Origin of the sequence: Dysgonomonas sp. Marseille-Q5470 (genome assembly GCF_951230145.1) — a bacterium.
Classification (GTDB): domain Bacteria; phylum Bacteroidota; class Bacteroidia; order Bacteroidales; family Dysgonomonadaceae; genus Dysgonomonas.
The window spans coordinates 1-57671 of record NZ_CATNVE010000003.1; the positions used below are offsets into that span (position 1 = coordinate 1).

43 protein-coding genes and 2 tRNA genes (1 of these 45 running past the window's edge) are annotated in these 57671 nt (G+C 38.4%); 22 read left to right on the forward strand and 23 right to left on the reverse strand.

The window, feature by feature from the left end:
* The first annotated feature begins 259 nt into the window (after positions 1-259).
* Positions 260-604, forward strand: coding sequence for a glycosyltransferase (locus QOX35_RS06055; protein WP_283686574.1), 345 nt, complete (start codon positions 260-262; stop codon positions 602-604).
* Between the two features lie 126 nt (positions 605-730).
* Here QOX35_RS06055 and QOX35_RS06060 read toward each other — a convergent pair whose 3' ends face one another.
* The 6 genes from QOX35_RS06060 to gap form a co-directional block, all read right to left on the reverse strand.
* Positions 731-1237, reverse strand: coding sequence for a flavodoxin (locus QOX35_RS06060; protein WP_135103702.1), 507 nt, complete (start codon positions 1235-1237; stop codon positions 731-733).
* A gap of 26 nt (positions 1238-1263) precedes the next feature.
* Positions 1264-3294 carry an alpha-ketoacid dehydrogenase subunit alpha/beta gene (locus QOX35_RS06065; RefSeq protein ID WP_283686188.1) on the reverse strand — a complete coding sequence of 677 codons (2031 nt, stop codon included), beginning with the start codon at positions 3292-3294 and terminating at the stop codon, positions 1264-1266.
* Positions 3295-3319: 25 nt separating this feature from the next.
* Positions 3320-4657, reverse strand: coding sequence for a dihydrolipoamide acetyltransferase family protein (locus QOX35_RS06070; RefSeq protein ID WP_283686189.1), 1338 nt, complete (start codon positions 4655-4657; stop codon positions 3320-3322).
* A gap of 35 nt (positions 4658-4692) precedes the next feature.
* On the reverse strand, positions 4693-5463 hold the full coding sequence (locus QOX35_RS06075; protein WP_283686190.1) for a lipoate--protein ligase family protein: 771 nt from the start codon (positions 5461-5463) through the stop codon (positions 4693-4695).
* 4 nt (positions 5464-5467) lie between these two features.
* Positions 5468-6817: a dihydrolipoyl dehydrogenase gene (gene lpdA, locus QOX35_RS06080; RefSeq protein WP_283686191.1), complete on the reverse strand. Its 1350-nt coding sequence runs from the start codon at positions 6815-6817 to the stop codon at positions 5468-5470.
* A 379-nt stretch (positions 6818-7196) separates the two neighbouring features.
* Positions 7197-8207: a type I glyceraldehyde-3-phosphate dehydrogenase gene (gene gap, locus QOX35_RS06085; protein WP_283686192.1), complete on the reverse strand. Its 1011-nt coding sequence runs from the start codon at positions 8205-8207 to the stop codon at positions 7197-7199.
* 161 nt (positions 8208-8368) lie between these two features.
* On the opposite strand from gap, the gene QOX35_RS06090 reads away from it, so the two are divergent.
* From QOX35_RS06090 to QOX35_RS06110, 5 genes are all read left to right on the forward strand, one after another.
* A complete protein-coding gene (locus tag QOX35_RS06090) occupies positions 8369-9382 on the forward strand; it encodes a GlxA family transcriptional regulator (RefSeq protein ID WP_283686193.1) in 1014 nt (337 codons plus the stop codon).
* A 351-nt stretch (positions 9383-9733) separates the two neighbouring features.
* Positions 9734-10990 (forward strand): Gfo/Idh/MocA family oxidoreductase, encoded by a 1257-nt coding sequence (locus QOX35_RS06095; RefSeq protein ID WP_283686194.1) that lies wholly within the window; start codon positions 9734-9736, stop codon positions 10988-10990.
* 38 nt (positions 10991-11028) lie between these two features.
* The gene (locus QOX35_RS06100; protein WP_283686195.1) at positions 11029-14454 is read left to right on the forward strand and encodes a DUF1080 domain-containing protein; all 3426 of its coding nucleotides are present in this window, start codon (positions 11029-11031) and stop codon (positions 14452-14454) included.
* Positions 14455-14747: 293 nt separating this feature from the next.
* Complete coding sequence (locus QOX35_RS06105) at positions 14748-15869, forward strand: lipid II:glycine glycyltransferase FemX (protein ID WP_283686196.1); 1122 nt, start codon at positions 14748-14750, stop codon at positions 15867-15869.
* A 129-nt stretch (positions 15870-15998) separates the two neighbouring features.
* Complete coding sequence (locus QOX35_RS06110; protein WP_135103712.1) at positions 15999-16544, forward strand: DUF2179 domain-containing protein; 546 nt, start codon at positions 15999-16001, stop codon at positions 16542-16544.
* 73 nt (positions 16545-16617) lie between these two features.
* Here the strand turns inward: QOX35_RS06110 and QOX35_RS06115 are convergent, their stop codons facing one another.
* The 11 genes from QOX35_RS06115 to eco form a co-directional block, all read right to left on the reverse strand.
* The gene (locus QOX35_RS06115) at positions 16618-18966 is read right to left on the reverse strand and encodes a GH92 family glycosyl hydrolase (protein ID WP_283686197.1); all 2349 of its coding nucleotides are present in this window, start codon (positions 18964-18966) and stop codon (positions 16618-16620) included.
* 114 nt (positions 18967-19080) lie between these two features.
* The gene (locus QOX35_RS06120) at positions 19081-21408 is read right to left on the reverse strand and encodes a GH92 family glycosyl hydrolase (protein ID WP_283686198.1); all 2328 of its coding nucleotides are present in this window, start codon (positions 21406-21408) and stop codon (positions 19081-19083) included.
* A gap of 1 nt (position 21409) precedes the next feature.
* Positions 21410-22531 (reverse strand): basic secretory protein-like protein, encoded by a 1122-nt coding sequence (locus tag QOX35_RS06125; RefSeq protein WP_283686199.1) that lies wholly within the window; start codon positions 22529-22531, stop codon positions 21410-21412.
* 139 nt (positions 22532-22670) lie between these two features.
* Positions 22671-24344, reverse strand: a complete 1674-nt coding sequence (locus tag QOX35_RS06130; RefSeq protein WP_283686200.1) for a RagB/SusD family nutrient uptake outer membrane protein — start codon at positions 24342-24344, stop codon at positions 22671-22673.
* Between the two features lie 18 nt (positions 24345-24362).
* A complete protein-coding gene (locus QOX35_RS06135) occupies positions 24363-27530 on the reverse strand; it encodes a SusC/RagA family TonB-linked outer membrane protein (RefSeq protein ID WP_283686201.1) in 3168 nt (1055 codons plus the stop codon).
* A 448-nt stretch (positions 27531-27978) separates the two neighbouring features.
* The gene (locus QOX35_RS06140) at positions 27979-31992 is read right to left on the reverse strand and encodes a hybrid sensor histidine kinase/response regulator transcription factor (RefSeq protein WP_283686202.1); all 4014 of its coding nucleotides are present in this window, start codon (positions 31990-31992) and stop codon (positions 27979-27981) included.
* Positions 31993-32532: 540 nt separating this feature from the next.
* A complete protein-coding gene (locus QOX35_RS06145; protein WP_283686203.1) occupies positions 32533-33291 on the reverse strand; it encodes an MBL fold metallo-hydrolase in 759 nt (252 codons plus the stop codon).
* Positions 33292-33315: 24 nt separating this feature from the next.
* Positions 33316-34116, reverse strand: a complete 801-nt coding sequence (locus tag QOX35_RS06150; RefSeq protein ID WP_283686204.1) for a hypothetical protein — start codon at positions 34114-34116, stop codon at positions 33316-33318.
* 167 nt (positions 34117-34283) lie between these two features.
* The gene (locus QOX35_RS06155) at positions 34284-34802 is read right to left on the reverse strand and encodes an SPOR domain-containing protein (protein ID WP_135103720.1); all 519 of its coding nucleotides are present in this window, start codon (positions 34800-34802) and stop codon (positions 34284-34286) included.
* A gap of 99 nt (positions 34803-34901) precedes the next feature.
* On the reverse strand, positions 34902-36173 hold the full coding sequence (serS, locus tag QOX35_RS06160) for a serine--tRNA ligase (protein WP_283686205.1): 1272 nt from the start codon (positions 36171-36173) through the stop codon (positions 34902-34904).
* A gap of 173 nt (positions 36174-36346) precedes the next feature.
* Positions 36347-36841 (reverse strand): serine protease inhibitor ecotin, encoded by a 495-nt coding sequence (eco, locus tag QOX35_RS06165; protein WP_283686206.1) that lies wholly within the window; start codon positions 36839-36841, stop codon positions 36347-36349.
* A 279-nt stretch (positions 36842-37120) separates the two neighbouring features.
* Between eco and QOX35_RS06170 the strand changes: the two genes are divergently transcribed.
* From QOX35_RS06170 to QOX35_RS06195, 6 genes are all read left to right on the forward strand, one after another.
* Positions 37121-37942: a LiaF transmembrane domain-containing protein gene (locus tag QOX35_RS06170; protein ID WP_252637577.1), complete on the forward strand. Its 822-nt coding sequence runs from the start codon at positions 37121-37123 to the stop codon at positions 37940-37942.
* Between the two features lie 40 nt (positions 37943-37982).
* Positions 37983-38786 (forward strand): LytR/AlgR family response regulator transcription factor, encoded by an 804-nt coding sequence (locus QOX35_RS06175; RefSeq protein WP_283686207.1) that lies wholly within the window; start codon positions 37983-37985, stop codon positions 38784-38786.
* A gap of 200 nt (positions 38787-38986) precedes the next feature.
* Positions 38987-41029 (forward strand): methionine--tRNA ligase, encoded by a 2043-nt coding sequence (gene metG / locus QOX35_RS06180; protein WP_283686208.1) that lies wholly within the window; start codon positions 38987-38989, stop codon positions 41027-41029.
* Between the two features lie 129 nt (positions 41030-41158).
* Entirely contained in the window at positions 41159-41662 is a 504-nt protein-coding gene (locus QOX35_RS06185; protein ID WP_283686209.1) for an RNA polymerase sigma factor, read from the forward strand.
* Positions 41649-42260, forward strand: a complete 612-nt coding sequence (locus tag QOX35_RS06190) for a hypothetical protein (RefSeq protein WP_283686210.1) — start codon at positions 41649-41651, stop codon at positions 42258-42260. Before QOX35_RS06185 ends, QOX35_RS06190 begins: the two co-directional genes overlap by 14 nt.
* 159 nt (positions 42261-42419) lie before the next feature.
* Complete coding sequence (locus QOX35_RS06195) at positions 42420-43802, forward strand: tyrosine phenol-lyase (RefSeq protein ID WP_283686211.1); 1383 nt, start codon at positions 42420-42422, stop codon at positions 43800-43802.
* A gap of 85 nt (positions 43803-43887) precedes the next feature.
* Here the strand turns inward: QOX35_RS06195 and QOX35_RS06200 are convergent, their stop codons facing one another.
* Positions 43888-44490, reverse strand: coding sequence for a nitroreductase family protein (locus tag QOX35_RS06200; RefSeq protein ID WP_283686212.1), 603 nt, complete (start codon positions 44488-44490; stop codon positions 43888-43890).
* A gap of 147 nt (positions 44491-44637) precedes the next feature.
* On the opposite strand from QOX35_RS06200, the gene QOX35_RS06205 reads away from it, so the two are divergent.
* The 9 genes from QOX35_RS06205 (at position 44638) to QOX35_RS06245 (ending at position 52194) form a co-directional block, all read left to right on the forward strand.
* Positions 44638-45324 carry an HAD family hydrolase gene (locus tag QOX35_RS06205; protein ID WP_283686213.1) on the forward strand — a complete coding sequence of 229 codons (687 nt, stop codon included), beginning with the start codon at positions 44638-44640 and terminating at the stop codon, positions 45322-45324.
* A 5-nt stretch (positions 45325-45329) separates the two neighbouring features.
* On the forward strand, positions 45330-46253 hold the full coding sequence (locus QOX35_RS06210; protein ID WP_283686214.1) for a class I SAM-dependent methyltransferase: 924 nt from the start codon (positions 45330-45332) through the stop codon (positions 46251-46253).
* Between the two features lies 1 nt (position 46254).
* The gene (locus QOX35_RS06215) at positions 46255-48780 is read left to right on the forward strand and encodes a YfhO family protein (protein ID WP_135103731.1); all 2526 of its coding nucleotides are present in this window, start codon (positions 46255-46257) and stop codon (positions 48778-48780) included.
* A gap of 1 nt (position 48781) precedes the next feature.
* The gene (locus QOX35_RS06220) at positions 48782-49687 is read left to right on the forward strand and encodes a glycosyltransferase (RefSeq protein ID WP_283686215.1); all 906 of its coding nucleotides are present in this window, start codon (positions 48782-48784) and stop codon (positions 49685-49687) included.
* A 192-nt stretch (positions 49688-49879) separates the two neighbouring features.
* The gene (locus tag QOX35_RS06225) at positions 49880-50470 is read left to right on the forward strand and encodes a hypothetical protein (protein WP_283686216.1); all 591 of its coding nucleotides are present in this window, start codon (positions 49880-49882) and stop codon (positions 50468-50470) included.
* Between the two features lies 1 nt (position 50471).
* Positions 50472-51407: a tRNA epoxyqueuosine(34) reductase QueG gene (gene queG / locus QOX35_RS06230; protein WP_283686217.1), complete on the forward strand. Its 936-nt coding sequence runs from the start codon at positions 50472-50474 to the stop codon at positions 51405-51407.
* Between the two features lie 31 nt (positions 51408-51438).
* On the forward strand, positions 51439-51924 hold the full coding sequence (locus QOX35_RS06235; RefSeq protein ID WP_135103735.1) for a Rieske (2Fe-2S) protein: 486 nt from the start codon (positions 51439-51441) through the stop codon (positions 51922-51924).
* A 105-nt stretch (positions 51925-52029) separates the two neighbouring features.
* A tRNA-Gly gene (locus tag QOX35_RS06240) sits at positions 52030-52102 on the forward strand.
* Between the two features lie 8 nt (positions 52103-52110).
* Positions 52111-52194: transfer RNA gene (locus tag QOX35_RS06245), tRNA-Leu, on the forward strand.
* A 90-nt stretch (positions 52195-52284) separates the two neighbouring features.
* Here QOX35_RS06245 and QOX35_RS06250 read toward each other — a convergent pair.
* Positions 52285-52569: a hypothetical protein gene (locus QOX35_RS06250; protein WP_283686218.1), complete on the reverse strand. Its 285-nt coding sequence runs from the start codon at positions 52567-52569 to the stop codon at positions 52285-52287.
* Between the two features lie 65 nt (positions 52570-52634).
* The gene (locus tag QOX35_RS06255; protein ID WP_283686219.1) at positions 52635-53609 is read right to left on the reverse strand and encodes a type I restriction enzyme HsdR N-terminal domain-containing protein; all 975 of its coding nucleotides are present in this window, start codon (positions 53607-53609) and stop codon (positions 52635-52637) included.
* Between the two features lie 616 nt (positions 53610-54225).
* On the opposite strand from QOX35_RS06255, the gene QOX35_RS06260 reads away from it, so the two are divergent.
* The gene (locus QOX35_RS06260; RefSeq protein ID WP_283686220.1) at positions 54226-54747 is read left to right on the forward strand and encodes a lipocalin family protein; all 522 of its coding nucleotides are present in this window, start codon (positions 54226-54228) and stop codon (positions 54745-54747) included.
* Between the two features lie 105 nt (positions 54748-54852).
* Here QOX35_RS06260 and groL read toward each other — a convergent pair whose 3' ends face one another.
* The 3 genes from groL to QOX35_RS06275 form a co-directional block, all read right to left on the reverse strand.
* A complete protein-coding gene (gene groL, locus QOX35_RS06265; RefSeq protein ID WP_135103738.1) occupies positions 54853-56484 on the reverse strand; it encodes a chaperonin GroEL in 1632 nt (543 codons plus the stop codon).
* Between the two features lie 28 nt (positions 56485-56512).
* Positions 56513-56782: a co-chaperone GroES gene (locus QOX35_RS06270; RefSeq protein WP_006842334.1), complete on the reverse strand. Its 270-nt coding sequence runs from the start codon at positions 56780-56782 to the stop codon at positions 56513-56515.
* 163 nt (positions 56783-56945) lie between these two features.
* Positions 56946-57671, reverse strand: partial view of a L,D-transpeptidase gene (locus QOX35_RS06275; RefSeq protein ID WP_283686221.1) — the 3' portion only. It continues 288 nt past the right edge of the window; the window shows 726 of its 1014 coding nt (coding positions 289-1014); the start codon falls outside the window, past its right edge; the stop codon is at positions 56946-56948.

Here is a 57671-nt window from a genome sequence, read left to right on the forward strand (position 1 = left end):
GTTAAAGAAACTGAAAAAATGTTAGCAAGAGAAGCTAACTTATAAGCATTTTACGTTCTTTGAAAATCCTTCCTAAGTGGTATACTTTTCAAATCCATTCCGGTATACTTTTCATTTATTATATACAAAAAGAAATAGAATTAAAAGATTGGAAATTTTGTTTTATAGGAACAGTTGATAGAAGTCTTGAATATGCTATAAATGAGCTTTACAAAAAAAAAATCCGGAAAAAAGAGAACAAATATATTTTGTTGGAGAGATTAAAGATAAAGAAGAATTATGGGGATGGTATAATAAATCGAAGGTTTTTGTACTAACTTCACGATGGGAAAGTTATGGATTGGCATTAAATGAAGCGAAGCGATTCAAAAATTACATCATATCTACACGTGTAGGAGCCGCTGAGGATATAATAGATAAAGAGAAATATGGCCTTTTCATAGGGCAAGAAGATAGTGTAAATTTAGCCAATATTCTATCCCAAATAATAAATAAAGAAATCAATATTGATGTTTACCAAGATTACAAAGGTGAACAATTATCCTATGAAGATACAGTTCAAGTACTGCTAAGATTATTGCCGAAAAATAACAAATTAAATTAAACTCATTTTATTTTTCTTGTGACAGTTTATCAAAGAAGTAGTCTTGTGATTATAATTAAAAAGGAACTTAATCGTTTAGGGAAATCCTCGATTAAGTTCCTTTCTTATAATAAACGAATTCGCTGTTTAATCAAATTCTTTTTTCAGTTGTTCTACCCAGCTTTTTATCCGATCGTTTGTTAGTTTCGACTGGTTTTCTTTATCTATGGCCAATCCAACGAATTTGTGATCTCGAATGGCACGTGACATTTCAAAATTATAACCATCGATAGATGTAAAGCCAACTATTTTAGCTCCAACAGACTCGAATGTCTCAGCCAAAATACCTATTCCGTCAACAAAGTTTTCCGGATACCTCACCTGATCTCCAAGTCCAAAAATGGCAACTTTCTTACCTTTCAGATTCAAAGCCTCCAGTTCGGGTCTTACTTCATCCCAATGATTTGGAAGCTCTCCATCAAACCATGTTGCTACTCCTACAATAATATTGTCATAACTTTCAAAATCCTTTTTCCATGCATCTTCAACTGAAACAAGGTCAACATTTTCACTACCAAAAGCCTCTTTGATCTTTTTAGCAATAGAGGCTGTCTTGGTTGTAGTTGTTCCGTAAAACAATCCTATTTTCTTCATTGCATATATAGTGTTTTTTGTTATTGTTAAAATTCAAGTAATTTCTTAGCAGCTTCATAGATTTTATCCACATTCGGAAGTACAGCTTTTTCTAGTATCGGATTGAAGCCTACAGGGGTGAAGGTAGAACCTACGCGTTGTACCGGTGCATCCAGATATTGGAACATTTCTGAACCAATTATCGCGGCAATTTCTCCACCAAGACCTGCAAATACTTTGTCTTCATGTACAATAAGTGCTTTACTTGTTTTCTTTACCGATTCGAAGATAGTCTCTTTATCCAATGGAACTAAAGATCGCAAATCGATTACTTCGACATCCCAATCCTCTTTAGCCAAACGTTCTGCCACAGAGAGGCTGAGTAGTGTTGTGTTTCCATACGTGAAAAGGCTTAGATCCTTTCCGGGACGGCGAACACGAGCTTTGCCAAAAGGTACTTCAAAATCTTCAGGTACAACTGTTGCTGCATCTACAGAGTTATATAAAGCTTTTGGCTCTAGAAATACGGTTAATCCTTCCGAACGTAAACTTGTACGCAACAGACCTGCTGCATCGTCTGCAAAAGAAGGATAAACGATTCTGCATCCCGGCAATGTTGCCAATGCCGCTTCAATATTCTGAGAGTGGTATATTCCGCCTCCGATATATCCACCCGATGCTAGTCGTAAAGTGATATTCGGTGAAAACTGACCGTTGCTGCGCCAGTAATCGTGCGTACATTCTACAAATTGTTCCATTGCCGGCCAAAAATAATCGGCAAACTCAGCACCTTCTATAACAACTCGTATCTTCGGGTCGAAACGGCTCATACCGTTTGCTGTTCCCACGATAAAGTCTTCTGCAATAGGAGCGTTGAAAATACGTTTTTCTCCAAACTCTTGTTGCATGCCTTTCGAAACGTTGAACACTCCACCTTTGTCTTTGTTTGCCACATCTTGCCCCCACAAGAAAGTGTCGGGATTGTGTCTAAACTCAGCTTTGAGTGTTTCGTTAATAGCCGTTACCAGATTTTTCTTTTCGCCCTCTTCATTATGCGTTCCATCCACATACTTTTCAGGTTTATATGGTTCCGGTATAACGAAATCGAAAATAGATTTAGGGTCAGGATCGGGTGCAGCTAAAGCTTTTTTGTTAGCAGCACTCACTTCTTTTTTTACTTCGGCTTCTATGGCTTGCAATTCTTCTTCTGTAAAGCGTTTGTAACGCAATAGCATCCGACGGAATTTATGTAAAGGATCGGCTTCTTTTACATATTTCAATTCGTTTTCATCACGATACAGAGTATGCTTATCCGAGTTGGAGTGTGAGCCGATGCGTACGCAATTGGCGTGCATCAATACCGGCTTCTGATTTGCAATAGCATATTCGCGAGCTTCGGCCATTGCATTCATAGAGTCGAAAACATCCTTACCGTTGCAATACATTATTCTCAGGTTTTTTATACCTGAATAGTTATCTACAGCCTTTCTGTTTGCTGTCTGATCTTTTTTAGGAACCGATATCCCGTAACCGTTATCCTGTATGACAAATATTACAGGCAGTTCTTCTTTCGATGCTCCGTTTATTGCTTCAAATACATAGCCTTCCGACATGGCGGATTCTCCGTGTGACGTGATAGCGACACCTTTTTTCTCATAATATTTTATGGCACGGGCTACTCCTACAGCATGTAAATCGTGATTACCTGTGGCAGAAGATACGTTTTCTATGTGCCATTCAGGTTTGGCAAAGTGGTTCGACATGTGACGTCCGCCACTAGCCGGATCAGTTGCTTTCGATATACCGTTCAGTATCAGTTCTTCTGCAGTAAGACCTGCAGAAAGAACGGTTAGCATATCACGATAATAAGGGAACATGAAATCTTCGCCTTTAGTAAATGCCTGCCCCACTGCAAGCTGGATCCCATCGTGTCCTGCATAAGGAGCATGGTACGACCATCCGAGAGATTGTAGCAAATAGGCCGGGGCTTTTTCGTCGATAGCCCGTCCTAATGTCATCAGGTGATACCAGTTTTTTAAAGTTTCTTTATCTGTTGTTTTTATATCATATTTTTTCATATCTGTTTTTCTGTTTTGAGTTAGGTTAGGCATTCCAGTTTTCCAAATATTCAGCTATACGGTACAAGAAGTTTCCTCCCAGCATACCGTCTACCACACGGTGGTCATACGATAATGAAAGGTACATCTTGTGTCTGATAGCGATAACATCTCCTTCGGGAGTCTCTACTACTACAGGTTTCTTCTCAATGATGCCTACACCAAGTATTGCTACTTCCGGTTGGTTGATAATCGGAGTACCAAACAAGCTCTTGAATGAACCAAAGTTCGTAATAGTGAATGTTCCTCCTTGAATTTCATCCGGCGACAATTTATTGGCACGAGCCTTGTTTGCCATATTATTCACTGATACAGCCAAACCGCTTAAACTTAACTTATCCGCATCTTTTATTACAGGAACAATCAGGTTTCCATCATTCAGAGAAACAGCAACACCAATGTTGATACGTTTTTTCTCTATAATGTTATACCCGTCCACAGAAGAGTTGATGCGAGGGAAATCCTTCAATGCTTTTGCTGTTGCTTCAACTATCGGCGACATATATGTGAGGCTTACACCTTCGCGTTTCTTGAAAGTATCCTTGTTTTGTTCACGCCAATGAACAAGCTTGGTTACATCTACTTCTATTACATTGGTAACATGCGGAGATATCTTTTTAGAAGCAACCATTCGGTCGGCTATAATACGACGTATGGCATCCATCGGAATCACCTGATCTCCTTCTGTAACTTGTACAGGGGCTACCTTTGGTGCGCTTTCTTGTGATGGTGCCGGAGCTGCCGGTGTAGAAGTTTTTGCAGCCGGTGCCGGTTTTGTTGATACACCTTTTTTCTTATTGTCTATGTATAGCTCAATATCACGTTTGCTGAGGCGTCCTTCGTAACCTGTTCCGGGTACAGAATCAAGCTCACTTTGACTGATTCCTGCGTCTTTTGCTTTCTGTAGAACAACAGGAGAATACCATCTGTCTGCTGTGCCTTTACTTACTTTTTCTTCCGATACTTTAGCAGGTGCGGCCGGAGTTGCTTTTTCTTCAGCCTTAGCAGGTGCAGGTGCAGAAGCCGGTGTCGGTTCTTCTTGTTTTGCACTTTCAGTACTTACTTCTTCTTCGCCTTCTTCACCTTCCAGTTCAACGATAGCTACAACAGTACCTACTGAAACAGTATCTCCTTCTTTGAATAATATCTCAAGAATTTTTCCTGATACAGGAGATGGAATTTCCGCACTGACTTTTGCTGTATTTACTTCAAACAAAATGTCATCTTCATTGATTGTATCCCCAACTTTGATCGACCACGAAATGATAGTCCCTTCGGTTATACTTTCGCCCAACTTGGGCATTTTAATTTCAAATTTTGCCATGGTTTATATTGTATTATATTTTATAGTAATTTCTTTTAAATTATAGATTGAAATGCTTGTTCCGAGACCTTGGGTTTCTTCCCGTCATAATTCCATTCATCTGTTCCATATTTCTCATTCACCAGTTTCTTTATATTTAAAACATCTTCACTCGTGAATTGATAAATAGAATTTCCCTTTTTCTCATTCATGAAATAAGCCATGATATAATCTTTGAAACGATTTATATTTAATGGCTTATCTATATGGTTCAGAATGTTCGTAACAGGACTTTTTACCGACTTGACATAAATCCGCTTATCGACTTTATTTTCCAGTTGTTTCGGATCACTTTCAAGCGTAGTAGTGAGCCTGTTGAGGTCGGATGAAAAAAGCAGTGTAGCATGAAACATAACCCTGTCTTTGTGTACACATTGCGCACTGCCCGATATTTTGAGTCCATCAATGTTTATTGCCAAGCGTGTGTCTACCTCAGCATGGATGCCCAGAGTGGATAAAAGCAAAACTATTCTTTCTGTGAACCGGTGAAAGCCTATGCCTTTATTGTTTTCTATAAAGGTTAGGTTCAGATTTCCCAGATCATGAAATACAGTTCCACCACCCGATGAGCGTCGTGCTACTTTGATATTATTCCTTTGTATAAAGTCGAGATTAACCTCGGCCAATACATTTTGGTACTTGCCTATAACCACTGACGGTTCATTCTGGTATAACATGAAAAATTCTTCTGAGAAATTTTTCAGAAGATATTCTTCGCTGGCCATGTTGAACCATGCGTCGGTATGTGTATTGTTAATACAAAGCATTTTGTTAAGAGAATAAAGTCTCGTGTATAATTTCGCCAACAGTTGGATGCGGATATACATGTTTACGGAATTCTTCCACAGTGTTACCGTTTTCTATCGCAATTCCGGCCAACAGTATTAATTCAGATGCCGGATTGCCCAACATATGGCATCCTATAATGCGATCGCTATCGTCTACTATTATTTTACAGAGTCCGCTTCCGGTCTCATTTTCTGCAATGAATCGCCCGGAATAGGCCATCGGCAGTTTGAGTACACGGAAAGGTTCACCCTTTGCTGTCAGCTCTTCCTCTGTTTTTCCTACTCCCGCTATCTCGGGATTTGTATATACTACACTTGGGATAGCCTTATAACTCATTTTGTCATCCTCGCCAAGAATATGACTGATAGCTACTTCTCCTTCTCTGATGGCTGTATGGGCAAGCAACGAAAAGCCGGTAATATCTCCTGCGGCATATACACGAGGATGGCTGGTTTGCATATACTCATTAACCTTCACACCGTTTTTGAGAAGCTCCACGTTTAAAGTCTCCAGTCCGAATCCTGTGGTAATAGCTCTACGTCCCACACTTACCAGTATCTTTTCAGATTCAATTGATTGAGTCTTTCCATTTTTCTCTACAACTACACCTTTCTTGGTAACTTCTGTAACTTTGGTATTCAGATGAAATTTAATTCCTCTCTTTGCATAATCGCTGCGAAGCATGGCTGATGTTTCTTTATCCATTACTCCGAGTATTTCAGGCATCATTTCTATAACATTAACTTCTACACCCATGCTATTAAAGAAAGATGCAAATTCGATACCAATGACACCGCCTCCAATGATTGCAAGTGATTTTGGTAAGTCTCCAAACTCTAAGGCTTCTTTCGATGTCCAGTAATTTACTTCAGACAACCCCTTTATCGGAGGTATAACAGTTTCGGAGCCTGTGCATAATAGCAAATATTTTACTGAATAGGATTCCTTACCACTCGAAATGTTGATCTTATTATCCTTCTCCCCGGTGATGGTTGCTGTATCTTTAACTACAGTAACACCGTATGATGATAATTTAAAGCTGACTCCCGCCGTTAATTTTTTTACGACTTTATCCTTTCTGTCAATTATTTTTGATACATCGAAAGAAGGGGCGTTGTCTAATGTAATTCCGTATTTGCTTGCATTTTTTATGCTATCCAGTGTTTTGGCTGAATATAAAAGTGTTTTTGTGGGGATACATCCTTCGTTGAGACATACACCTCCGATGTATTTCTTTTCAAAAAGGACAGTTTTTAATCCGTTCGATGCAGCTATTTCGGCTGCATTATACCCTGCCGGACCTCCACCGATAATTGCGATATCAAATTCCATAGTCTATCTATTGATTGTTAGTTGTCAAAAAAGTTCGTTTTGTAATGTGTATATTACACATCACCCTATAAACAAATGAGAACAAGATAAGTTTTATCGATTTTAACTATTACTCTTATAGATAATCAATATGAGATGTTTTTATAAGAAAAAAATGGTATCTGTACTTAGTTTTAGGATTGTAGGGGTATGGATTAAATGTGTTTAATTCTTTCTTTTTAATATTTTTTTACTCTTTTCAAATAAAAGAATAAATATCCAAAATTGTATTTTTTGAGAATATTCTTACGAGCTTTATAAAATCAACCTAAAATGATAAACGAAAAAGAGGCTATTCTATATAGAATAGCCTCATATTATCTGTCAGCTGTATTAACTCTTATCCGTTTACTTTTTTCATTGCAGCGATAGAATCCAATACTTTACAAGAGAATCCCCATTCGTTATCGTACCATGCTACTACTTTTACAAATGTAGGGTTAAGCATAATCCCCGCTTTTTCGTCAAAAATAGCAGTGTTCGGATTACCTATCATGTCAGACGATACAACTTCGTCGGCGGTATATGCCAAATAACCCTTTAATGATCCTTCCGAGGCCTCTTTCATTGCTTTGCAAATTTCTTCGTAAGATGTCGGTTTAGACAAACGTGCAGTCAGGTCGATAACAGAAACATCAAGAGTTGGCACGCGGAAAGACATACCGGTTAGTTTTCCGTTGAGTTCGGGAATCACTTTACCTACTGCTTTTGCGGCTCCTGTAGTTGAAGGGATGATATTACCCGAAGCAGCACGCCCTCCTCTCCAGTCTTTCAACGATGGTCCGTCTACTGTTTTTTGAGTGGCAGTGGTTGAGTGTATAGTACTCATCAACGCTTCTTCTATGCCGAACTTGTCGTTCAGTACTTTGGCTACCAATGCCAGACAGTTAGTGGTACATGATGCATTGGATATGAACTGAGTGCCTTTCACATACTTGTCGTCATTTACTCCCGGAACAAACATTGGAGTATCATCCTTAGATGGGCCCGACATAATTACATATTTTGCACCTGCTGCAATATGTGCTTGAGCTTTCTCCTTCGTAAGAAATAACCCTGTAGATTCTACTATATATTCAGCTTCAATCTCATTCCATTTCAGATTAGCAGGATCTTTTTCTGCTGAGATGCGGATTGTATTTCCATTGACAACAAGTTTGCCGTCTTTAGTCTCAATAGATCCATCAAATTGTCCGTGGATGCTATCATATTTAAGCATATAGGCTATATATTCAACATCCATCAAATCGTTGATACCAACTATTTGTATATCACTTCTGCTTTGAGCAGCTCTAAACACCAAACGTCCGATACGTCCAAAACCATTAATACCTACTTTAATTGCTTTCATAATGAATTGGTTTTTAAATGATAAAATATCTTGTTCTTTTTAGTACTACAAAGATACATTATAATATCTTTGTCTGAAATGACAAAAAATATACAAATCCTGCCAAGTCGGATTGATTTTACTAAATAATACTTATTTTTAGATTCTAAAATAAAAAACAGATGAGTAAACAGTTAAAAATAAGGCATATTGTGTTTCTGGTTCCTCCTAACTCCACACTGCTGACTATGGTGGGCCCATTGGAGGTATTTACCAAAGCAATCGAACAGTTTGATATGGTAGATAAGGATATTGATTTCACGTATCAGGCGCATGTCGTATCTATGGGTAAGGGAAGGCAGATAGATACATCTTCGGGTTTATCAATATTAAGTGAAGGATGCTATACCGAAATAGATTATCCGATTGACACGCTTATTGTAACAGGATTGGCTCGCCATCTTGAGGCTAACCTGAAGGATGAGATGATAGAATGGATCAAAGATCAGGCAAAAACGACCCGTCGGATATGTTCGGTCTGTTCGGGTGCTTTTATTCTTGCCGAAGCAGGATTGTTGGATGGGAAAAAAGCAACTGCCCATTGGTCGAGAAATGAAGCGTTGGAACAGATGTATCCTTTAGTAAATGTGCAGATAGCCCGTATTTTTATTAAGGATGGAAATATTTATACAGCGGCAGGGATTACCTCCGGTATGGATTTGGCTTTGGCTCTCATCGAAGAAGATCTGGGACAGTCGTTTGCCTTGCATATTGCCCGCTGGTTGGTCTTGTATCTCAAACGCCCTGGCAATCAGACACAATTCAGCTCATATTTAGATTCTAAATTGATTGGTAACCCGACTATCCGAAGAGTTTGTGAATGGATACTCGAACATCTGAGAGAAGACATCACAGTAGAAAAAATGGCAGAATATGCGGCAATGAGCCCTCGTAATTTTGCTCGTGTCTTTGTGCGCGAACTGCGTGTAACCCCAGCGAAGTTTATCAACAAGCTGCGTGTGGAAAATGCCAGCCAACATCTTATCGAAACACAATTATCTCTTGACGAAATAGCCGATAACTGCGGGCTAAAGACAGGTGAAAATCTTCGCCGTCAGTTTATAAGCTTTATGGAGATTACTCCGGCTCAATATCGGAAAAGCTTCCGATCTTCTTGGGCAGACGTTTCCGTGTAATAGATATTGGAGATTTATTGAATCCCTATGGACAGAAAGTTTATAGGGATTTTTTATTTTAGAAAGGATGCTTCATAGCGTTAATTATAGTATCCTGTTTTAGTCTTTATCATGTCGTTTTATTGAATTGGCAAATGAAGAAAATGTACTATTCTTTTGCACAAACTTTCGGTTGTAAATTTTGCCTATATAATTCTGATTTTAATTATTATTTTTGCTATACTTCGTTATCTTTGTAATACATGTGGAGAATTCCATCTGTTTTTTATGCCTATCATCGGGTGAATATGACATAATGATATTTAGCCCGGTTATTCTTAAAATCGAAATATTATCAATTTATTTTATATCATGAAAACAAATAGGAGAGACTTTTTTAAAATTTTAGGAAGCGCAGCAGCTCTTACTGTTATTCCTCGTCATGTGATGGGTAGAGGCTACATTGCTCCCAGCGATCAGCTGACTAAGGGAATTATAGGAACAGGCAGTATGGGGCGTGGTCATGTGAATTATGCAGGCACAAGGTTAGTAGCTGTATGTGATGTGGATAAGAAACATCTGGAGTTGGGAAAACACCTTGTAACTGATAATATTGCAGCATATCACGATTTCCGCGATTTGATACTAGACAAAAATGTTGACATTGTTCATATAGCAACACCTCCCCATTGGCATGGTATAATGTCTGTGGAGGCGGCCAAGGCCGGAAAAGATATTTGGTGCGAGAAACCCATGACCCGTACCATAGGAGAAGGAAAGCGTGTGATGGAGGCCGTTAAGCAATATGGTTCGAAGTTTCGTTTGAATACATGGTTTCGTTTCACTGATAATTTTTATGGATTGGGAACTCCGGTTCGCCCGCTAAAGAAGTTGGTGCAGAGCGGTATGCTGGGTTGGCCATTAAAGGTTACGATCAGCAGGCATACAGGCTTCGACTGGAAATTCTACTGGGTAGGAAAAGAAAACCTTCAGCCGGAGGCTATTCCTGCCGAGCTTGATTATGATATGTGGCTTGGCCCGGCACCGTACAAGCCTTATAATAGCCATCGTGTACACCAAACGTTCCGTGGGTATTGGGATTACGACGGAGGCGGTTTGGGAGATATGGGACAGCATTATATCGATCCTGTACAATACTTCCTTGGCAAAGATCATACCAGCCCGGTAAAAGTGGAAGTGGATGCGCCACAACAACATCCCGATGCAATAGGTACGTGGCGCTCTATCACATATACTTACGATGATGGTTGCCAGATCGTACTGTGGGGTGATGATTATGGAGATCCTAACACGCCGTATATATCAGGGCCAAACGGTAATGTTTATAAAAATTTTGTTTGTGATATACCTTATTGGGAAAAGAAACTAGCTGCCTATCCGGAGCCTGAAGAACAGGTTACAGATTTCATCGAAAGTGTGAAAACCCGCAAACAGTTTGCCCTTAACGAGCAGAATGGCTTCCGCTCGTCTACAATAGTAAATATGGGAATTGTTGCGTTGAGGCTAAATCGCACGCTGCATTTTGATCCCGTAAAACTTGAGTTTGTGAATGATGATGCGGCTAACCGTTTGCTTGACCAACCAATGCGTGCCCCTTGGAATATTTAACCTGTACTATCAAAAACAAACAAGATAACAATATAATCATGAAAAAAATATACTCATTATTAGGCGTATTTCTGTTTTGTTCAGTGATGATATTTGCTCAATATCCGACAAACAGAACCGCTAAAACCATTGTTGCTGATGTTTTGGCGCAAATGCCGGCTCAGCAAACTGAACAATATTATGCCCAGATAAAAGATTTGGCCTCTACAGGAGAAGAAGGTGTTTTGCTGTTGGTAAAGATGATGAATCCTTTAGGTAAAGGTGCTAACTCGCAAGTAGAATTTGCATTAAGCGGACTTTCTCACTATGTTTCTGCCGAAGGGATGGGAGATAAAAGACAAGTGGTCTCCGGAGCTTATCTCAAAGCCCTTGATATGGTAAGTGATCGTGAGATCAAAGCTTTTATTATCCGACAACTTGAGCTGATAGGCAAGGATGAGGCTGTTGCTAAGCTTGCTACATACCTTGTTGATGAGTCTCTCTGTGGTCCTGCTGCCGCAGCTTTATCGGCGATCAACACGCCGTCGTCAAAAAAAGCGTTGTTGAATGCTTTAAGTGCTTCTGCCGACGATAAATCTTCGGAAAATATTATTTTGGCATTAGCTAAACTGAAAGTAACTGATGCAGAAAATTCACTCCGACGATTGTTAGATACTAACGATACTGACAAGAGGAAAACTGTATTGTATGCATTAAGCCAGCTTGGATCAAAGGCTTCTTTGCAGGACTTAGCTCTTGCAGCCGAAAAAGACAATTATACAATGGGTAAAAGTGGTGCTAACGAAGCTTATATTGTCCTCATTAAACGTGTACTCACTCAGGGAGATAAAAAAGAGGCAGAAAAAGCAGCCTCAGATCTGATGAAAAAAGCAGAAAAAGCAGGGCAAACACAGACCCGTTCGGCAGCATTACAAATACTGATGGAGGCGAAGCCTGCAAATGCCTTGCAGCAACTGCAGAGTGCACTCAAAGACGGCAATCGTAATTACAGATATGCTGCGTTGACATACGCTTCTAACTATACAGATAGCAAAATGTATGCGGAGCTGATTAAATCATTGAAAAAGACAAAACCTGATGCACAGTTGGATATTCTCAACTGGCTCGGGGAGGAATCTGAATCGCAGAATAAACGAAACGAAATAAAGCCTTTGATCATTGAACCTGCAATTGGTTTTTTGACGGCAGGTAGCGCTGATATGAAAAAATCGGCAGCAAATATACTGGCTAAGACCGCAGATCCGAAGGCGATAGCAGCTCTTGCTTATTTATTGAACGATGCCGATCCTAAAACGGTAGCAATAGCCAAAGACGCATTATCGGCTACAAATGGAGATATTGCTTCTGCCGTTGTTCCTGTAATAGCAGGAGCAAACGCAGCCGGAAAAGTAGCCGGATTACAGTTGTTGGCTGAGCGCAAATCTTCGGCTAATATAGCTACAGTGCTTGAACAAATCAATTCTACATCGCCGGATGTGCAGACTGCTGCATATACAGCTCTCAAAGATGTGGTTTCGGCAGAAAACTTAAACCAGTTGTATGCTCTTCTTGAGTCTGCTTCTTCAGAAAATGTTCCTTATGTTCAGCAGGCGATTGCAAGTGCTCTCCAATCATATTCAAATGAAAAGCAATATGATGTTATCATGGCTCGTATGGGGCAGGTGGGTAACGATAAACAGTATTTATATTATCCTGTGCTATCAAAGACGGGCGATGAAAAAGCATTGAGCTTTATTGTAGATCGTTTCAACAAAGAAAGTGGAGTGGCAAAGGATGCCGCTTTTCAGGCATTATCAGATTGGAAAGATATCGATGCTGCGGCTGAGTTACTTGCTATTTGCAAAAATAGAGCGGATATCCTGTATTTCGACAGGGCAATTAACCGATATATCCAATTAGTCGCTAATCCTAAGCTTACAGGAGAAAACAGGCGTTTGCTTCTTACCGATGCTTTGGAAATAGCACGCACTGATGACCAAAAGAATAGTATTTTGTCTCAGTTGGGTAATACAGGTTCTTATCTGGCTTTGCTATGTGCCGGACAATATTTGGATAGTAAGCCTTTGCAACAGGCTGCAGCAGATGCAGTGGCTAAAATAGCTTTAGGCAATAAAAATTATACAGGTAAGGTGGTAGAGGAACTGTTGAACAAGGTAATAGATGTATTGAGCAATGCTGACGCTGATTACCAGAAACAGGCTATCCGTAAACATCTGAATGAAATGCCGAAAGAAGAAGGCTTTGTTTCTATTTTCAACGGAAAAGACTTAGATGGATGGAAAGGCATTGTTGAAAATCCGATAGTCCGTGCGAAAATGAAACCGGCTGTGCTGGCTAAAAAGCAACAAGCAGCCGATAAGGTGGCAGCTGAACATTGGAAAGCTGAAAATGGAATCCTTGTCTTCGACGGAAAAGGAGGAGATAACCTTTGCACTGTGAAACAGTATGGCGACTTTGAAATGTATGTTGATTGGAATCTCGACCCTGCGGGGCCTGAGGCAGATGCCGGAATTTATTTGCGGGGAGTTCCTCAAGTGCAGATATGGGATGTATCACGTGTAAATGTAGGAGCACAAGTAGGATCGGGCGGATTATATAATAATGAGAAAAATCCAAAAGACCCATTGACTCTCGCCGATAATAAATTGGGAGAATGGAACACGTTTTATATTAAAATGGTAGGAGACCGTGTTACTGTAAAATTGAATGGAGTATTGGTCGTAGATAATGTGATTCTTGAAAACTACTGGGATCGTAGCCAGCCGATTTCGCCTATCGAGCAGATAGAATTGCAAGCTCATGGCAGCAAAGTATATTATCGTAATATATATGTCAAAGAATTGGAGAGGTCTAAACCTTTTGAGCTATCGGCAGACGAGAAAAAGGACGGATTCAAAATTTTGTTTGATGGTACAAATATGCACCAATGGACAGGTAATACAACCGATTACCAATTGCAGGACGGCTGTATAGCCCTCGACCCGAAAGGTGGTCATGGCGGAAATCTTTATACAAAAGATGAGTTTGCAAACTTTATATATCGTTTCGAGTTTCAGCTTACTCCTGCGGCTAACAACGGGGTAGGTATCCGTACACCGATGGGTGTGGATGCTGCGTATGATGGCATGGAAATCCAGATCTTAGATCATGATAATCCTGTTTATAAAGATATCACACCATTGCAAGTACATGGCTCGGTGTATGGCATAATAGGAGCAAAACGCGCTAAGTTCAAACCGATGGGCGAATGGAACGAAGAGGAGATAATCGCAAATGGTAATCATATAAAGGTAACGCTTAACGGAGAGGTTATTCTCGATGGAGATATCAAAGAAGCAACCAAGAACGGAACAGCAGACGGGCATCAGCATCCGGGATTGTTCAATCCGAAGGGGCATATAGGCTTCTTGGGGCATGGTTCGCCGGTTAAGTTTAGAAATATAAGGATTAAAGAACTGAAATAGGCTTTTTAGCAGGATAAAATAAGAGACTGCCTGAGTAGAGTTATCATCTCTCAGGCAGTCTCTTTTGTATTTAAGTTTTTCCAAATTATCTTATATAAAGGCTTTTAGGTCTGAAAGAGGATCAGGGAAAGTGACAGGTCAAAAGAGCTGCTAAAAGTGTCACTTTTGTCACCTTTTAGGGGTTAAGTGGTTGTAATGTAGTGTGATGTGTTTTCGTGGAATTGTCACCTTTTGTATCTTGGTTGGTTTTACATTTTTATTATGCCTATCTTTGCAGCTATTTTGAGAAAATCATGGTAATTGAAGTATTTGAAAAAGAAATAAGAGACATAAACGATACACCGATTGTACAACAAACAGCCTTTTGGTCTGAGGTGAAGAGTCATCAGGGATTGGGAACCAAAGCTTTCGACTTTAAGGTAAAGAACAGAGATATATACACAAATGTAGGGGGACACTCATATACCAATGCTGATGTACTGGTGCTACAAAAACCTTTAAACTCGGAATATAGCATGGCTTATGTGCCTTATGGTCCCGAGATAGAGCCGTCTGAAGAATTTCAAGGGCGGTTTTTGGAGGAGTTGTCTGAAATAATACGTTCTCATCTGCCTAAGAGTTGTATCGCTATCCGCTACGATCTCAACTGGCAATCCCACTGGTGTGACGAGAGCAACTATGATGACCAAGGAGTATGGATTGGGCCCCCCGAAAAAAAATATCAGGAGTTTCAGCTAAACTATGGTACTGTAGAGTGGAATCTGAGAAAGAGCAATTCAGATATCTTACCCTCTACTACTATATATCTTGATCTGAGTCTGTCGGAAGATGAGATTCTGATGCAAATGAAACCCAAGACACGTTACAATATACGTCTTGCTGAGAAAAAAGGTATCCGTGTCAAGCGTGTAGGTTTGGATAAGATATCTATCTGGTATGATCTGTATAAAGAGACAGCTTTACGAAACGGTCTATATATAAATGATATAGAGTATTTCTCCTCTGTGTTGACTGCAAAAGCAGATGACACTGCATCTCCGGCTCGGGTTGAACTCCTATTGGCAGAACACGAAGGTGAACCTTTGGCTGCTATATTCCTTGTTATGTCGGGGCATAGAGGGACATACCTATATGGAGCTTCATCTTCTCGCAAGAGAAACTATATGCCGACTTACGCACTCCAGTGGGAAGCTATAAAAATAGCGAAGGAATATGGTTGTACCGAGTACGATATGTTTGGCGTTTCACCGGGACCAGATCATTCGCATCCCATGTATGGACTCTATCAGTTCAAGACCGGATTTGGTGGAGAGCTTTTTCATCATCTGGGTTGTTGGGACTATCTGCTGGATGAAGAAAACTACCGCTATCTTTTGATCAGTGAGATGAATGCACAAGGCTACTACTTGTCTTGACGCTCTCTAATTATTCTTATTTAAGGGTAAAGATATCTAATATAGATTAGTTTCTTCTCGTATTGTTTCTGATGCGAGGGGGCTTATTTTGTATCTTTATATTTATTCAAAAAATAAAAAAGGATTATTATGTTTACCATTTTTGAGACTTATCCTTGGTTGTTGCCTGTGATGATTTTCTTTGGCCGTATATGTGATGTAACGCTGGGTACATTACGTATCATCTTTGTATCGAAAGGTGAAAAATATAAAGCACCGATTGTGGGCTTTTTTGAAGTCTTTATCTGGGTTGTTATTATTTCTCAGATATTCTCCCAAGCCAATAGTCTGGTCGCTTATGTTGCTTATGCCGCTGGTTATGCCGCTGGTAACTATGTCGGTATCTTGGTTGAGAACAGGATTGCCTTTGGATATCAGCTGCTACGTGTATACACCAAGAAAGAAGCTTTGGAACTTATAAAAGTGCTGAACAGCAAGGATATCGGAGCCACCTTTGTAAAAGGAGAAGGAGCTATATCTCAGGTTCATATTGTGGAGATCGTCATAGGACGTAAATCATTGAATGAAGTTATAGGTATAATATCTGATTTTGATTCGAAAGTTTTCTATTTGGTTGAAGATATCAGGTATAAGAAAGAGGGGATATTTACATTGAAAAACTTTGCAAGGAAGTAATATAAAAAAACCTGCCGATAAGATAATCGACAGGCTTTAGTAATGTAGTGAAAACTAAGACTCCATTACAAGTCTAATTCTTTATATAGCGAAGTGTCTCCTTCGGCTTAGATAACGATGGTGCTACAGATTCATCCGAAGTTCCCCATGATTTGTTCGGGTTGCTACCCAATACAAACTTGATATCGGCTCCGTTCTTTATATCATCGTAAGTAATATATGTCTTGTTATATTCTTTTCCATTGAGGAACATAGCCTGTATATAGACGTTTTGCTTACTGTAATTTTCGGTGGTCATAGATATCTTCTTTCCATTAGCCAATGTAAGTTCTACAGCCTCCAGTCCCGGAGAACCTATCGCATAGATATTGCTTGACGGACATGTAGGATAGAATCCCATGCAGTTGAAGATATACCAGGCTGACATTTGTCCGCAATCATCATTCCCGCTTAGGGCATCAGGCTTATTGCCATAGAATGTATCGAGTACATAGCGTATCTTTTCCTGTGCTTTCCACGGTTGTTTGATATAGTTGTAGAGATATATTATCTGGTGACAAGGTTCATTGCCATGCCAGTATGCACCAATTCGCCCTTGAATGTCATGCGCTCCCGGGATATCATCAGGCAGTTCCATTGTGAACATAGAGTCGAGACGTTGTTCAAAAACATCACTACCCATCTCGTTTATATATCCTTGTACATCCTGTGGTACATACCATGTATATTGATAGGTAAACCCTTCGGTAATATCTCCCCATCCATGAACAGATCCCGGGCCTGTATAGGCTATCGCATCGAATGGTGTTCGCCAGTTGCCATGAGAGTCGCGTCCTCTCATAAACTTGCTTTCCGGGTCTATCAGGTTTTGGTAAGATAGAGAACGATTGAGGAAATATTTATAGTCTTCTTCCTTTCCTAATTTTTTGGCAGCCATAGCTACGCAATAATCGTCGTAGGCATATTCCAATGTCTTCGAAACAGACTCGCGCTCTTTGTCGAAAGGTACCCAACCCATAGCAGTGTATTCCGGTAAACAATCATAATGTGGGTTCATCGCTGTCGTTTTCATTGCTTCATAGGCACGCTCGTAGTCAAAGCCCTTGATGTCTTTTACTATAGCATCGGCAATAACCGAAACCCCATGATAGCCTATCATACACCACGTCTCATTTCCGTAGAAAGACCAGATAGGCAACATGTGCTCTACACTCTGGTCGTAATGAGCCAGCATGGAGTTGATCATGTTTGCATTTCTGTCAGGGTTCGTCAGGTTCAAAAGAGGGTGTTGAGCTCGGTATGTATCCCATAATGAGAACACGGTATAGTTGGTAAACTTGCTATCGGTATTACGAATATTCGAATCGTGCGCCCTGTATTTACCATCTATATCTTCATATATGAAAGGATGTAGCGAGGCATGATATACAGAGGTATAGAATGTTTCCAGTTGCTCTTTAGTTCCTTTTACTTTGTACTTATTTAGTTCTTTAGCCCAAAGTATTTCCCCTTTCTTTCTGAGGCTGTCAAAGTTCAGATTGTCGAATTCTTTCAGATTTGCATAAGCACCTGATGTGCCGGTGGAAGAGATCGCAACTTTTACTTCTACCTCAGCTCCTTGCGCAGCATCAAAGTCAAGCCATCCCATAATTTTAGTACCATAGGCTACTTTATCGCTACGGAAGCGTTTTGTATCATAGATTACGGGCTTGCCGTCTTGCATGATTCCTGAGTGTTTGAATGGTTTGGAGAACTGTGCTACAAAATAAACATAGCGTTCGGGTCCCCATCCGTTAACCAGCTTAAATCCGCAGATGGTTGAATCGTTTTCTATTCTAAATTGTGACCATGCTGTTTTAAACCATTGTACATGATCCATATCTATCATCACAAAAGCACTATCTGTTTTGGGAAATGTGAATTTGAATATTCCGGATCGGATACCGGAAGTCATTTCTGCTTTCACATCATAGTCCAACAGGTCTACAGCATAATAATTGGGTGATGCCCATTCCTTATCATGGCTGTATCGTGATCGGTATCCTTCGTCGGGATTCTCGTGTGTGCCCGCAGTGTATTTCTTTGTGCCTGTACCGGGGATAAATAAGAAGTCTCCCAGATCAGGGATTCCTGTACCACTAAGATGTGTAAGGCTGAATCCCATTATTGTCATATGGTTATATTTATAGCCCGCTGCAGCATCGTAATAGTCACAATCGGTGTCGGGACTTATTTGTATCCCTCCAAAGGGAATCTGAGCTCCCGGGTATACGTTACCAAATCCGGATGTTCCAACAAAAGGATTGACATAGGTATTTAAAGTCATATTTACAGCCATGTCTTCTGTTGGTGTCTTCTGACTACATGATAAGACTGTGAGATGTATAATAAGAATGGCAGCGGCCCGAAACAGTTTATTCATAATCTTCGTAATAAAGTTGAGAGTTTGTTTGCTATGGAGTTTGGATATGTATTGTTCCAAACTCCAGACCTAGCAAACGGAATAAATAGATGACTCTTATCTTAGCGTAACAAGTTATTTAGAAAGAGAATATGGCTTTTCGTCTTCATTGAAGAGCCTTTTTTTGTTTGGAGTTGATGACATTTCGAATGTAAGCTCTACTCCATTTTTGATGTCATCATAATTGATATAAGCTTTTGTATACGGTTTGCCGTTTAGCTTTACCGATTTTACATAGCGCATTTTATCGCTTACTTTATCTGCTTTTATTTCCAGGTATCGTCCTTTTCCTAAGTTTACTTTCATGTAAGGAAAATAAGGAGCTCCCAGAATATATTGATTTGTACCCGGACAAACAGGATAGAATCCCATCGCTGAGAATATATACCAAGCTGACATCTGTCCGCAGTCATCATTGCCACAAAGACCATCGATGCTATTGCGATACATACGATTCATAATTTCCCGTACCCAGTACTGTGTTTTCCAAGGCTGTGAAGTCCAAGCATATAAATATGCTATGTGGTGGCTTGGTTCATTTCCATGTACATAATTACCCATAACGCCTTCGCGGGTAACATCTTCTGTTTCTGCGAAAAACTCATCAGGTAAGTGCATGGTGAAAAGTGAGTCGAGGTGTTGTACAAACTGTTTGTCGCCACCCATTTCTTTGATAAGCCCTTTTACATCATGCGGAACAAAGAATGAATAGTTCCATGAATTACCTTCTATAAAACCTTCTCCATGCGTGCTTAGCAGGTTGTATGGTGTTTTCCACTCACCGTTGCTTAAACGAGCACGTACAAAACCTATTTGATGATCGAATACGTTTCTGTAATTCAAAGCCCTTTTCTGATAAGCATCTGCTACAGATTGGTTACCTATCTTTTTAGCGGTGTTGTATATTGTCCAATCGTCATATGAATATTCAAGGGTGATGGACGAGCCACTTCCATTTTTGTCAACAGGGACATAGCCTAGCTTTTTGTAATATCCTGTACCATCATAGTAATCGAGGTTAGAACTGCTTATCATCGCTTCTAGCGCTTTGTCTTTGTCTATGTTCAAACCCTTATCCAAAGCATCAGCTAAAACAGATACAGAGTGATAGCCGATCATGCACCAGTTTTCGTTGCCCATATGAGACCAAACAGGTAATGCTTTGTGAACGCTTTGTTCGTAGTGAGCGATCATCGATTTTACAATGTCGGAGCTTCGCTCTCTATTGATGAGATTGAATAATGGGTGGAGGGCCCTAAAGGTATCCCATACAGAAAAGATAGTATAATTAGTAAAGCCTTTAACCTGATGTATGTTATGGTCTATACCTCTATACTGCCCATCCACGTCCATATATACTGAAGGATTGATCATCGTGTGATACAATGATGTATAGAACATTGTTTTCTTATCAATGTCTCCTGTTATATCTACTACGTTCAATTCTTTGTTCCATTTTGCTGTTGCTTCTGCGGCTATCTGGTCGAAAGATTTTCCTTTCGTTTCAGCCTCAAGATTTTTTATTGCTCCTTGCGTACTTACTGCGGACAAAGCTACCTTTATAACAAGAGGAGCCGAAGCATTATTGTCGAATTCGAGATGAGTAACAATCTTTCGTCCGGCTATTTCAGGAAAATTATTCTGTAAGTCAAACTTCCTCCAGAATCCTGAGTATTTAGGTTTTTCTTTATCTACATACCCATATTTTTTTATTGGCTTAGATAAAGAGATCGCAAAGTAGGTGTAGTTTTCTCTAGCCCAACCATTCGTGATGCGATAGCCTGTTATGAGGGTGTCGTTCTCAACTCTCAGGCTTGCCCAAAGAACTTTTCCGTCATAATTATAGATTCCGTGTGTAAGATCCAATAATATTTTCTGGACCTCTCCCTCGGGGTATGTGTATTTATGTACGCCAACACGTTCTGTTGCTGTTAGCTGTGCTTTTACTTTATAGTCGTCGAGTACAACTTCATAATATCCGGGACGTGCCTTTTCTGTATCATGCGAATAGCGTGAGCGATAGCCTGAATCGGGTTTGTCGGCTGTGCCGGGATTAAACTTGAATGGTCCTGTTACGGGTACGATTAAAATATCTCCTAAGTCGGAATGTCCTGTCCCACTAAGGTGTGTATGACTAAACCCTACAATGGTTTTGTCGTCGTGCTGATATCCGGCACAATATTTATATGTGTCTTTCTGATATACACCGTTTATACTATGAGGTATAGTATCCGTGTCCGGGCTTAACTGTACAATGCCATGAGGAACGCAGGCTCCCGGGAACGTATGTCCCATCTTTACAGTACCAATCATGGGGTTGACATACGATGTCTTCTCTTGTCCGGATACCATACCACACAGAATGTATAAAGAAAAAGTGAGGACAATTTTGTTGAATTGCATATTATTTTTTAGCGTTATTAATTAAATATTTCTGATATTCATTCCACATGCCTTCGATACTCGCTTCGGGACCAAAAACTTTCTTGATAGCGCCATCAAAGCTCCATACATCCATATCTCTTACTGTAAGGTGAAATTTACGGATTGCATCCGGGTCTTTACTGGTGAGCCACTGTATAAAAAATCCTGTGGTGCGGTAACCATCCATCCAGTTGCCTCCGGGTTTGCGTGTACTCATATCAAACAGTCCAGCTTCGGCTCTCACTGCATCGGCGATACCTTCTATACATGCCCAGAACGTTTTATTATTGCCGTAATTTCCAATGCCTTTTGGTTCAAACTGGTAACCATGTGTCAATTCGTGATAAAGAACGCCACGTGTTTCGAAATCTAATTTATGTAATGATTCTTTAGCCGACTTTTCTATATGCTGTGTACTATACACTATATTTATGTTGGGAGAACTGCCTCCTTTAGCCGAAACTCCGTTATAATCTTTCAGTGTATAGTCTATTTCCTGTACATCTACCATTGGATCATTAGCCGTATAGTACAATATTTCGGCAACCTTTTGGGTATGGTATTTTACATACTCGTCAGGATTCTGCACTAGCTGATGATATATCTTATTACCTTCAGTATCTGGATCGAGAGACTCAAATACTACTTTGGGATATTTGAAGTTTTCCCAACCAGCTTTTAGGTTTTTATTTGATAATACAACTTCAGCAATCTTCAGCGTGTCATTGTTGGACGTTTTGACCTCCAGCATATAATATTTGTATGTTGCAGGCTTTTGTACTACACATAATATCTCCTGAAAACGTGAGCAGAAAATCTGATCTTTTCTCTCATCTACTATTGTCCATTTTTTTCTATCATTCGATCCTTTTATAGTCCAGTTGGTAGGATCATAAGCAGGGAGCTCCCCTGTAGAGTATATTTTATAGCTTAACACAGGCGTGGTATATTCTGTATCAAATACAATTTGATTCAGTTGCCTTTTTCCTGTGTAAGATGTTGTAAGATCATTATCCAACAGTTCTTTTGGATTTGTTGATAATGATTGGCTTTGACATGCTAAAAAAGGAACAAGTAGAACAGATAATATTAGCTTTTTCATTATATTCTGTCAATTGTTTTGAGAAATAAAAGAGATACTTGTTTTTGTAATTTATAGTTAAACAACCTGCAATTCCTTTATTGCAATGGGAATTGCAGGTTATTAGAATGTTAGAGACGTAAAATTCTCTTATGTTTTATTAATATCCTGGATTTTGAGATAGGCTAGGATTACGATCCAGAGCCGAATCTGAAAATGGCCATATCAACATATGCATATTATTAGAGAAAGATTTACCATCAGATTTATTATAAATAGTGGCTGATGCAATATCTACCCATTTTAAAGACATATCACTTTGAAGCTGAGGGTACAAATGGTTACGGCGAATGTCATCCCAAACTTTTAGTTCTAATGGGAATTCATGCAAGCGCTCAGTTAATACATCATCAATAGTAATTGTTGCTGGTAATGAATACTTATTGCTCAAAACACCATTAACAGTGAATGCACGTTTTTTTACAATTTCCAGATGAGCTTTAGCTTTAGCTTGATCAGGTGATGTCTGTTTTAGATATGCCTCTGCCGCGATCAAATGCATTTCAGACAAACGGAATACCGGAAAGTTTAGACTAGAACCTACAGTATTTACCATTGCGTAATCTTCGAACCAAAACCAGTTGTCATATTGATCGCAGTCGTAAGTTAAGCCTTCTGCTGAAGTATATGTCTGAAAGAAGAAATTCTTTTCCATGATACGAACATCACCATCTACATAACTTTTGATAACAGCATCTTCAGCATGATACATATTTGCTAGTACACTTGTTTTGAATACATTCGTTTTACCGTCGGCTTTTTTCCATGAGGTTGCAGCATTAGTCATACAAGCATTGATGTATCCGTTTCCACGATCCAGTAGTTGTTCATATTCGATAGCATATATGATCTCTTTGGATGATTTGCTGTTTTTAATCTTATTGAATGCACTTTTTTGAGCAGCTCCATTATCATCACTGGCTTCAAGGTCATGCCCTGCACCACCAGAGATAACTGCTTCTGCCATTGCTGCCGCCTCTGCATATTTTGCAGTATTTTGCAGTGGATATCCGGCCCATTGCAGGTATACAGTGGCCAATAAAGCCTGAGCTGCAGGTTTTGTAATACGACATTTATTGGCATAGAATGTAGTATTAGGTAAAGCCTTGATTGCCTCCTGAAGATCTTTCTCTATCTGAGTATATACTTCGGTAATCGAAGCTCGAGGCTTATTAATTACTGTTGGATCTGCTGTTTCTATAGGCTCTAAGATTAGAGGAACTCCTCCATTACCTCCGTCTTTGGCTTCCCCATCTTTACACCCGAATTCTTTCAACAAGAAATAATAAGACCATGCGCGGAAGAAATAAGCTTGAGCTAGAAATTCATTTTTCTGAGTTTCTGTGATTATACCTTTTGCTACCATTCCTGGTATACGCGCAATTAATACATTACAACGTCCGATACATACATAAGGCTCACGATAAAGTTCGTTTACTTCTCCAACACTTTGAAATGTAATATTCAAATCTCTAACTCGTCCTGATATATTTCCGTCACCTTTTTGATCTGTAAATAAACCGGAAAGGAGACCACTATACATAAGGCGGGTTGGTTGCCAACCATTTTCACGACCACCATAAAGATATGGTACTCCCCCGTAATAGATCATGTTTACTGCGGCCTGAGCATCAGCAGCAGAAGTCCAAAATGTTCCATCTGTCTTTTGATTTAGAGGCTCTTCATCAAGAAATCCAGAGCATGATGAAACTGTTAGCGCTAGTGCAATTATACCCACAAGAGGCTTTTGCATTAAATTTTTTATCTTTTTCATGAAGCTAATTTTTTAATATTAGAATGTTATACTTGCTCCCAATGTAAATGTACGAGCTTTTGGATAGGCAAAGAACATTACGTTTTGTCCCCATTGTGACGTACCTTTAGAAGAGGATTCAGGATCATATCCTTTAAATTCATCAGAACACAATAAGAATACATTATTTGCAGTACCATACACTCGTAATCCTTTAAGACCAAGTTTAGCTGCTACAGATTTATCTAATGTATAACCTAACTGTATTAGACTCAAACGTAAATATGAACCATCAGCTAACCACGAAGAGTTGAAGTTCTGATCAGTGTAGCTATCACCATACTGACGGTTGAAAATCATCTGTACTTTTGTATTCTTGTTTTCTGGAGACCAAGCATCAGTTAAGATAGTAGAAAGACCTGATGTTAAAAAACGAGATTGAGTAGAGTGTAAGAAATCTTGTAAAACATCTACGCCTAATGTAAATTGGAAATCGACAGTTAAATCAAAGTTCTTATAGTTGAATGTATTGGTAAAGCTACCGGTCCAATCAGGCAATCCTTTGCCTAAGATAGTTCTTTCAGTAGCAATAATACTACGTCCGATATTGTCTCCCGAATCGCTTATACCTAGCCATTCATAACCGCCAAAAGAAGATAAAGACTCACCTACTTTTAGTGTTCCCCAGTTATTCCATATTGTTTCATTATTCAATCCGATTTTCTCTACTTTATTCTTATTATAGTTCACATTCAATGTACTACTCCATGAAATATCGTTACTTCTAATCGGATAAGCTGTTACCATTAGGTCAAGACCTTGATTTGATACTTCTCCAATATTTGCAGTCATAGTAGAGAATCCTGTAGAATATGGTAATGGCCGATCATATAATAAATCACTTGTATATTTGTGATAATAAGATACATCAAATACCAAACGATCTTTGAATAAACCTAGGTTGATACCAGCATCAAATTGAGCTGTTTTTTCCCATTTTAGATCTTTGTTTGCAAGTCTGCTTAAATAAGCAGTAGTAACTTTTTCTCCACCAATTACTGTAGTTCCTTGTCCAATAGTAGCCAATGAGTTATACACGCCTATTTCGCTATTTCCTAATATACCATAACTTGAATGCAACTTCAGCATACTAATTATGCTATTATCTTTTAAGAAATCTTCGTTAGAAGCCAACCAACCTAACCCTAAAGAAGGGAAAAATGCATATTTATTATTCTTACCAAACTTTGATGATCCATCATAACGAGCTGTCACGGTTGCCATATATTTGTCTTTCATAGTATAGCCTGCACGTAAGAAATAAGAGTTCATAGCCCAGCGCTCATGACCTGAAGTTACTGATGAAGGCTTAGTTCCCGCGCCCATATTGTGATAGTCATAGAAATCATCAGCAAAAGTTTTAGCATTCGCTGTAAAATATTCGTACTCATTTTCTGTCCAAGATAAACCAGCCATTGCATTGATACGGTGATCTCCGAATACCTTTTTGTATGTTAGGTATGTCTCTTCTTGCCAATACAGATTATGGGAATTACTTTGATAAGCATTACCCTGATCTCCTTTACCAAAGTCATGTACGTCGCGAGGTCCGTATTCACGATTTGTGTTTTGATTGTTACTTACTCCAAGTTGAGTTAATAAATCCAAACCTGGCATAAGATGGAACGTGAAGGCAGCATTTCCAAATATGTGCGTACGATATTGTTTGCGAATTACGGATTTAAGGAAGTGAACAGGGTTTGCTCCATCTTCAGCAGAAAATAGTCGTTCTTGATATTCGTTCGTTACTGTTGCCGGATTGTCTAGGTATTTCACTACAGGTTTGAAAGATGCTGAATTGTTATCAGCCCATGATCCATCAGGATTCTTAATAGGATACCATGCCGGCATTTCTATCATCGTACGAAGTGCGTTTTGCCCTCCGTCTCCGTGGTCTGCATTATTACCCCATGAATGGTTTACCATCAAATTGATACCAGTAGTTAACCATTTTGTAGGATTAGCATCAAATGTCATTTTTGCGTTTACACGCTTCATGTATGAGTTAAGTAAAAGACCTTGTTGATCGGTAAAGTTTAAGAAAGCACCTACAGATGATTTTTTAGTTGATTGTTGGATACTCAACTGATGATTGTGAGAAACAGCTGTACGTGTAGCTTCTTTTTGCCAATCGGTATTATATAATGCTTTACCATTTGAGTCAAAATAACGGGAGTCGGTAAAATGGTCTGCCATATTCAATGAATAAGCCGTACCTTTATATGTATTAGCGTTTTTCAAGCCAATCATAAAGGCTTCTTGCCATTGGGATGCACTTAATGTTTCCATGTAACGTGATACATTAGCGAAGCTTACAGATCCATCATATCTTAGTGTTGTTCCTTCAGTTCCCATATCTCCACGTCTTGTAGTTACGAGTATTACCCCATTAGCTCCACGTGCTCCATATATGGCAGCCGAAGACGCATCCTTCAATACTTCAATATTTTCTATGTCATTTGGATTAAGCCTATTGAATGCATCAGCTTCCATAACCACACCGTCTACTACAAACAATGGATTTGTATTAGCTTTGATGGTACTTACCCCACGGATAATTATACGAGAAACAGCACCTGGTTGTCCGGAGTTACTGAAGATATTCACACCTGATGCTTTCCCTTTTAGTCCATCAAGGGCGTTGAATGTTTGCGCTTTAACTATGTCCGATCCTTTGGCGCTTGCAATAGATCCGGTTACATCCGATTTACGCATTGTACCGTAACCTACTACTACTACTTCTTCCAAGGCTTTAGCATCTTCTACTAAGATGACATTAATATTTGTTTTTCCTCCTACAACTATTTCTTGTGTATGGAATCCTATAAAAGAAAATACAAGAGTAGAATTAGAGTTTGGTACAGTGATAGTATATGCACCGTCCAAATCAGATATTGTTCCTGTTGTAGTACCTTTTACAACAATGCTTACGCCGCTTAATGGCTCGCCGGTTTCATCTTTTATTGTGCCTTTCACAGTGATGTTACTCTGTTCAATGCTTTTGCTTTCATTTGCATCCTTTACGGCTGCAGGAGCTGAAGCAGATGAGTACTGAAAGATCATGAGAGAAAGAAATAGAAAAAGTGCCTTTCTGACATAATCCTTGTAGTAACTTTTAGAAGTATTACTTGCAGATTTTTTTCTCATAATATGATTTTTATTAAGTTAACTTGTAATTAGTTATTTGAGACATTTGTCTCTGTTTTGAATTTAAAATGAGTTGGTTTTAATGAATGTTACATAAATTCTAGGTTTTAGAGGTTAATATTATAGGGAGTGTAATGTATTTTCCTTTGTCTTGATATACCTGAAAGTTGTTTTATAAACCTTTTACCTATCTGTAAGTCTTTAAAATTTCTAGGTTGATAATCGATGTTTTATGTCTTTCTGTTTTCCATGGGCAATTCTTATTTTGTATAATGTCTCTAAGAATCCCTCTGAGCTATTTTAATGTTTATTCCAATAAGGAACATGCAATGTTAATATTTATGTATGTTTATTTCTTTATCTTAAAAGCTGAAAAAGGTATCCTTATTTACACGGTGTAAACTAGGATACCTTTTTGGTTTTTTAGGATACTATTCAGTCTGTCTTGTTATTTTTGCTGCCTGTATTCCTTAGGGGTCATATTGTATTTTTTTGAGAACTCCCTATAGAAGTAGGATTTGTTATTTATCCCCACCTTATATATAATTTCTTGAATAGTGAGGTTTGTTGTGATTAATAATTTCGCAGCACAAGTAAATCTGTAATCTTTTATAAAATCACTCGGTGTAAGTGATGTAATTTTCTTGAATCTTCTGTACAGATTTCGTGTATTTGTACCAAGTTTTTCTGCTATTAACTCCGGTCTAAGGTTCTCCTCTTCGATATTACTGTCTATTATCGAAATAACGGACTCCATAAACTCTTTATCTTCCTGATGTATTACTTGTCCATCCGAATACTCAAGTGCACTTTCGGGTGAATAGTAATAGTCTTTTAGTTTCTTCTTCGTATTTAGGAGACGATTTATCACAGAGCGTAAAAAGAGAGGGGAAAATGGTTTTGTAAGATATGCATCTGCCCCAACATCTAGTCCTTCAGATTGATCTGCGTCGCTAATCTTTGCTGAAATGATAACCAAAGGAATGTGTCTGGTTATTTTGTCCGATTTTATTTGGTTTATTAGTTCCAGACCGCTCACTTCAGGCATCATGATATCAGTGATGATCAGTTCCGGCATTTGGCTTTCTATTTGTTTAAGCGCTTCGTTTGCATTGTTAGCTCCTTTGATAATATATTCGTCTGATAAAATATCATTGATGAGCCATATTATATCCTCATTGTCATCTACAACGAGTATTATCGGTTTAGAACTCTTGCCAGAGTTGTCATCCGGTAGAACATTTACCGGTTCTTGAAGAGTAGCAACAGGTACTTCTTTTAGTTCCAGTTGAGGCAGCTTCACAATAAATTCTGCATATCTATTTACCTCACTTTCTACTTTTATGTTCCCTTGTAATAGCTCAACAAGGCTTTGGCAAATAGACAGTCCTATTCCATTTCGCGAAGATGTACGAGAGTATTGGTTGTCACTCCCTATTTCTTCAAGGATGCTATAGCGGTCAAATATAATCGGAATTTTAGAAGCCTCAATTCCCTTCCCAGTGTTGTATACTTTTAGGGTTAAGGTATCGTTGTCTGTCATTAAGGTAACTTTGACTTCTCCACCTTCTTTTGTGTATTTAAATGCATTGGATACAAGGTTGGTGTATATTCTATTAAAACATATTATATCTGTATTCCAAAGTAGCTTATCCGGCACTTGCAGGTTGAATCGTATTTTATTTTGCTCGGCAATAGAAAAGAATGACTCAGACTGTTTCCTTATTTGTTGGGCAACAGGAGCATTTTTTATTATATGGAGGTTGTATTTGGATTCTTCTAATTTTCTGAAATCGAGTATTTCTTGGATAAGCTCGTTCAGATTATCGACATTGTTACGTAAGATCTCGATATACTTATGAAAGTTATTATCCATATTTGGGGTTTTCTCTATGCGATCGGTCACCCCATTTATAAGAGTTAGCGGAGTACAAAACTCATGAGTAACATTTGTGAAGAAGTCTAGTTTAGCTTCTATCAACTTCTCTTTTTGTTCTTCTTCTATTTTATTCGCTAGTTGTATTTGCTTGTTTATTATTTTTTTGCGAATCATATAAATGATATATGCGCAAACAAGTAAGAATAAGCATGCATATCCAACTATTGCCCATGTGGTGAAATACCAAGGAGGTAATTTTTTTATATGGAGGGTGTAGAATCTTTCATCGGAATTGAACACATCGTTCTTATATCTAACTTTCAAAACATACTCTCCCGAAGGCAGATTGGTGAATGTTATCTCATTCGACTTTTGTAAATCTGTCCATTCATTATTGTAATCTTCCAGCATATAAGAATATTCGTAGTTTTCTCCATCGATATAGTCTACCGCTATAAATGAGAGGGTAAAAGCTGCAACATTGGAAGGGATTTCGAGATATTTAGTGCTGTTGTTGATATAATTTGACAAAGGACGATCTTCTCCTGATACTTTTAATCCAAAGAAATAAAGATCAGGTCTATAGCTATTCTCAAAACTATATCCCGGCTCTAGCCATGTAAGTCCGTTTATGCCACCAAAGAAAAGTCGCCCTGTATATGGGCAATGCCAGTAGGCATCATCAGAAAATTCAAAGACTCTTAGATCAGGAAATGTATAGTTGTGGAAAAAGTCGTTATGTGGATTATACTTAGCCAGTCCTTTATTTGTACTTAGCCATATGCAGCCTTCTTTATCTTCCAGTATTCCGTGTATCATATCATTTATAATGCCACTTTTTCTGTCAAATTGCTTGATTGTATGATTTCCGTTTTTGAAAAACTGCATTTGAGTTAGGCCTGAACTTGCTCCGAAATAAAACACAGAGTCTTTACTCTGATAAACACTTAATACATCACCAATAGCAGTACTTTCGGCTTTATTGATCGGAATAAATTCGTATTGTTTGTTCGTGATGTTAAACCGAGTTACTCCATAACCACCTCTATTCCCTATAAATAATGTTGATTTTCCGTCATAAGTCATAGAATGGAACTCGTTGCATGTCTTATCGTTTTTCTTCGGGAAGAAGGCATTTATCGATTTAACTTCAACTGTTGGAGCCTGATTGTCAACAACAACCTCCAATAAGCCATTTCCGGCTGTGGCCATCCATAATGTGGAATCATTTACTTCACATATTGAATGAACTTTACCTATTGTGTTCGGAGTCTTATTTATCGCTGTCTTTATTTTATTGTCTTTGTATGAATAATAAGAAAGTCCCGGGCCTTCTGTCCCTAACCAGATTATGTCTTTCTTCTTGCTTCGTAAAAAACAGAATACAAGGTTGCTGACTAACCCTTCGGTTGTTGTGTAATGGATTATTTCCGATGATGGAATTTTTAAATTATTCAACTTATCGTAATTCTTAATCAGAAAAATACCGTCACCTTTTGTGCCTACCCAAAGATTGTTGTGTTCGTCGGTATATATCGAACGAACAGGTTTTTGGCTGTCGAATGGTAAATGTTCGAGTAGTATATTCCCAAACATATCGTGATTCTGATAGAACATTTCTACACCTTTGCCATCTGTTCCAAGCCATAGTATATCTTGTTTATTATCTTTTAATAAGCAAAAAACACCTATCCCGCTGGTTATAACTTCCGGTCTATAGTGGTCTTCTATATTCAATTTTACTACGCCATTGTTTTTGAACGCGATATATACGTCATATTTGAACGATGTTATTCTTGCTATACCGCCATTTTTGGCTGTGAGTTGCGATATATCTGATAGTAATATTTTTTTTGAAGCAATTATGTCATATAGGTACAGCTTTTGATCTTTATCAACGAAGTAAATCTTATTGTTCTCATAAGATGCATAATCTATATTTTTATCATGCATTGTTATTTCATGAGTCTTTAGTTTTATATCCGAATCTTGCTTCTTAGAATATTCAATATTCAGAAGTTTCCCATTGTTTGTAATCAAATAAAGTTTATCATTCTTAGTAAAGAAGATATCTTTTATACTTTCAGTGTCAGCCTCAGGGAGATGAATATCTTGGAACCTTTTCAAGTCGGAAGATGATGAATAATAGGAAATATATCCTCGTTTGCATATAACCCATGTATTGCCTTGACTATCTGCCGCTAAAAGCTTCGCTTCGGGGCATTCGGGGTGAGACTCTGTTACTCGCCTGTCTTTTAACGAGAATCTGTTAAGTCCAAGAAATGTGGATATCCACAGATGGTCAGCATCTGCTTGCGAAATTTTATGTATGATATTGCTGCAAAGTGAGTATTCGTTGTCTAGTTCGAACCGATACACATAAAGGTTTTTTCCATTGTATAGATTAAGGCCATCATATGTACCAAACCACATATATCCATTTTGATCTTGGTACATACATAATACAGCGTTATTTGATAGGTCAAGGTTTCCGACTCTGTGAGCCCCATATGCAGCATATGAACTCAGAATTGAAAATACAGATAACCAGCAAATAAGAAATAAGGTGGTTGATTGTTTCATTCTCGAATTGTATGGTGGTTTTAGTGCATTACACGAATAACAAAGTATCCATGAATATGTTTCTTCATGAGTTAGAGGAACTAAATTATCTTATAGTTATATAGCCTAACAGAGTATTTGAAGAACAAAGAATTTAGAGCATTTAATTTTACAAAAATAAGAGATAATATTGTAAAAATATAGTTAAATCGTTCGAGATTTAAACTTTTATAATATTCTGAATATAAAAACGGTTGACATAAAACTCTTTAATTGTATTGTAGTAATATTAACTCGGTATTCATTTGATTGTGCATGCATTACTGATATAAATAATTCCAATGTTTTTCTTCAGTATTTATTTTACACGTTAGGCCTAAATATTTTCTAAATATAATAAAATCTTTAAAATAGATGACTGTCAAATAAAAAGTTTTTAATATATATATCGATATATCCTTGTGTATTTTTAATGTCCTCGTTAAGTAATATTCTGTTCAAGAATAAAAATAAATCTAACGGGGGCTATGATACTATTAATCTTCGTTGTATAACCTTGTATTATATATTGATTTCAAGCCCGTCGTACGACAAGTATACATTTGGCGGCAATATGGCCTGTACCTTATCATGTAATCCCATTTGATGAGACATGTGTGTCAGATAAGCTTTTTTAGGAGATATTTTCTTTATCTCTTCCAAAGCTTCTATTAGATTTAAATGAGATATATGCTTGTCGATACGTAGAGAACTAATAACTAAAGTATCCAAGTTTTTTAATTTATAATATTCTTCTTCAGCTATATGCTTTACATCAGTGAGATAAGCGAAGTTGTTGATTCGGTAACCTAAAATAGGCAGCATGTGATGCATGATTTTTATAGGTTGTATCTCAATATCCCCTATACAAAAAGACGCTTCATGACTCACTTCGTGAAGCCTGAACGTGGGAACTCCGGGGTAGCGATGTTCCCTGAAAGAGTAGGGGATTCTTCTTTTTAGTGCATCTAAGGTAATGGCGTTTGAGTATATATCTACATCGTCGAATCTACAGAAAGGACGCAAATCATCTAATCCGCCCACATGGTCATAATGTTCGTGGGTGAGTAGTACTCCGTGAATGTGCGAAAATTCCTCATGAATAATTTGCTCCCGGAAATCAGGACCACAATCGATAAGAATTCGCTTATCACCTATATTCAATAAAACAGACGCTCGCAGGCGTCTGTCTTTTATGTTATTAGAGGTGCATACCTCACATTTGCAGCCAATTTCAGGGACTCCTGTGGATGTTCCTGTTCCTAAGAACTTTATCTTCATCCTTATCAAATATCTTTGTTTACATTATTTTCGTAGAATCCATAAATCTGTTAATGGTATTCTGTATGTTTTCAATAATTGTGCAGAAGACTTTCGTGCATTATACTGTTCTTCCACGGTCTTTATTTTATTCAAAGCTTCTTGTTCCGAGTCATACGTTCCGATAATAACATAATATATACCGGAAGTGTTTTTTACTACGATTAAAGACTCTCTCGCCCCTAACGTTTTTTTTAGATGTTCTGATCCATTATATTTATTCGTTAGTGAAGCTATTACTACACTATATTTTTTAAGCTTTGCTTTATCTTCTTTATTTAAGTAAGATAATTCTTCCGTTTTGAGTATTTTCTTGTCTGTATCGAGTAAGTGCGCAAAAAAAACTGAGCTTTCAGGTTCTCCAACCGATGTCTCGCTTGTTTGTCCTCCTTGCGATTGAGAATTAGCGGGTGATGTTATTGGTACTACAACAGAGGTCTTTTTCGGACAATCAGGACATTGATCGATAAGAGCCTGTCTGCGTTTTGCAGCTTCCAGATATACATCTCCATTTGCATACTCCGAATCATCATGATTTACTTTATAATGTTCATAGGTAGCTTTTACCTGAGCCATATAAGCCGATTCGGCCGTATAGTTTATTGATTCGCTATTGCTTTTCGTTTCTTTATCCGAAGTGTTCTTGCTTTCTTCGATTAAGAAGCTTTCTCCTTTCATCTGATTGTTTGCCTCCCGATAAAATTTAGCAATAGATTTTTCCTGTGATCCACAAGAGGATACAAACATAATAATTGATAGTAGTAAAGTTGTGTAGATTATCTTCATTCTTAGATGTTTGTTTAGTAAAACGATATCGATATTACTATGCAAAGATATAAAAAAAGACGTTTAATTAATACACTAAAAGTTAAAAGTAAAGGTGTTTAGATGGCATTTACTTTAGCTATGGAGATAAAAAAAGGAGAGCAGTTAGGCTCTCCTTTTATATTCGTTTAATATTCTCGCTGTAATATCCACCAATCGTTGAATGGAATTCCGTATTTGCTTTTTAGAGCAGATACATCTCCCATTGCATGATATTTTTCGAGGATTTCATTCTTTTTAGCTACAGCTTGTTCCTTTGAGTCGTAACTTGCTATAATAACACGGTACATTCCCTGATCGTTGCGAACCAATATTATATTGTAACCGTCGTTTCCAAATCTTTCTTTCAAAGATTCAGCTCCCGGTTTCATTGCCATTGCAGCAACAACTACACTGTAAGCTTTCAACCCATTAGCATCACTTTCGTATACCGGGGTAACTTTTTCTTTTCTAACGGTTTCGCTACTGTAGCTAGGAGTCGTAGTCGCTGGTTTCGAAACAGGAGTTGAAGATACTGAGTTCTCTTCCATCTCTCTTTCTTTCGCAGCTTCATATACCGACTTATATGCACTTTGTTTAGGTTTACAAGACCCAAATGCAATAAGGAAAGCCAGAGCTAATCCAATTCCAATTAATTTTTTATTCATATCCTTTATTTTAATATGTTAGATTTAGCATTTGACGCAAAAATAATACATTACCATTTAGTATAACGCTTTTTTGTGGCAAATAGTATGATTTTCACTTTAATTAATAAATTTAAAACCAGTATATGGCACCAATACTTTCGGTATGCGAATGCCTGCATCTGTCTGATTGTTTTCTAACAATGCTGCAACAATGCGGGGTAAAGCTAATGCGCTGCCGTTCAGAGTATGAGCCAGCTGTATCTTTTTGTCTGCATCCCGGTAGCGACATTTCAGACGGTTTGCCTGATAGCTTTCGAAATTGGATACCGAACTTACTTCGAGCCAACGTTTTTGTGCTGCCGAGAATACCTCAAAGTCAAATGTAAGGGCAGAAGTGAAACTCATATCCCCTCCACATAGACGAAGTATTCGCCAAGGCAATTCAAGTTCGTCAACGAGTGATTGAACATGCGCAACCATTTCCTTCAAAGAGTCGTAAGAGTGCTCAGGTTTGTCGATACGAACAATTTCAACCTTGTCGAACTGGTGTAAACGATTCAATCCACGAACATCTTTCCCATACGAGCCTGCTTCGCGACGGAAACAAGCAGAATATGCCGTATTCATAATCGGCAGATCTTTTTCTTCGAGAATAACGTCACGATATATATTTGTTACAGGAACTTCGGCTGTAGGTATCAGATACAAATCATCCAACGTCGCATGATACATCTGTCCTTCCTTATCCGGCAACTGACCTGTACCATAACCCGAAGCAGCATTTACTACATAAGGGGGTTGAACTTCCAGATATCCGGATTCACGAGCTTTGTCAAGGAAATAGTTTATTAAAGCACGTTGTAGGCGTGCTCCTTTTCCTTTATATACCGGAAATCCTGCCCCTGTAATCTTTACGCCAAGTTCGAAATCGATAAGATCATATTTTTTAGCCAAGTCCCAATGTGGAAGCGCATCTTCTCCGAGTTCAGGTATGATGCCTCCGGTCTTTTCTACAACATTGTCTTCGGCTACTCTTCCTTCAGGTACTTCGTCCGATGGAAGGTTAGGGATAAGAACAAGCAATTCTTGCAGATCTTGTTCTGCTTGGCGAAGTGTATCTTCGAGAACTTTACTTTGTCCTTTTATTTCAGCTACCCTGTTTTTTGCAATCTCAGCTTCGGCCTTATTGCCTTCTTTCATTAGTTGTCCTATGTGTTTCGATAGATTATTGGATTCTGACAAACAAGAATCTAAAGAGGTTTGAGTTCTTTTTCTTGTCTGGTCTATTTCCAATACCTTTTCGATTATTTCTTTTGCATCGAAATGTTTTTTAGCCAGCTTTTTAATCACTAGCTCAGGATTCTCACTAATTGTTTTCAGCGTTAACATAAGTCTGATTTTTGTTTATGTTGCAAAGTTATAAATATTTTAAGAAAATGTTATTTATATACCTATACAAGTTTTATTTGTTTTAGGAAGTAACAAAAGACGATAACGACCTTTATAAAAAAGAGACAGGTCGAAATCGACTTGTCTCTCTGTTTTGACGATTATCAACAATCTTATTTTATTTCAGAGTTTTGGTCTTTGCCGGCTTTCCAAACTCGATATTTAATCTCATAACCTTTCGGAGCGTATACCACTATAGGCAGTTTGCTGTTGTATCTAACAATCAGAGATTGACTTGATACAAATCTGTTTTCGTTCGGCTTATTACATGCCATCATTGTAGAGGCTGTTTTTCCATCCGATGTGAATTCGTAATAAGTATATCCCCATCCCTGTAAATCTTTCTCTTCCAATTTACCCATCAGGGTATGCACATTGCAATCCACGCTCATTACTTTTCCGGGAACTATTTCTATCTTGAATTTAGATTCATCCGACTTTTTGCTTAGATAAATTACATGTCTCACCATTCCTTCTTTTGCTGCCGGATATGGTTCTAATATTTTGGCTCTTTCTTGTTTGCTTTGTGCATTTGCTACCGAAGCAAAAGATAAGCACAGACTCATCATAAACAGTGTTAACGCTGCGAGTGTAGTTCGTTTCATCATGTTGTTGTTTTAATTGTTTATATTTAATTTGTTTCTAATATTGTTTTGCAATTATATGACTAAGTAAAAAGATAAAGGTTTAAGATACTTGTTTGGTGTTAAATCTTTACTTTTATATTCGAATATAACAAGTGCCTGTAGTAAAGGTTCATATCCGATTCTTTTGTTTGCAAGTTTTTATCTTTCGTTTGTCGGGAAATAGAATTCGTTCATCGATTATTACTTGTTTATATATGCCGGTCGGATTAATTTTACATCATAACATTAAATAAGTTTATTATGAGACGAAATTTAGAAGATAGACATTTTTTTAAAAGAGCTAGAAGAGATAAATCAAATAAAGACGGTATCGGTTTTGCCGTTTTGCTAATTCTAGTCGGAGGCTTTTTCTTATTCTTTAATATGGGAATTCTTCCCGATGTATTAAGACCAATATTTATATCGTGGCAGATGTTATTGATCGGAGTTGGGGTATGGTCTCTTGTTGTAAAACGAAAACTAGGGCAGGGACTTTTGGCAATTGGTTTTGGATTATTTTTTATCTATCCCAAATTGAGTTCTGCATTTCCCACTATTTTCATTGATCTCGATATCGATTTCAGAACATACTGGCCAATAATACCGATAACAGTGGGTACTGTTTTAGTATTAAACTGGTTGAGGTCTTCTGATAATAAAAAAGGTGAGCGATGGAATAAAGTCTATAATGCAGAGACTGATGAGTGGCACGAGTCTGCTCAGGCAATACATAATAAATCCGATTTTTTCGAAAAGAATATGATTTTCGGAGGCTCTGAGCAGATCATATTATCTCAAAACTTTAAAGGAGGAGAAGCGAATGTAATTTTCGGGGAGTTGATCTTAGATTTGCGCAAGGCTCAGTTGGGTGAAAATATAGCATACTTAGAGTTGAATGCGATATTTGGCAGCTTGGTTGTATATATCCCGTCAGAATGGACATTAAAGGTGGATAGTTCTACTGTTTTAGGTGCTTTCCAAGACAGACGTTTGTATAAAGACGAATCTTTGGAGAATGAAAATGGCGCACGGGTTATAATGGAGGCAAATAGTATATTTGGCAATATAGAAATCCGAAATTAAACAGATAGCCGTTAGGATGAAGAGTCGCTTGATAATCATAATGTACATTTTTATAGCATTGCTGACTACTGCTATTATATATGGCTGTATGAAGCCTTTGGCGATGGTTCCCTTGCCTGTATTGTGGGCTGACGCTTGTGTCTCGGGGATTGTTTTGTCTATACTTTTATTTTTATTGTATGAGATTGTAAAATATACTCGCTTTGCTACTTTGCCTTTTAAGCAACAGGTCGTTAATTATACGGCATTAGCTATATTATTTGTGTTTTTCTGGTTGGGAGCAGATCTTTTGACGCTGTATACACTTTTCCCTCAAGAGGAATGGATTGGCTTGTTGCCGATCTCTACAACTCGGATTGTTCTAAGCTTGCTGGTGTATGTGTCTGCAATACTTTTTTACAATAATATATATAAGTCTAATATACAGAGTTCAGATGAAAATGCGGATGAGTTTTCTATTGCAGAAGATGATAATATAGAGAATCACGTGACAGAAGAAATAAAACCAAATGAAGAATTGGAGCGTGTCGCTGTAAAAAATGGGCAAAGAATAGAGGTAATCCCTGTCTCCAATATAATTTATATACAGGCAGAGGGAGATTATGTGATGATATACTCGGATAAAGGTAAATTCCTCAAAGAGCAAACGATGAAGTCCTTCGAAAGCCTCTTGCCTTCCAATAAATTTGTGCGTGTACATCGCTCCAGTATCGTGAATGTCGATTTTATAGCGCAAATAGAATTGTATAATAAACAAAGTCAATTGCTAAAGCTCAAAGATGGTTCACAGGTGAGGATTAGTATGAATGGGTATAGGCTCTTAAAGCAAACGCTCGGTTTGTAAGGTTAAGAGTTTCAATTTTAATGAAAGTAATCTCCGCTTCTTTTTTACCACAGAGTAAAAAGAGTAAAGCGGAGTTTTTGATCATAAAACAAAACCCCAAACAAAAATCATAAAGGACTGTATTTTTTGTCTCTAAGTTCCTATCTTTGCACCACGAAAATGCATCTTACGGGAACTAAATATAAAATAACTTACTATATATGACCAAGAAATACAACAGAACCCTTGTTACATCGGCCCTTCCTTATGCCAATGGTCCTGTACATATCGGACATCTTGCCGGAGTTTATATTCCTGCCGATATTTACGTGCGCTACCTTAGGCTTAAAGGTGAAGATGTAATACATATAGGTGGTTCTGATGAGCATGGTGTGCCTATCACCATCCGAGCAAAGAAAGAGGGAGTTACACCTCAGGATATTGTTGATAAGTATCATGGAATTATCAAGAAATCTTTTGAAGATTTCGGAATAGCTTTCGATATTTATTCCCGTACAAGCTCTGATATTCATAAAAAGACAGCTTCTGACTTTTTCCTTACGTTGCATAATAAGGGAGCGTTTGAAGAAAAAACAAGTGAACAATATTATGATGCGGAAGCTCAGATGTTTCTCGCCGACCGTTATATTATGGGCGAATGCCCTCACTGTGGCAATCCGAATGCTTACGGAGACCAGTGTGAGTCGTGCGGAACATCGCTTAGTCCTACCGATCTGAAAAATCCTCGCTCTACAATATCAGGTTCTACTCCTGTGATGCGTGAAACAAAACATTGGTATCTGCCTCTTGACAAGCACGAGTCGTGGCTTCGTCAGTGGATACTCGAAGATCATAAAGAGTGGAAATCGAATGTTTACGGACAGTGTAAGTCATGGCTGGATATGGGGTTACAACCTCGTGCCGTAAGTCGCGACCTCGATTGGGGTGTGCCTATTCCACTGCCCGATGCAAAAGGAAAAGTACTTTATGTGTGGTTCGATGCTCCTATCGGATATATTTCTAATACAATAGAATTGCTGCCGGATAGCTGGGAGAAATGGTGGAAATCGGAAGATACGAAATTGGTACACTTTATCGGGAAAGATAATATTGTTTTCCACTGTATCGTTTTCCCTGCCATGTTGAAGGCTGAGGGTTCTTTCATTTTACCTGAAAATGTTCCGGCAAATGAATTCCTGAATCTGGAGGGCGATAAAATATCCACTTCTCGAAACTGGGCTGTGTGGTTGCACGAATATCTCGAAGACTTTCCGGGACAACAAGATATACTTCGTTATGTGCTCACTGCTAATGCTCCCGAAACGAAGGATAATGACTTTATGTGGAAAGATTTTCAGGCTCGTAACAACAATGAACTTGTTGCTATTTTGGGGAACTTTATCAATCGTGCATTAGTCCTCACCCAGAAATATTTTGATAATAAAGTACCGCAGCTGAATGAACTGACAGACTATGATAAGGAAACCCTTAAAGAGTTTGCAGATGTAAAGGCTGTAGTCGAATCTTATCTCGATACATACCGTTTCCGCGATGCGCTTAAAGAAGCCATGAACCTGGCACGTATCGGTAACAAATATCTGGCAGATACAGAGCCTTGGAAAGTCGTTAAAACGGATATGGCACGTGTAGAAACAATATTGAATATATCTCTACAGATTACTGCCAATCTCGCAATTGCTTTCGAGCCGTTCTTGCCATTCAGCGTAAAAAAGATACGTCGGTTTATTAATGTTGATAACCTCACATGGGATCAACTAGGACGCATTGATCTGCTGCCTGTAGGACATCCATTGAATCAGTCGGAATTACTGTTCTCTAAAATAGAAGATGAAACGATAGAAAAACAAATCCAGAAACTTTTGGATACTAAAAAAGCAAATGAACAGGCCGTGGAAGTAAAAGTTGCTCCGCAGAAACCAAACATTGCTTTTGATGATTTTTCGAAGCTCGATCTTCGTGTTGGAAAAGTATTGGAGTGTGTAAAAGTACCTAAAGCTGATAAATTGTTGCAATTCTTAATTGATGATGGCATGGGTAAACGTACCATTATTTCGGGAATAGCAGCTTGGTACAAGCCTGAAGAGTTAGTAGGTAAACAGGTGTGTTTTATTGCAAATCTCGAACCACGGAAACTAAAAGGGATAGAGTCGCAAGGAATGATTCTTTCTGTAGAAGATGGGGGCGGTAATTTATCGCTTATCACACCTTCTAAAGATGTAGAACCGGGTTGTCAGATAGGATAAAGAATAATATATTTTTCTATAAGCCGATATTCCTTAAGAGGTGTATCGGCTTTTTTATTTATAAAAAAATAGTTTTCTTGTAATAAAATTCAAGTAACTTCTACTATATAGTAAAAGGACAATAATGATATGGATGATCTGAGAGAGAACTTTCTACAAATACTTGAAAAATATCAATCCATTCTGCATAAGGTGAGTCTCATCTACTTTAGGCATGAAGATGAACGGAAAGATAATTTTCAGGAAATTGTTTATCAGATGTGGAAGGCATACGCATCTTTACGAAATAGAAAGAACGTTGTATCATGGATATACTCAATATCTATCAATACTTCTATATCACGAATTAGAAAAGATTCCCGGATGCAGTACCGCGAAGAATTGCCCGATGAGGCTTATGTTGATATGGCTAAGCAATGGGCTGTGGACGAAGATATGGGTATGCTGTTGACAGCTATTTATGATTTGAATGATATCGACAAATCTATCATACTGCTTTATTTGGAGGAGAAAAGCTATGAAGAAATCTCAGAAATCATAGGGATTAGTAAATCCAATGTCGGCACGAGAATAAACCGAGCAAAAAATGTTTTGAAGGACAACTTAATTAAGATGGGTTATGAAAAGGGATAATTTACAAGATATATGGCACAAAGGAAGCTCTAATATAGAGGCTCAGTCTTCTGAAGACCTCAAAAAGCTCCTAGAAAAGAAGGTTGTCAAAGTGATGAGAAAACATTCTTTTATCGATTATATTTCCATATCGGTAGGAATTACACTTTTTGTGTTACTGGTATATGCCGGAATAAAAAGAGCGGATGATACCTATTATCTAATAAATAATATAATGCTATGCTTTGTAGTTGCTGTCTTTGTTGTATCGGGCATCCGATCGCACTATAAGATAAATTATAATACGATGAGTCTTCCTCTCAGAGATTGGTTGAGGTATCGGATAAATGAGATATCCAAATCGCAAAAGATGTATCCGGTTCGTTACTTTTTTGCGATCTTGATGATTTTACCATGCTATCTGTCTTTTTTCGTATATTCAATAAACAGGTCTTTTCTTGATGTTGTTACGAATCAAGCCTTCTTTCCTGCTTTTCTTATTGTATTTATTAGTGGTACTTTCTCTTCTTTGTTGGCTATGAGGAATATAAGTCTATATAAAAAGAAAATATTGAAGAGTCTTAAAAAAATGTATGATCAACTTTGCGAACAAGATTGATGTCTGTTATTTTGTAAGTAAATAAGGGTTGATTCTATTTTCTTTTTGATGTTTTTATTTTATATTTGTAGTGTAGTGCTGTTTGATTTGTCAAATAGTTAGTTAACCTTGCTTTATTTTCTTTTCAATAAATAATCTTTTAACCAAAAATCTACGAATATGGCATTCTCAAAGAAACCATGGGCAGAGCCCTATCGCATCAAAGTAGTAGAACCCCTGAAAACCACAACAAGGGAGCATCGTTTGAAATGTATGAAAGAAGCCGGATGGAATACTTTTTTACTCCATGCCGATGATGTCTATATCGACTTGTTGACGGATAGCGGAACGAATGCGATGAGTGATATGCAATGGTCGAGAATGATGATCGGAGATGAGGCCTATGCCGGTAGTCGTAGTTTTTACTATTTGGAAGAAGTTTGTAAAAAGTATTACGGTTACAAATATATTCTGCCTACTCATCAAGGTCGTGGAGCTGAAAACTTACTAAGCAAATGTATGATTACTCCTGGACAGTATGTAGCAGGTAATATGTATTTTACGACTACACGTCAGCATCAGGAGATCGCGGGAGGAACATTTGTGGATGTGATTATCGATGAGGCGCATAGAAGTCAGTCCACACATCCTTTTAAGGGGAATATCGATCTTGAAAAATATGAGAGGCTGATTAACGAAAAAGGCGCAAAAAATATAGCTTATATCACTGTTGGTGCTCCTGTGAATATGGCAGGAGGGCAGCCTGTGAGTATGGCGAACATGAAGGCCGTATCGGAACTCTCCCACAAGCATGGCATCAAAGTTGTGTTGGATGCTACGCGCAATATAGAGAATGCGTATTTTATTCAACAGCGTGAAGAGGGTTACAAGAATCGTAGTGTAGAGGATATAAATCGTGAATTTTGCTCTTATAGCGATGCTGCGACAGTCAGTGCCAAAAAAGATTTGTATGTAAATATTGGAGGATTAGTTATGTGTAACGATCCCGATCTTTACGATGATTTACGAAGCCTGATCGTTGTATACGAAGGAATGCCAACATACGGAGGTCTTGCCGGAAGGGATATGGAAGCGATGGCTCAGGGGTTGATCGAAGCCGTACAGGATGATATGATAGCCTCACGTGTTCGTCAGGTCGAATATTTCGGCAATCTGTTGCATGAAGCAGGTATCCCCGTTGTATTGCCTATCGGAGGACACGGTGTATTTATTGATGCGAAGAAATTTTACTCACATATACCTCAAGATCAATTTCCTGCGCAGAAACTCGCTGCGGATATTTATGTAGAATCAGGAGTGAGAGGTATGGAGCGGGGAATTGTATCGGCAGGAAGGAATAAACAGACAGGTGATCACTATTATCCTGAGCTGGAATTAGTAAGATTGACTGTTCCTCGTCGGGTATATACACAGGCTCATTTCGATGTAGCTGCTTGGAGTATAATAGAGATGTTTAAAGATCGGGATAAAGCCCGTGGCTTGAAGATGGTGTACGAGCCTAAATTCCTTCGTTTCTTCCAAGGACGATTTGAGGAATTATAATGAACAGATTTTGATCTTAAGCTATATAAACAAAAAGAGCAGTAAAAACTGCTCCTTTTGTTTGATAAAGAATGAATTTATTCTTTTATTTAAATACTACTACTCTGCTTTCTAGCGGATGGAATTCCTTTGGTCCTGCTTCGCTTGTTGGTGTGCCAAATGGCATTTGAGCTACCAGTTTCCATTTAGAGCTGATGTTGAATGCTTTTGCTACTTCTTCATCAATTATCGGATTGTAATGTTGCAGCGATGCGCCTAATCCCGCTTCTTCGAGCATTGTCCAGATTGCAAACTGGTGCATTGCCGATGTGTGCTGAGACCACACAGGGAAGTTTTCGCTGTATGCAGGGAATGCATCTTGCAAACCTTTTACAACGTCTGTATCTTCATAGAAAAGTATTGTTCCGTGACCTGCAGCAAAGGCTCCGTCTATCTTAGCTTCTGTAGCCGGAAAAGCTTCAGGTGAAACAAGCTTCTTCAATACTGATTTTACGATATCCCATAGTTTTTTGTGATTGTCATTCAACAGGAGAACTACTCTTGTTGATTGCGAGTTGAATGATGATGGAACATGCAAAACTGCGAAATCTATAATTTCTTTTATCTGATCATCTGAAATAGGGCTCTTGTCATTGATAGCGTAATATGTTCTACGACCTTCTATTGCTTCTTTAAGATTCTTTTTCATTGTTTACTTTATTTAATTAGTGTCTAAATACTATAGTTAGCTTTGTTACTCTAACGTCAAAGTTAAAGTAAATGTTTTGATGAATTGTATAAAAATAATAATAGTTATCTCTTCAAATATCTATATATCTAAGTATTTCGTACATTTGTGGCTGAATTCTTAACAAATGGTATAATGCATTTTTCGGGAGTAATATTTGATTTTAACGGAACATTATTTTGGGATACTAAGCTGCATAATAAAGCATGGGATATATTTCTGACTAAACATGGTTTGTTTTTATCCGATGAGGACAAGTTTAAGAAGATGCATGGTAAAAACAATAAAGATTTGTTTATTGAATTATTTAATAAGCCCTTGTCTGACGTTGAGATTCAAAAATATGTGCTTGAAAAAGAAGGACTGTATCAGGATTTATGTTTGCAAACCGATATGCAATTAGCTCCCGGAGCTTCTGATTTTCTAGATTTCCTGAAAGATAAAAAGATACCATTTACCATCGCCACTGCCTCAGGGAAAGAGAATCTCGATTTTTATTTCGAGCATCTTCCTCTTACACGATGGTTCGAATACGATAAGGTTGTTTATAACAACGGAAAGATAAAAGGAAAACCCGATCCTCAGATATATCAGAATGCTTTGGCTATTATAGACAAACAACCTGAGGATGTCATTATATTCGAAGATGCTGTAGCCGGATTGCAATCTGCACGAAATGCAAAAGCCGGAAAAATAATTGTCGTAAACTCAAATGATGACGATTATACAGACTGGTCGGATTGCCAGATAATTAAAAATTTTGACGAAGTAGATAGAACGCAATTTGTATTATAAAGAAAATGGAGAGCTCTATAAAGAAAGTTCATACTGTAATTTGTCCTGTCTGCGGAAGTCGTGGAATTGACCCTTTTCTATCCTGTAAAGATTATCTTACAACACAGGAAGTCTTTGAAATCAATAAATGTAATGGATGTGGTTTTGCTTTTACTCAGGATTTTCCTGTCGAAAATGAAATCGGAAAATATTACGAAGCACCTGAATATATTTCACACTCGGATACAAACCGGGGGATAATAAACAGTCTGTATCATCTGGCTCGCAAGATAGCATTGAAGTCGAAGTCGAAGCTGGTTACCAAGTATGCGGACTGTAAAAAAGGGATGTTGCTTGATATAGGTTCAGGAACCGGTTACTTTCTAAATCGGATGAAAGAACTGAAATGGATTGTAACAGGTATCGAGAAATCGGCATCAGCCAGAAAGTATGCAAAGCAAAAATTTGGTATAGATTGTCAGGATTCCGAATATCTTTACGAGATCCCCTGCCAGACAAAAGATGTGATTACGATGTGGCATGTGCTGGAGCATCTCGAACATCTGAATAGTGTACTGGACTATCTCCAAAAAATATTGAAAGATGACGGTACTCTCGTTATAGCCTTGCCCAATAAAGAATCGTTTGATGCAAGATACTATAAAGAATATTGGGCTGCCTACGATGTGCCCCGCCACCTATGGCATTTCTCTTCTTCCGATTTTCAGCGCATTGCAAACAGGCATCAGTTCGAAATTCTAGAAGTGAAGCCGATGTATTTCGATGCTTTCTATATATCTATGCTGAGTGAGAAAAATATGGGACATTCGTTTGCCAGTTTGCGAGGGTTGATTCGAGGCGGAATTTATTTCCTACGTACCTTGAGGAATAAAAATGGCAGTAGTTCGTTGATTTATATATTAAAGAAGAAAATAACAAACACAAAATAAGATGATAAAAAAAGAGCAGTCTTTGGTGAAGATGTTGTTGCCACATATTATTGCAGTGGTTGCATTTTTATTTATAACAATGGCATATTTTAGCCCTATGTTGCAAGGTAAAGTGTTGTCGCAGCACGATGTAACACAATATCAGGGTTCAGCAAAGGAAATTAGCGACTATTACTATAATGAGGGTAAGACTTCGGCCTGGACAGGCTCGATGTTCTCCGGTATGCCTGCGTATCAGATAGGGGTGCATGGAGGCAGTCCAAATTTTCTTGACTATCTCGAAGCTCCTGTGAAAGCATTGGGCAACACCACGGCAGGACCTGTTTTTGCAGGTATGCTCATGGCTTATATCTTATTTTGCTTGATGGGATTCAGTCCGGCAGTTGCTATATTGGGAGCTGTTGCTTATTCGCTGTCATCTTACAATATTGTTATACTCAACGCCGGGCACGTGACTAAAGCATGGGCGCTGGCATATATGCCGTTGATAGTGGCAGGCTTTATGTCGTTGTTCAAGAATAAGATCTTGCTTGGTAGCGTATTGGTCGGTTTGGGGCTGGCATTACAAATAAAAAGTAATCACTTGCAGGTAACTTATTATACCGGTTTACTCAGCGTTATACTCTTCATTACATATGCGGTTGAGGTGCTCTCAAAAAAGAATTATAAGTCATTCCTTATGTCGTGTGGTGCCATGATTATCGCTGTGGCTTTGGCTGTGTTGGCTAATCTGGGGAATATATACGGTAATATGGAAATGGCACGAGAAAGTACCCGTGGAAAGTCTGAACTGACTTCGCCGAAGTCTGAGTCGGAAAAGCAATCGACAGGACTTGACAAAGATTATGCTTTTGGGTGGAGCTATGGCAAAGCCGAAACATTCACATTCCTTGTTCCTAATCTGTATGGGGGAGAATCGAAGCCTTATGACAAAGATGCTCAGAGTATAAAAGTATTGACTCAGAAAGTGCAATCGGGAGAAATTCCTGCCGAATTTGCCAATCAGGTGTCACGCATTCCTCAGTATTGGGGCGACCAGCCGTTTACTCAGGGGACTGTATATCTGGGAGCAATCGTTTGTTTCTTGTTCCTGTTGGGTATGATCATTATAAGAAGCAATGTAAAATGGGGGTTGCTCGTGGCTACTATCTTTTTCATATTGCTGGCTTGGGGTAAAAATCTGGAATGGTTCAACGATTGGTTTTTCTATCACTTCCCGCTCTATAGTAAATTTAGGGCAGTATCTACAGCTTTGGTAGTGCCTGCACTCACTATTGTTATGGTTGCCGTGTGGGGAATAAAAGAATTCTTCTCGGGAGAAATAGATAAAAAGAAACTAAAAAAAGCACTTTATATATCGTTAGGCGTAGTTGGTGGTCTTTGTCTTATCCTTTGGATAGCGCCGGGAGCATTCTTCAATTTCACTTCGGGTGCAGATGCACAATGGAAAGCACAGGTTCCTGAATGGTATTATAATGCATTGCTGACTGATCGTCAAGACCTGATGTCGTCAGATGCTTTACGCTCTTTGGTGTTTGTTTTATTGGGCGCAGCAATTTTGTATTTCTCTCTTCGGACGAAGGTTGATACAAAGAAAATGACAATATACGGTTCGTTGGGACTTGCCGTTTTAGTCTTGATCGATTTGTGGGGAATTGATAAACGCTATTTGAATGAGAATAACTTTGTGGCTAAAAGCACATACAAAACAGAAACGTTTTCTCCGTCGGTAGCCGATCAGGCTATCTTGAAAGATCAACATCCTTCCTACAGGGTTTTGAATCTGAATAACCCGTTTGCCGAAACAACGACTTCTTATTATCATAAATCTATTGGAGGCTATCATGCAGCCAAGCTGAAACGTTATCAGGAATTGATCGATAATCGTCTGGATGGTGAGGTTAATCAGATCATCGGTACATTCAGTTCACAAAATATAGATACAATCATGGCATCGTTTAATAAAACGAAAGCACTGAATATGTTGAATGCAAAATACGTAATATATCATCCTGAGCAACCACCATTGGTAAATCCGAATGCAATGGGCAACGCTTGGTTTGTAAATGAATACAAGTTGGTAAATAATGCTGACGAAGAAATAGCTGCAATCAATACTTTAGATCCGCACACAACAGCCGTTGTGGATAAGCGTTTCGAAAGTGAACTGTCGGGATTGAAAATTACCCCCGACTCTACAGCTACAATAGAATTGGTATCATATAAGCCGGATGTGCTGACTTACAAAACGAAGGCTGTCTCAGAGCAACTAGCCGTACTTTCCGAGATTTATTTCTCGAATGGTTGGCAAGCTTATGTTGATGGAAAGGAAGTGCCTCACTTCCGTGCCGATTGGACATTGCGGGCAATGCGTGTTCCGGCAGGAGAGCATGAAATTGTTTTCAAGTTTGAGCCTCAGGGATATTATAACAGCCGCCATGTGGCAACAGCCTCTTCGGCAGTACTTGTTTTGTTGTTGATCGGCATAATTATAAGACCTTTTGTTTTGAAGAGAAAGGAAAAATAAAATGAAGCTATCTGTTATTTTCTGTACATACAATAGGGAGAAATATCTGTACAATGCGTTGAAAAGTATTTCGCAGCAGAATATTCCATATCACGACTATGAAATAGTTATGGTGAATAACAACAGTACAGATTCTACAGAAAGTATTTGTAAGCAGTTTCGATATGATTATCCTGGAGTTAATTTCCGATATTTTCTTGAAACGCAACAGGGACTTTCGTATGCACGCAACAGAGGTGTGCAGGAGAGTAGGGGAGATATCCTTGTTTTTGTAGATGATGATGCTACTGCATTCGAATCCTATCTTTCGTCTATAAAATCATTCTTTGAATCTCACCCCACCGTATCAGCATGTGGCGGGCCTATAGTACCTGTATATGAGGTGGAGAAACCTAAATGGTTGTCTCATTATACGGAGCAGCTTATTGGTGGAGCCCTGTACGAAGGAGATAAGATAAAACCTTTCAGCAACGGTAAATATCCCGGAGGTGGAAATTCGGCATTCAGAAAAGAAGTGTTTGATAAATACGGATTGTTTAATGTAGAATTGGGACGCAAGGGAACAGGACTTATCGGCGCTGAAGAGAAAGACCTTTATGACAGACTGACAAGAGGTGGTGAAAAATTTTATTACCTCCCACAAATGGGTATTCATCATTATATACCCGAAAAGAAACTTACAGAATCTCACTTCAGGGAACTAACTTACTCTATCGGAAAAAGCGAACGTATTCGTACTAAATCGATATCTCCGAATGCCTATCAAAACAGAATCTTTGCTGAATGTAAAAAATGGGCGGGCTCTATTGTCTTGTTTTTTACTTATGCATTGAGGCTATCTCCCGACAAGGGCTGGAAGCTGATACAATTTAGATGGTATGTAAGTAAAGGGCTGCTGGGGAAGTAGATTTTTCTGTACAGACCTCATATATAATAAAATAATTGTACTTTTATCTATTAAAGAGGGTGATGCATGACAAAAAAAGGTAACAAATAAAAGTGCTTTGAAAAGTGTCACTTTTGTCACCTTTTGCTTGTAATGTGTTGTTGTGTAGTTTTTTAGTTTTATGTGACGTTGTCACTTTTTGGTGATTAAAATATGAAAAAGAAGACTAATAGTAATTTATTGAAAGTTGTTGCCGCTATTGTGGTTGTTATCGTATTACTCTTTTTGTTTAGAGGAAACATTTACCGCATGGCTGTAAAATATGAAGATGGCGGAAGCCGTAAGTCTTATGATATAAAAGAAGGTGATTTGGCAACATTCATCAATCAGAGTCTACCCAACGATGAGGCATTAGATGCTACTATAAGCATTGAGCAGATTATCGACTTATCTCAGGAGATAACTACAAAAGTATTGGACTTTTCTTCTGATGCTCAGGAAAGTGATCCGCAGAAGCTTTTTGTTACCACAGAGGCTAGTTATACCGGCTATGCTGCCTTTACATCTGCTGTAGGTACTTACCTGATAAAGAGGTTTGGAATGGATAAGCAGTGGGAGGCTAAGCCGAAGAAAGGCAAGCTGTACCTCTTTGGAAACAATATGTACAAGAATGCCCAGAACGGATGGTTTAAAGATCATGACTTTGTTGTGTTCAGGAATAAGAATACAAAAGAGGAGATCTACGTAGACCCTACTGTGGATGAATATCTTGGGCTGAAGCGAGTTGATAGATATCAAAAGTAAAATGTTGGCAAACGAAGATATTTCCCGGCAAATAAAAGATTATGCATATAGTCTGGGTTTTGATGCTTGCGGGATTTGTAAGGCTGAGCCGATAGAGGTCGAGGAACAACAGCATTTTAAAGACTGGCTTAGTCATTCATATCATGCAGATATGGATTATATGGCTAGGAATACAGAGAAACGATGCAACCCTACTTTATTGGTTGAAGGTTCCCGTTCGGTAATCAGTGTCGCATTGAATTATTACCCTGAAGCAAAGCAACCGCAAGAAAACCCTCAATTTGCTTATTACGCCTATGGCAAAGACTATCACGATGTAGTGAAGAATAAGTTGCAAATGCTGCTGGATTACATTAAGAGCTTAGAGCCAACGACCGAAGGACGGGCTTTTGTTGATACAGCACCGATATTGGAACGTTATTGGGCAGCTAAGGCCGGATTGGGATTTATTGGAAAAAATTCATTGCTGATTATTCCGAAGAAGGGTTCTTATTTTTTTCTGGGCGAATTGATCATCAATCTTGAGCTGACATACGACACTCCATTGAATTTATCGTGTGGGAACTGTACTCGCTGCCTCGATGCATGCCCTACATCGGCTATCGTAAAGCCTAGAGTGGTGAATGCGAGTAAGTGCATTTCGTATCAGACGATCGAAAATCGTGGCGAGATTGATGAGCATGTGATTCCGAAGATGAATAATCGTTTTTATGGTTGTGATATTTGTCAGCAGGTTTGTCCCTGGAACAGATATTCACGACCGCATCAGACGGCAGAGTTTAACCCCTCTCAGGCTTTTTTAGACCTGTCTTTTGACCGCGTTGATAATTTGTCGGTTGAAGACTACCAGAAGATATTTAAGGGTTCGGCGGTGAAGCGTGCTAAATTTACAGGGTTGAAAAGAAATCTGGAAGCACTGAGGCAGAATTTGAAATAATATTAAGTCGTTGATAACGTTTTATAAGAAGATGAAAAAGATAAAATATATAGTGTTGATAGTTGTGTTGGTGTTTGTAACTTTCTCTTGCGGAAGTGATGAAAGTTTGAATACTATTCCTATTGAACCCGTAAGATTTGAAGTCAACCTGATAAAATCTCCGGACAAGAATCTGCGAACACCCGGGAATATTGTGACATTTACTCAACCAAGGCTGGCTACGGATATGATTGGATACTCAGGACTGCTTATTGTTTGTAGTGCTGTACCTATAACTAGCAGTGTCTATCAATTGTATGCATACGATCTTTGTTGCCCCTACGAAAAACAACGACCGATAAAAGTTGTGCCACAGAGTGATGGAACTGTAAAGTGTTCCCATTGCGGTAGTGTCTTTGAGATATTTAATGGTGTAGGAAATGTAAAGTCGGGACCTGCTAAAGATAATCTTCAGACTTACTATGCTCGATTTTCTAATACAGGAGATGGAATTTTTCAAATTACACGTAGAAATTAATCCTGATAAACTTTGTAGAAAGGAAAACATTTTTTACATTTGCACTCGCTAAACGGAAAAGGCTTCCAAAATGTTGGGGTTATAGCCTTGGATATAGCAGTAATTGCGAAAGTAGCTCAGTTGGTAGAGCACGACCTTGCCAAGGTCGGGGTCGCGGGTTCGAATCCCGTCTTTCGCTCATAGGCTGCTCGGATGGTGGAATGGTAGACACGCAAGACTTAAAATCTTGTGACCATTACGGTTGTGCGGGTTCAAGTCCCGCTCCGAGTACAATTTATGTTTTTAAACGCTTGATTATCATTGGATTTTCAAGCGTTTTTGTTTTTAGGGCAACACTAGGGGCAACAAACGATGAAGTTTTTATTTATCCTCATCAAAAAGAAGTTCCCTTTCTTTAAGTTGTTTATTCAGAAGTGCATTTTCAGCAATAGTGGCTATTGCATAACCCAATCCAAATAAAAAGAACCCGAAAAACAAAATTATCAAGGAAAGTGCAATCATATCCCAATGGATAATTGCATTGTATGCTTTATCTGTCCACCATGAAGGAATAAGCATAAGTGCTACCAAAACACTAACACCAAGAAAAATGCCACTTGAAGCCCTTAGTGTCTTTATACCGGAATTGCTGTAATTTAATTGCATAGTATTATTTTAATTTTTCCAACATTACTTTTATCACCTCTCGATCTTCTAACATGATTTGTAAACTATATAAGCTCCGCATAGAAGTCTTTCAGTCTATCTCTGCTGATGAGGTTATATAGTTCCACAAACCGCTCTTTCAGCTCTGCACGTTGACATTCGAATAAGACTTTGTAGCTGCCGAAATTTGGCATAATGTCGAGTACTTGGATTATACGGCTGTCTGTTATCAATCCGAACTTACAGCCCGTCCAAATAGCATAGCTGCGAGCTTGTCTTTGAGCCTTCTCTATCTCTACTTGCTTAGTTAGTCTATGTTCTTTCTTTGCCTCAACGATAAGCAGAGGCTGAGTAGATAACTCTTCTGCATTACTCGCAAACAGGACGAAGTCGGTCTCTAACGATATTTTCTTAGAGCCTTCCGCCCCTTCTACTATCATGCCGTCGTAGCGGTCGTCTTCGCTGTAACCTAACCGAGTAAGTAAGGGTAGTATAAATTTGTTTTCTACTTCCTTCTCTGTGCGGAACTCTCTATTTTGAAGCTTGTCGAACCATCCGTCAGCGTTCCAGTCATTCGATGGGGTATAGTCGTAGTAAATGGGTGTTATAGAGGTTTTTGTTGCGTTCTCTAATTCTACCTTTTCTTCGGTATAACCTGTCCTGATTGTTTCCTCTTTTACTTGCATTGGCCTCTCTGCAGAGACTTTTCCGTTTTGTTTATACTCTTGGGCGATATTTTGTAAATCTGATAAGGTTGTATTTTTTTCCGAGTAAGGTAATTTTTCCATTATCCGGTTGTAGTTCTCCTCATTGACTTCACCCGCTCTCAGTAGCCGCTTTACGTCAAAAGAGTAAGAAGCATTAAACTGCTGAGTAGCGCTAACAAGAGCAATCGTATTCTCGCTCTTGTTAGCGATTAGGTATACTTTGGGGGAGGTTAAGTAGCAGACCAAATCGCCGACATTTGCCTGCCAAATAGATATGTGCTCAAATCCGTCTTTCGTCAACTTCGTGTTCTTCCTTTCTGCTGTTTTTGCCATAGTGATATACAGTTGTATTTGCGCCTTCTGTCCCTCAAAAGCCGATTAGTATTTAGTTAAAACAAAAAGCTGAGACTTAACTTATTCGCATTAGGGGTGCGTTCAAACTTCATATACACAGCACAAAACAACTTAGCGCCATGACTTAGGAATCTACTTTTTATTCCCGTATATGTTCGTTTAATTGGTCGTTTTCCGAATCATAGAATAAAAGCTAACCTCTTTTATATTTTTTTCAATAATATTCTAGTGTAAAGATAATGATATTTTGGAACAAAGGATAAAATTATGCTGAATACCAATTAAGGGGGCTAGAAATAAAATTACGTTTCTTGCCGGCTCGATGAAACTTCTATTTGCCGATATAAGAAACTAACTCTTTGTGACTTATTTAAGTTTGTACACTCTTGTGTGTTGTTCTTGTTGCCTATGGTATTCTGTTGACCATTATGATTGTGCGGGTTAAACTCTCTCTTTGAGTATTTGTTGAGTGTTAATTGTTTGTTTAAAAGGTTGCTAGTATTGTTTTTTCTTTTACTAGTTTGCACAACATTTCTCTTTCAAAAACAATTATTGTATATCTGTTGTTTTTATAGATATGTTATAAGTATGAATTATGAATCTCAAATATCCGTTTATTGCAATTATTATGATTAGTTTATTTGCATCGTGTACTGGTATTCCTAAAAATGCAACAGCTGTCAAAAATTTTGAAGTTGAAAAGTATATGGGACGGTGGTACGAGATAGCTCGGTTCGATTTTCGGTTTGAACGAAACTTAGATAACACCACAGCTGAATACACCTTGAATGAAAATCAAACAGTCGGGGTGCTAAATCAAGGGCACGATTACATCAAGGATACTTGGAAATCGGCAAAAGGAATAGCTAAATTTATCGGTCCTAAAGATGAAGGCAGGCTAAAGGTTTCTTTCTTCAGGCCGTTTTATGCTTCGTATAATATAATCGCTTTGGATAAGGATTATAAATATGCGCTTGTTGTGGGTAAAAACAAAAAATATATGTGGATTCTTTCACGAACTAAAACTATCCCTGATGATGTAAAAAACAACTATCTTGATTTGGCTAAAAAGCTAGACCTTGATATTGATAAGTTGATTTGGGTAAATCACGATTGAGCATAGAAAACAGTATATAAAAAAGAACCGATGGATCTTGATCCATCGGTTCTTTTTTATATAAGTCCTGTCAACCTTTCTAGGTTGAGGCAATCGAATGATTGATTACATCATTCCGCCCATTCCGCCACCCATTGGAGGCATTGGAGCAGGGTTTTCTTCTTTCTTGTCGGCGATGATGCACTCTGTAGTTAAGAACATACCTGCAATAGAAGCTGCATTCTCAAGAGCTACACGAACTACTTTAGCTGGGTCGATAACTCCGGCTGCATTCAGATTCTCGTAAACATCTGCACGAGCGTTGTAGCCGAAATCAGCTTTTCCTTCACGTACTTTCTGTACTACAACAGCACCTTCTTTACCGCTATTAGCTACAATCTGACGAAGAGGCTCTTCGATAGCACGCTTAACAATTTCGATACCGGTAGTTTCGTCTTCGTTTTCACCTTTTAGGTCTTCTAGAGTGCTAATAGCACGAATGTAAGCTACACCACCTCCGGGAACTGTACCTTCTTCGATAGCTGCACGAGTTGCAGAAAGAGCATCGTCAACACGGTCTTTCTTTTCTTTCATTTCTACCTCTGACGGAGCTCCTACATAAAGAACAGCTACACCACCTGCCAATTTAGCAAGACGTTCTTGTAGTTTTTCTTTATCGTAGTCTGATGTTGTTTTTTCCATTTGTGCTCTGATCTGAGATACACGAGCAGCAATAGCATCTTTCTCACCTGCACCGTTTACGATAGTGGTATTATCTTTATTGATAGTTACCTTATCAGCAGTACCAAGCATGTCGATAGTAGCAGCCTCAAGTTTGATGCCTCTCTCTTCTGAGATTACGATACCACCTGTAAGGATAGCGATATCTTCAAGCATTTCTTTACGACGATCACCAAATCCGGGAGCTTTAACCGCAGCAATCTTCAAGCCTGCGCGAAGACGGTTAACTACCAGTGTAGTCAATGCTTCTGAGTCGATATCTTCTGCAATGATTAGCAATGAGCGACCTGATTTAAGAGCAGATTCAAGAATAGGAAGAATGTCTTTCAATACTGAAATCTTCTTGTCGTGAATCAAGATATATGGGTTTTCAAGATCAGCTTCCATTTTCTCTGTATCTGTTACAAAGTATGGAGAGATATAACCTCTGTCAAATTGCATACCTTCTACTACATCCACATAAGTTTCTGTACCTTTTGCTTCTTCAACAGTGATAACCCCTTCTTTCTTTACTTTGCCCATAGCTTCAGCGATCAGCTTACCTATCGTTTCGTCGCCGTTAGCTGATATCTTAGCTACGTGCTCTATCTTCTGTAGGTCATCGCCTACGGCTACAGCCTGAGACTTGATGTTTTCTACTACTTTTGCTACAGCTTTATCGATACCACGTTTCAAATCCATTGGATTTGCTCCAGCCGTAACGTTCTTAAGACCAACGCTAACGATAGATTGTGCCAATACTGTGGCAGTAGTAGTACCATCACCCGCATCGTCGTTTGTTTTAGAAGCTACTTCTTTTACAAGTTGAGCTCCCATATTCTGGAATGCTTCTTCCAGTTCTATTTCTTTTGCTACTGTTACACCGTCTTTTGTGATGTGAGGTGCACCAAATTTCTTTTCGATGATTACGTTGCGACCTTTTGGTCCAAGGGTTACTTTTACTGCATTAGCTAATGCATCAACACCTTTTTTTAGCTCGTCGCGAGCATCTATGTTAAACTTAATCTCTTTAGCCATAATGTTATGTTAATTAAAACTGTTAGTATTAAATAATTGCAAGAATATCAGATTGACGCATAATAAGGAAAACTTCACCGTCAAGTTCTACTTCTGTTCCGGCGTATTTGCCATAAAGAACCTGATCTTTTGGTTTTACTATCATATCTTCGTCTTTTGTTCCGTTGCCTACTGCAATAACTTCACCTTTTAGAGGTTTTTCTTTAGCTGTATCCGGAATAATGATACCTCCCACGCTTTTTTCTTCGGCTGCAGCCGGCTTAACAAGCACTCTGTCTGCTAATGGTTTAATACTCATGATTCTTAAATTTTTAATAGTTATATATTAATTTATTTTATGTATTCTGTTTAGATATTAGCGAAATGCGTGCCAAAATATATTTCTGTCAAAACAGCAGAATCATAGAAATGACAAACTGACAAGTAGTCATTTTCGCTAATGTGTTTTATTAAAATAGAGATTATTCTATAACAAAGATGATGGTTTCTTCTGTCGGCGCCCAGTCATATACAAATTTTGCGTGCGATGTCGCATTGCGCACACACATGTGTGAACGGGGTGTAGTGCCTAGTGAAGGGCTATATTCAATGAATGTGGTACTTGGTGCATTCACTGGAATACCGTGTATATATCCTCCGTTTGTAAAGCGATTGGCATAAGGAGCAAAGCCTCCTGTTTCCGTTGTGCCATCGACAAGGAAAAACATCTTTACTTTTTTCTCCTGAAGAACAAATAGACCCAGTGGGGTTTCTTGCTGATACGGCGGCTTATGCAAACCTGTTGTGGCAGGATTCATACTTCTTACAATCCATTTTTTATCTACTTTCTCGAGAGTGACAATATTCTCATTGTTGCGATCAACAAATATTGCATGTTTAAATTGTACGGTATCATGAATTGGTTTTACATATTTCTTAGGAACAAGCCATAACTCTTTGGAGTCCGTTGTGGTTATTTTTCTAAAACTCCCGACATTGTCTTTGAATAGTTTTACCAAGGCACCGTCTCTGCCATACCGTTCTCCTGTAACAGTATCCGTAGGAAGAAAGAGAGGAATCCCTTGAAATCGTTCTACCCCTAATGTGTCGGCAATGCGTTTGTATTCATTCCTTTTATATTTCTTTACAAGAGGTGCTTCTCCATTGTTATTCCGATAATTCTGTAAAATCCCCCAAGCAAAGAATTC

What these genes read in the sequence shown, in the direction of transcription:
- QOX35_RS06270 (WP_006842334.1), bottom strand. Translation starts at nt 56,782, where the DNA reads ATGAGTATTAAACCATTAGCAGACAGAGTGCTTGTTAAGCCGGCTGCA.
- QOX35_RS06140 (WP_283686202.1), bottom strand. Translation starts at nt 31,992, where the DNA reads ATGAAACAATCAACCACCTTATTTCTTATTTGCTGGTTATCTGTATTT.
- QOX35_RS06145 (WP_283686203.1), bottom strand. Translation starts at nt 33,291, where the DNA reads ATGAAGATAAAGTTCTTAGGAACAGGAACATCCACAGGAGTCCCTGAA.
- eco (WP_283686206.1), bottom strand. Translation starts at nt 36,841, where the DNA reads ATGATGAAACGAACTACACTCGCAGCGTTAACACTGTTTATGATGAGT.
- QOX35_RS06190 (WP_283686210.1), top strand. Translation starts at nt 41,649, where the DNA reads ATGAAAAGGGATAATTTACAAGATATATGGCACAAAGGAAGCTCTAAT.
- lpdA (WP_283686191.1), bottom strand. Translation starts at nt 6,817, where the DNA reads ATGGAATTTGATATCGCAATTATCGGTGGAGGTCCGGCAGGGTATAAT.
- QOX35_RS06170 (WP_252637577.1), top strand. Translation starts at nt 37,121, where the DNA reads ATGAGACGAAATTTAGAAGATAGACATTTTTTTAAAAGAGCTAGAAGA.
- queG (WP_283686217.1), top strand. Translation starts at nt 50,472, where the DNA reads ATGTTGGCAAACGAAGATATTTCCCGGCAAATAAAAGATTATGCATAT.
- QOX35_RS06120 (WP_283686198.1), bottom strand. Translation starts at nt 21,408, where the DNA reads ATGCAATTCAACAAAATTGTCCTCACTTTTTCTTTATACATTCTGTGT.
- QOX35_RS06125 (WP_283686199.1), bottom strand. Translation starts at nt 22,531, where the DNA reads ATGAAAAAGCTAATATTATCTGTTCTACTTGTTCCTTTTTTAGCATGT.
- QOX35_RS06110 (WP_135103712.1), top strand. Translation starts at nt 15,999, where the DNA reads ATGTTTACCATTTTTGAGACTTATCCTTGGTTGTTGCCTGTGATGATT.
- QOX35_RS06075 (WP_283686190.1), bottom strand. Translation starts at nt 5,463, where the DNA reads ATGCTTTGTATTAACAATACACATACCGACGCATGGTTCAACATGGCC.
- QOX35_RS06135 (WP_283686201.1), bottom strand. Translation starts at nt 27,530, where the DNA reads ATGAGAAAAAAATCTGCAAGTAATACTTCTAAAAGTTACTACAAGGAT.
- QOX35_RS06255 (WP_283686219.1), bottom strand. Translation starts at nt 53,609, where the DNA reads ATGGCAAAAACAGCAGAAAGGAAGAACACGAAGTTGACGAAAGACGGA.
- QOX35_RS06065 (WP_283686188.1), bottom strand. Translation starts at nt 3,294, where the DNA reads ATGAAAAAATATGATATAAAAACAACAGATAAAGAAACTTTAAAAAAC.
- QOX35_RS06210 (WP_283686214.1), top strand. Translation starts at nt 45,330, where the DNA reads ATGGAGAGCTCTATAAAGAAAGTTCATACTGTAATTTGTCCTGTCTGC.
- QOX35_RS06185 (WP_283686209.1), top strand. Translation starts at nt 41,159, where the DNA reads ATGGATGATCTGAGAGAGAACTTTCTACAAATACTTGAAAAATATCAA.
- serS (WP_283686205.1), bottom strand. Translation starts at nt 36,173, where the DNA reads ATGTTAACGCTGAAAACAATTAGTGAGAATCCTGAGCTAGTGATTAAA.
- QOX35_RS06095 (WP_283686194.1), top strand. Translation starts at nt 9,734, where the DNA reads ATGAAAACAAATAGGAGAGACTTTTTTAAAATTTTAGGAAGCGCAGCA.
- metG (WP_283686208.1), top strand. Translation starts at nt 38,987, where the DNA reads ATGACCAAGAAATACAACAGAACCCTTGTTACATCGGCCCTTCCTTAT.
- QOX35_RS06195 (WP_283686211.1), top strand. Translation starts at nt 42,420, where the DNA reads ATGGCATTCTCAAAGAAACCATGGGCAGAGCCCTATCGCATCAAAGTA.
- groL (WP_135103738.1), bottom strand. Translation starts at nt 56,484, where the DNA reads ATGGCTAAAGAGATTAAGTTTAACATAGATGCTCGCGACGAGCTAAAA.
- QOX35_RS06175 (WP_283686207.1), top strand. Translation starts at nt 37,983, where the DNA reads ATGTACATTTTTATAGCATTGCTGACTACTGCTATTATATATGGCTGT.
- QOX35_RS06200 (WP_283686212.1), bottom strand. Translation starts at nt 44,490, where the DNA reads ATGAAAAAGAATCTTAAAGAAGCAATAGAAGGTCGTAGAACATATTAC.
- QOX35_RS06235 (WP_135103735.1), top strand. Translation starts at nt 51,439, where the DNA reads ATGAAAAAGATAAAATATATAGTGTTGATAGTTGTGTTGGTGTTTGTA.
- QOX35_RS06215 (WP_135103731.1), top strand. Translation starts at nt 46,255, where the DNA reads ATGATAAAAAAAGAGCAGTCTTTGGTGAAGATGTTGTTGCCACATATT.
- gap (WP_283686192.1), bottom strand. Translation starts at nt 8,207, where the DNA reads ATGAAAGCAATTAAAGTAGGTATTAATGGTTTTGGACGTATCGGACGT.
- QOX35_RS06225 (WP_283686216.1), top strand. Translation starts at nt 49,880, where the DNA reads ATGAAAAAGAAGACTAATAGTAATTTATTGAAAGTTGTTGCCGCTATT.
- QOX35_RS06070 (WP_283686189.1), bottom strand. Translation starts at nt 4,657, where the DNA reads ATGGCAAAATTTGAAATTAAAATGCCCAAGTTGGGCGAAAGTATAACC.
- QOX35_RS06220 (WP_283686215.1), top strand. Translation starts at nt 48,782, where the DNA reads ATGAAGCTATCTGTTATTTTCTGTACATACAATAGGGAGAAATATCTG.
- QOX35_RS06090 (WP_283686193.1), top strand. Translation starts at nt 8,369, where the DNA reads ATGAGTAAACAGTTAAAAATAAGGCATATTGTGTTTCTGGTTCCTCCT.
- QOX35_RS06155 (WP_135103720.1), bottom strand. Translation starts at nt 34,802, where the DNA reads ATGAATAAAAAATTAATTGGAATTGGATTAGCTCTGGCTTTCCTTATT.
- QOX35_RS06105 (WP_283686196.1), top strand. Translation starts at nt 14,748, where the DNA reads ATGGTAATTGAAGTATTTGAAAAAGAAATAAGAGACATAAACGATACA.
- QOX35_RS06150 (WP_283686204.1), bottom strand. Translation starts at nt 34,116, where the DNA reads ATGAAGATAATCTACACAACTTTACTACTATCAATTATTATGTTTGTA.
- QOX35_RS06130 (WP_283686200.1), bottom strand. Translation starts at nt 24,344, where the DNA reads ATGAAAAAGATAAAAAATTTAATGCAAAAGCCTCTTGTGGGTATAATT.
- QOX35_RS06100 (WP_283686195.1), top strand. Translation starts at nt 11,029, where the DNA reads ATGAAAAAAATATACTCATTATTAGGCGTATTTCTGTTTTGTTCAGTG.
- QOX35_RS06115 (WP_283686197.1), bottom strand. Translation starts at nt 18,966, where the DNA reads ATGAATAAACTGTTTCGGGCCGCTGCCATTCTTATTATACATCTCACA.
- QOX35_RS06260 (WP_283686220.1), top strand. Translation starts at nt 54,226, where the DNA reads ATGAATCTCAAATATCCGTTTATTGCAATTATTATGATTAGTTTATTT.
- QOX35_RS06060 (WP_135103702.1), bottom strand. Translation starts at nt 1,237, where the DNA reads ATGAAGAAAATAGGATTGTTTTACGGAACAACTACAACCAAGACAGCC.
- QOX35_RS06250 (WP_283686218.1), bottom strand. Translation starts at nt 52,569, where the DNA reads ATGCAATTAAATTACAGCAATTCCGGTATAAAGACACTAAGGGCTTCA.